The 57,671-nt window shown below is 40.2% G+C and carries 47 protein-coding genes and 2 pseudogenes; 20 read left to right on the top strand and 29 right to left on the bottom strand.

What is annotated here, in order from left to right; all coding sequences use genetic code 11:
* Nucleotides 1-24: 24 nt before the first annotated feature.
* The gene (locus NWP25_RS12280; protein WP_280652404.1) at nt 25-966 is read right to left on the bottom strand and encodes an N-acetylmuramoyl-L-alanine amidase; all 942 of its coding nucleotides are present in this window, start codon (nt 964-966) and stop codon (nt 25-27) included.
* 524 nt (nt 967-1,490) lie between these two features.
* On the opposite strand from NWP25_RS12280, the gene NWP25_RS12275 reads away from it, so the two are divergent.
* Nucleotides 1,491-2,120, top strand: coding sequence for a hypothetical protein (locus NWP25_RS12275; protein ID WP_280652405.1), 630 nt, complete (start codon nt 1,491-1,493; stop codon nt 2,118-2,120).
* Between the two features lie 170 nt (nt 2,121-2,290).
* On the opposite strand, the gene hetR is transcribed toward NWP25_RS12275, so the two are convergent.
* The 4 genes from hetR to NWP25_RS12255 all read right to left on the bottom strand — a co-directional run bounded on the left by hetR (nt 2,291) and on the right by NWP25_RS12255 (nt 9,238).
* Nucleotides 2,291-3,190: a heterocyst differentiation master regulator HetR gene (hetR, locus tag NWP25_RS12270; RefSeq protein ID WP_280652406.1), complete on the bottom strand. Its 900-nt coding sequence runs from the start codon at nt 3,188-3,190 to the stop codon at nt 2,291-2,293.
* 942 nt (nt 3,191-4,132) lie between these two features.
* The gene (locus tag NWP25_RS12265) at nt 4,133-6,160 is read right to left on the bottom strand and encodes an EamA family transporter (protein ID WP_280688439.1); all 2,028 of its coding nucleotides are present in this window, start codon (nt 6,158-6,160) and stop codon (nt 4,133-4,135) included.
* A 615-nt stretch (nt 6,161-6,775) separates the two neighbouring features.
* Nucleotides 6,776-8,050: an inorganic phosphate transporter gene (locus tag NWP25_RS12260; protein WP_280652408.1), complete on the bottom strand. Its 1,275-nt coding sequence runs from the start codon at nt 8,048-8,050 to the stop codon at nt 6,776-6,778.
* A 141-nt stretch (nt 8,051-8,191) separates the two neighbouring features.
* Nucleotides 8,192-9,238 (bottom strand): zinc-dependent dehydrogenase, encoded by a 1,047-nt coding sequence (locus NWP25_RS12255; protein ID WP_280656633.1) that lies wholly within the window; start codon nt 9,236-9,238, stop codon nt 8,192-8,194.
* A gap of 289 nt (nt 9,239-9,527) precedes the next feature.
* Between NWP25_RS12255 and NWP25_RS12250 the strand changes: the two genes are divergently transcribed.
* Nucleotides 9,528-11,306 (top strand): FAD-dependent oxidoreductase, encoded by a 1,779-nt coding sequence (locus tag NWP25_RS12250; protein ID WP_280652410.1) that lies wholly within the window; start codon nt 9,528-9,530, stop codon nt 11,304-11,306.
* Nucleotides 11,307-11,407: 101 nt separating this feature from the next.
* Nucleotides 11,408-11,647 carry a heterocyst-inhibiting protein PatX gene (gene patX, locus NWP25_RS12245; protein WP_280652411.1) on the top strand — a complete coding sequence of 80 codons (240 nt, stop codon included), beginning with the start codon at nt 11,408-11,410 and terminating at the stop codon, nt 11,645-11,647.
* Between the two features lie 309 nt (nt 11,648-11,956).
* Here patX and gndA read toward each other — a convergent pair whose 3' ends face one another.
* The gene (gndA, locus tag NWP25_RS12240; protein ID WP_280652412.1) at nt 11,957-13,387 is read right to left on the bottom strand and encodes an NADP-dependent phosphogluconate dehydrogenase; all 1,431 of its coding nucleotides are present in this window, start codon (nt 13,385-13,387) and stop codon (nt 11,957-11,959) included.
* A 347-nt stretch (nt 13,388-13,734) separates the two neighbouring features.
* On the opposite strand from gndA, the pseudogene NWP25_RS12235 reads away from it, so the two are divergent.
* The 3 genes and pseudogenes from NWP25_RS12235 to NWP25_RS12220 all read left to right on the top strand — a co-directional run bounded on the left by NWP25_RS12235 (nt 13,735) and on the right by NWP25_RS12220 (nt 16,611).
* Nucleotides 13,735-14,969 (top strand): annotated as a pseudogene (locus tag NWP25_RS12235) (cation:proton antiporter).
* Nucleotides 14,970-15,115: 146 nt separating this feature from the next.
* Entirely contained in the window at nt 15,116-15,715 is a 600-nt protein-coding gene (locus tag NWP25_RS12225) for a VWA domain-containing protein (protein ID WP_280652447.1), read from the top strand.
* 200 nt (nt 15,716-15,915) lie between these two features.
* Nucleotides 15,916-16,611, top strand: coding sequence for a Ycf66 family protein (locus NWP25_RS12220; protein WP_280699506.1), 696 nt, complete (start codon nt 15,916-15,918; stop codon nt 16,609-16,611).
* 275 nt (nt 16,612-16,886) lie between these two features.
* On the opposite strand, the pseudogene NWP25_RS12215 reads toward NWP25_RS12220, so the two are convergent.
* Nucleotides 16,887-17,069: pseudogene (locus tag NWP25_RS12215) on the bottom strand (DUF4926 domain-containing protein); the annotation flags it as partial.
* Nucleotides 17,070-17,267: 198 nt separating this feature from the next.
* On the opposite strand from NWP25_RS12215, the gene NWP25_RS12210 reads away from it, so the two are divergent.
* Nucleotides 17,268-18,044, top strand: a complete 777-nt coding sequence (locus NWP25_RS12210; protein ID WP_280652415.1) for a DUF5131 family protein — start codon at nt 17,268-17,270, stop codon at nt 18,042-18,044.
* On the opposite strand, the gene NWP25_RS12205 is transcribed toward NWP25_RS12210, so the two are convergent.
* Nucleotides 18,034-19,149: a three-Cys-motif partner protein TcmP gene (locus NWP25_RS12205; protein WP_280699504.1), complete on the bottom strand. Its 1,116-nt coding sequence runs from the start codon at nt 19,147-19,149 to the stop codon at nt 18,034-18,036. The genes NWP25_RS12210 and NWP25_RS12205 overlap by 11 nt on opposite strands.
* A 218-nt stretch (nt 19,150-19,367) precedes the next feature.
* Here NWP25_RS12205 and ileS point away from each other — a divergent pair, with 218 nt between their 5' ends.
* Nucleotides 19,368-22,370, top strand: a complete 3,003-nt coding sequence (gene ileS, locus NWP25_RS12200) for an isoleucine--tRNA ligase (RefSeq protein WP_280699502.1) — start codon at nt 19,368-19,370, stop codon at nt 22,368-22,370.
* 140 nt (nt 22,371-22,510) lie between these two features.
* Here the strand turns inward: ileS and NWP25_RS12195 are convergent, their stop codons facing one another.
* Nucleotides 22,511-23,395, bottom strand: coding sequence for a ParA family protein (locus NWP25_RS12195; protein WP_280652418.1), 885 nt, complete (start codon nt 23,393-23,395; stop codon nt 22,511-22,513).
* A 419-nt stretch (nt 23,396-23,814) separates the two neighbouring features.
* On the opposite strand from NWP25_RS12195, the gene NWP25_RS12190 reads away from it, so the two are divergent.
* Both NWP25_RS12190 and NWP25_RS12185 read left to right on the top strand, forming a co-directional pair.
* Complete coding sequence (locus NWP25_RS12190; RefSeq protein ID WP_280652419.1) at nt 23,815-25,179, top strand: AAA family ATPase; 1,365 nt, start codon at nt 23,815-23,817, stop codon at nt 25,177-25,179.
* Nucleotides 25,179-25,907, top strand: a complete 729-nt coding sequence (locus NWP25_RS12185; protein ID WP_280652420.1) for a ParB N-terminal domain-containing protein — start codon at nt 25,179-25,181, stop codon at nt 25,905-25,907. The genes NWP25_RS12190 and NWP25_RS12185 overlap by 1 nt, the downstream gene beginning before the upstream one ends.
* Before the next feature lie 260 nt (nt 25,908-26,167).
* Here NWP25_RS12185 and NWP25_RS12180 read toward each other — a convergent pair whose 3' ends face one another.
* Nucleotides 26,168-27,115: a glycosyltransferase family 2 protein gene (locus NWP25_RS12180; protein ID WP_280652421.1), complete on the bottom strand. Its 948-nt coding sequence runs from the start codon at nt 27,113-27,115 to the stop codon at nt 26,168-26,170.
* A 435-nt stretch (nt 27,116-27,550) separates the two neighbouring features.
* On the opposite strand from NWP25_RS12180, the gene NWP25_RS12175 reads away from it, so the two are divergent.
* From NWP25_RS12175 to NWP25_RS12165, 3 genes are all read left to right on the top strand, one after another.
* Entirely contained in the window at nt 27,551-28,768 is a 1,218-nt protein-coding gene (locus NWP25_RS12175; RefSeq protein WP_280652422.1) for a glycosyltransferase family 4 protein, read from the top strand.
* 796 nt (nt 28,769-29,564) lie between these two features.
* Nucleotides 29,565-29,984, top strand: coding sequence for a hypothetical protein (locus NWP25_RS12170; RefSeq protein ID WP_280652423.1), 420 nt, complete (start codon nt 29,565-29,567; stop codon nt 29,982-29,984).
* Nucleotides 29,985-30,331: 347 nt separating this feature from the next.
* On the top strand, nt 30,332-31,501 hold the full coding sequence (locus NWP25_RS12165) for a helix-turn-helix domain-containing protein (RefSeq protein ID WP_280699501.1): 1,170 nt from the start codon (nt 30,332-30,334) through the stop codon (nt 31,499-31,501).
* 360 nt (nt 31,502-31,861) lie between these two features.
* Here NWP25_RS12165 and NWP25_RS12160 read toward each other — a convergent pair whose 3' ends face one another.
* The 6 genes from NWP25_RS12160 to NWP25_RS12140 all read right to left on the bottom strand — a co-directional run bounded on the left by NWP25_RS12160 (nt 31,862) and on the right by NWP25_RS12140 (nt 35,474).
* Nucleotides 31,862-32,866: a hypothetical protein gene (locus tag NWP25_RS12160; protein ID WP_280652425.1), complete on the bottom strand. Its 1,005-nt coding sequence runs from the start codon at nt 32,864-32,866 to the stop codon at nt 31,862-31,864.
* Between the two features lie 11 nt (nt 32,867-32,877).
* Nucleotides 32,878-33,123, bottom strand: a complete 246-nt coding sequence (locus NWP25_RS12155; protein ID WP_280652426.1) for a hypothetical protein — start codon at nt 33,121-33,123, stop codon at nt 32,878-32,880.
* A 459-nt stretch (nt 33,124-33,582) separates the two neighbouring features.
* Nucleotides 33,583-33,648, bottom strand: coding sequence for a hypothetical protein (locus NWP25_RS18715; protein WP_374912364.1), 66 nt, complete (start codon nt 33,646-33,648; stop codon nt 33,583-33,585).
* Nucleotides 33,649-33,698: 50 nt separating this feature from the next.
* A complete protein-coding gene (locus tag NWP25_RS18710) occupies nt 33,699-33,881 on the bottom strand; it encodes a hypothetical protein (protein ID WP_390904312.1) in 183 nt (60 codons plus the stop codon).
* Between the two features lie 423 nt (nt 33,882-34,304).
* On the bottom strand, nt 34,305-34,616 hold the full coding sequence (locus NWP25_RS12145; RefSeq protein WP_280652427.1) for a hypothetical protein: 312 nt from the start codon (nt 34,614-34,616) through the stop codon (nt 34,305-34,307).
* Between the two features lie 165 nt (nt 34,617-34,781).
* Nucleotides 34,782-35,474 carry a response regulator transcription factor gene (locus NWP25_RS12140; protein ID WP_280652428.1) on the bottom strand — a complete coding sequence of 231 codons (693 nt, stop codon included), beginning with the start codon at nt 35,472-35,474 and terminating at the stop codon, nt 34,782-34,784.
* A gap of 146 nt (nt 35,475-35,620) precedes the next feature.
* Here NWP25_RS12140 and NWP25_RS12135 point away from each other — a divergent pair, with 146 nt between their 5' ends.
* Entirely contained in the window at nt 35,621-37,009 is a 1,389-nt protein-coding gene (locus NWP25_RS12135; protein WP_280688445.1) for a sensor histidine kinase, read from the top strand.
* 223 nt (nt 37,010-37,232) lie between these two features.
* Here NWP25_RS12135 and NWP25_RS12130 read toward each other — a convergent pair whose 3' ends face one another.
* From NWP25_RS12130 to NWP25_RS12100, 7 genes are all read right to left on the bottom strand, one after another.
* Nucleotides 37,233-40,205: a cation-translocating P-type ATPase gene (locus tag NWP25_RS12130; protein ID WP_280652448.1), complete on the bottom strand. Its 2,973-nt coding sequence runs from the start codon at nt 40,203-40,205 to the stop codon at nt 37,233-37,235.
* 131 nt (nt 40,206-40,336) lie between these two features.
* On the bottom strand, nt 40,337-40,852 hold the full coding sequence (locus tag NWP25_RS12125; protein WP_280656620.1) for a DUF5132 domain-containing protein: 516 nt from the start codon (nt 40,850-40,852) through the stop codon (nt 40,337-40,339).
* A gap of 378 nt (nt 40,853-41,230) precedes the next feature.
* A complete protein-coding gene (locus tag NWP25_RS12120; RefSeq protein WP_280652431.1) occupies nt 41,231-41,704 on the bottom strand; it encodes a YbhB/YbcL family Raf kinase inhibitor-like protein in 474 nt (157 codons plus the stop codon).
* 35 nt (nt 41,705-41,739) lie between these two features.
* A complete protein-coding gene (locus NWP25_RS12115; RefSeq protein WP_280652432.1) occupies nt 41,740-41,940 on the bottom strand; it encodes a hypothetical protein in 201 nt (66 codons plus the stop codon).
* A 4-nt stretch (nt 41,941-41,944) separates the two neighbouring features.
* On the bottom strand, nt 41,945-42,601 hold the full coding sequence (locus NWP25_RS12110; protein ID WP_280652433.1) for an HPF/RaiA family ribosome-associated protein: 657 nt from the start codon (nt 42,599-42,601) through the stop codon (nt 41,945-41,947).
* 81 nt (nt 42,602-42,682) lie between these two features.
* A complete protein-coding gene (locus NWP25_RS12105) occupies nt 42,683-43,390 on the bottom strand; it encodes a phosphoribosyltransferase (protein WP_280652449.1) in 708 nt (235 codons plus the stop codon).
* 170 nt (nt 43,391-43,560) lie between these two features.
* Nucleotides 43,561-43,758, bottom strand: coding sequence for a DUF2267 domain-containing protein (locus tag NWP25_RS12100; RefSeq protein ID WP_280686630.1), 198 nt, complete (start codon nt 43,756-43,758; stop codon nt 43,561-43,563).
* A gap of 451 nt (nt 43,759-44,209) precedes the next feature.
* On the opposite strand from NWP25_RS12100, the gene NWP25_RS12095 reads away from it, so the two are divergent.
* Both NWP25_RS12095 and NWP25_RS12090 read left to right on the top strand, forming a co-directional pair.
* Nucleotides 44,210-45,385 carry a DNA double-strand break repair nuclease NurA gene (locus NWP25_RS12095; RefSeq protein WP_280692961.1) on the top strand — a complete coding sequence of 392 codons (1,176 nt, stop codon included), beginning with the start codon at nt 44,210-44,212 and terminating at the stop codon, nt 45,383-45,385.
* 65 nt (nt 45,386-45,450) lie between these two features.
* Entirely contained in the window at nt 45,451-46,401 is a 951-nt protein-coding gene (locus NWP25_RS12090; protein WP_280652436.1) for a DNA polymerase III subunit delta', read from the top strand.
* 237 nt (nt 46,402-46,638) lie between these two features.
* Here the strand turns inward: NWP25_RS12090 and NWP25_RS12085 are convergent, their stop codons facing one another.
* On the bottom strand, nt 46,639-47,382 hold the full coding sequence (locus NWP25_RS12085; RefSeq protein ID WP_280652437.1) for a response regulator transcription factor: 744 nt from the start codon (nt 47,380-47,382) through the stop codon (nt 46,639-46,641).
* A 155-nt stretch (nt 47,383-47,537) separates the two neighbouring features.
* Between NWP25_RS12085 and NWP25_RS12080 the strand changes: the two genes are divergently transcribed.
* Together NWP25_RS12080 and NWP25_RS12075 are read left to right on the top strand one after the other, a co-directional pair.
* Entirely contained in the window at nt 47,538-48,602 is a 1,065-nt protein-coding gene (locus tag NWP25_RS12080) for a YheT family hydrolase (protein ID WP_280699499.1), read from the top strand.
* A gap of 381 nt (nt 48,603-48,983) precedes the next feature.
* Nucleotides 48,984-50,408 (top strand): alkaline phosphatase PhoX, encoded by a 1,425-nt coding sequence (locus NWP25_RS12075; protein WP_280699497.1) that lies wholly within the window; start codon nt 48,984-48,986, stop codon nt 50,406-50,408.
* A gap of 148 nt (nt 50,409-50,556) precedes the next feature.
* Here the strand turns inward: NWP25_RS12075 and NWP25_RS12070 are convergent, their stop codons facing one another.
* Together NWP25_RS12070 and NWP25_RS12065 are read right to left on the bottom strand one after the other, a co-directional pair.
* Nucleotides 50,557-51,909 (bottom strand): (Fe-S)-binding protein, encoded by a 1,353-nt coding sequence (locus NWP25_RS12070; RefSeq protein WP_280699495.1) that lies wholly within the window; start codon nt 51,907-51,909, stop codon nt 50,557-50,559.
* A gap of 55 nt (nt 51,910-51,964) precedes the next feature.
* The gene (locus tag NWP25_RS12065) at nt 51,965-53,251 is read right to left on the bottom strand and encodes an FAD-binding oxidoreductase (RefSeq protein ID WP_280699493.1); all 1,287 of its coding nucleotides are present in this window, start codon (nt 53,249-53,251) and stop codon (nt 51,965-51,967) included.
* Nucleotides 53,252-53,593: 342 nt separating this feature from the next.
* Between NWP25_RS12065 and NWP25_RS12060 the strand changes: the two genes are divergently transcribed.
* A complete protein-coding gene (locus NWP25_RS12060) occupies nt 53,594-53,899 on the top strand; it encodes an RNA recognition motif domain-containing protein (RefSeq protein ID WP_280652442.1) in 306 nt (101 codons plus the stop codon).
* 49 nt (nt 53,900-53,948) lie between these two features.
* Here NWP25_RS12060 and NWP25_RS12055 read toward each other — a convergent pair whose 3' ends face one another.
* Both NWP25_RS12055 and NWP25_RS12050 read right to left on the bottom strand, forming a co-directional pair.
* Nucleotides 53,949-54,602, bottom strand: coding sequence for a gamma-glutamylcyclotransferase (locus NWP25_RS12055; RefSeq protein ID WP_280699491.1), 654 nt, complete (start codon nt 54,600-54,602; stop codon nt 53,949-53,951).
* Nucleotides 54,603-54,692: 90 nt separating this feature from the next.
* Entirely contained in the window at nt 54,693-55,412 is a 720-nt protein-coding gene (locus tag NWP25_RS12050; protein WP_280652444.1) for a hypothetical protein, read from the bottom strand.
* A 248-nt stretch (nt 55,413-55,660) separates the two neighbouring features.
* On the opposite strand from NWP25_RS12050, the gene NWP25_RS12045 reads away from it, so the two are divergent.
* Nucleotides 55,661-56,863, top strand: coding sequence for a glycoside hydrolase family 10 protein (locus tag NWP25_RS12045; protein ID WP_374912269.1), 1,203 nt, complete (start codon nt 55,661-55,663; stop codon nt 56,861-56,863).
* A 104-nt stretch (nt 56,864-56,967) separates the two neighbouring features.
* On the opposite strand, the gene NWP25_RS12040 is transcribed toward NWP25_RS12045, so the two are convergent.
* Complete coding sequence (locus NWP25_RS12040; protein WP_280652446.1) at nt 56,968-57,444, bottom strand: Tic20 family protein; 477 nt, start codon at nt 57,442-57,444, stop codon at nt 56,968-56,970.
* Between the last annotated feature and the right edge of the window lie 227 nt (nt 57,445-57,671).

Here is a 57,671-nt window from a genome sequence, read left to right as displayed (position 1 = left end):
GACACAGTCAAAGAGCTAGTCAAGCTAACCAATTAATTTTTGCCAGGTCATTCTGCCGACAATACCATCGGCAAGTAAACCATTTTGCCTTTGAAATTTTCTGATGGCTGCTCCTGTCTGGGGACCATAGATACCATCAACACCAGCACCTACACGGTGTTGTATGTATTTAACAACTGAACCGCCGGCATGGTGAGGCCTGACTATTCGTTTAGCTAAAATCAAATTAATTTCATTCCAGGTACTTGTGTCTGCAATTCCAGTGGGTGCTAATTCAACAATATTTTGAAAATTTACTGTTGCGGAGCTTGTTGCCGGGCCCATGATGTTATCTTCTACCAAGGGGTTACCATTCTTGTCGTTGATTTTTAATTGATTTAAGGCTTTTTGCAGTCTGATAACTGTGGTATCTGTATTTAACTCTTCATCTGGCACAGGATTAACAGGCGTATTATGCACTTGACCCGTCAAGCCTTTGACAATGGCATTAGCAGTTGCTTCCGAGTCAAAGATATTCATATCTCGTGGTGAATCAATGAAGCAACATTCTATGAGAATCCCAGGCATACTAGTATTTTTCAAGACATATAGGTGAGAACCACTTTTAACCCCGCGATTAAAAAATCCTAGTTTGACTATTTCATTTAATACTGGTTGAGCAATTCTTCTTCCTGCTTCCGAAGCTGCAAATACTTCTGTACCATTAGCCCGACCATTAAAAGCGTTAAAGTGGATTGAGACAAAAACTTCAACTTTGTTAGTATTCGCCGTATTAATTCTTTGAAATAGTGAATTGGTTACGGAAACAGACTTATTTGGTTTACACGATATTACTTCATGTCCTAAAACCCGTAATTTCGAGATAACTCTGTTCCCTACATCTGTGGTCAAAACATCCTCAGATTTAATTCCTACAGCACCTGTGTCTGGAGGAGAATTATGACCAATATCAATGCCAAATTTCATATGTTAAACCTCACAACTTCTGCTGATAAATTCTAATTTTTTCTGGCTTTGCCATGTCATTTATCAGGTTTTGAATAGTAAATTTAATTGATTACTATTCAAATAATCCTGATCGACTTATTCTCTGTGATCAGATATCATTAATTGAGTTGATAATTGCCAATAACTACTTAATCAAAAGTAATATATTGGCTAAACCACTCCAGCAATGATGGATGGCAAATAAAAGAACAAAGTAATCGAGGTACAGAAACCTCGCAGCCAGGTTTTACCTCGTAATACAATATACCCTGTATTTTATACTGGGTAGTGGTTTTTAGGTTCTGTTTGATTATTGTTCGTTATTAGACTGATCCACACCACCGTATTCTCTCGTAGTCTTTTGCCTAAATCAAATCGGATTCTCAGATTCAGATAGATATTTACAAATATTCCTAATATCCACGCCTTCTCAATTTCCTGGTATGGACTAAGAGTTGCTGTACATTTGAGTTAGCATAACTTTGGGTGTTTGGAGAAAGGCAATGAGCAAAAAAAAGTTGAGTAAAGTTGGGAACCAAAAAGGCAGTTCATCTGTTGTCCAAATATTTAAGACTCAAATGATTCCACTGACAACGCCAGTTTTTGCTATAGCTGGATTGTTGGCAACCATTACTCCCAGCATGGCAGTAACTACCTCTTACGCCAACGATTACCGTGTTTGCACAGCTCAACTCTTAAAATTGGGGATAACAGAACAAGCTGTGTCACAAGGGTGTGCAAAAGCATTGCGTCCGAGAGACTTGTCTTCTTGTGTTCTTAAAATTAATCAGCAAAGGCAAATTAGTGCCGCAGATGCTCTCTCGTCCTGTGAGCGAGCCAGGCGACCCCAAAACTTTTCTGATTGTGTCGTTGGCATCACCAGCAATACTCGAGAAGCTCTTGGCAAGACAGTTTTAAACTACTGTGGCCGTAGTTTGTTGCCTAAACGTTTCGCTGAATGTGTAGTGGGTTTACGTAGTGAGATTGATATTGCACCTACCCAGGCAATGGATGCTTGTATTGATGCCGGTGACCCTGTTAGTGGCTTTTCACCAACATCTGCACCACAAAATAGCCCCTCGACAGAATTTAAACCCTCTTTTGAGGTTACTCCAATTCCAGGGAATCAGTAAAATATCAGGTCTTTAAAGACGATCTCTTTTAGGCTGGCTGTAAGCCCAGCCTATTCTTTGATAGCCATCATCATGTAAGTGAGGAGAGTGTTGATTCCATGAGAGAAATGAAGTTGAGTTTATACTCAACACTTTAGTATGCTAAGTGTTAATGGTATAACACCTAACTATTAGTCTTCTTTTCTCCCAAACACCATCTGCAAAATCATCGGAATACCACCGCTTTGGTGATATCTATCTGCCCAAGCGCGAATGATCTCATCTAATTCCGCCATAGCTTCCTCCCATCGTTCTGCTGGGATATCTAGCTCTTCTAAGATTCGCATGGTATTTGTCCGCCGTTCTGCCCAATCTTTCATCATTCGGAAATATCGGGCGGTATCTTCTACCATAATGTAAGTGCGCTCCTGGTCGTCCGCTGGCGCATAAAACGGACGGGTAAGAGCGTAAAACGGCATTCCCCAAGGAGAATCAATTCGCGTTACAGTACCGGAATAAAGTAGCCGACGCTTGATATGTTCTGCTAAAGCTTCGCTCAAAGGCATTTGATGCTCTGGTGGCAATACCTCTTGCGATCGCTTGTGCAAAAATTCAATTAGGTCTAAAAACTCAAAAGAAGTAGTTAATTGAGCATCAGGCAGGTTACTGGGTAGTTTTTGCTCAATCTGTCTTTTTTCTTCACTGGTAAGACTTGTGCCAGGGACACGGGATCTTCCTGGTTGCCAAGGAAACTTTTCCATCCACACATAAGGCAATTGAATGAGATAGCGGGGTTCTTGAGAACCTAGCATTTTCAGCAATTTGCCTTCTGTCAGCGCCTGTCTGACTTCCTCTACAATGATTTTTACCCGTTTTGGCTCTAAGTGGTGCAAGTGACCCGTCATCCGCAGATTTTGTCCCTGCTCTAAATAGGTCATGTATATCGCACACTTAGCCGCAGTTGCGGCTGCATCTAGGAATGCTCCATGCCTATGCCCACTGGTCCGCATGGCACTGAAAGCCAGATAAAGCATGATCTGATCCATGGCACTGGGGCTAAGACGCTTAATCAGATCTATATCGTTACTCATATTACAGACAATTGAATAGCACGTTTACGGATTTATTAGTCACACAGAAATCAGTAGCATACACCCAATTCCAGCCAATGTTTTTAGTTCCTACTTAATGTCCAATGTTTTAACTCCTAATCAATAGGTAGTTTAACATGATAATTGCCCCTGATTTGAAATGTCTGACTGCAACAACTGTCTCCTAGCTTTAACAACAAGTGTATCTTCTTTAAAGAATTGCTTTTTATTATGCTTTTAAGAACTGTTTGTTGTGTACAGATTTCCGGCAATGGTTGCTAGTTGTCTAGGATTAGGTCACTTACTGACCTAGGGAACATTGGTGGGTTTAGCCAGAATTTGCAACCCAATAATTTACTGCTTACAACTTTTGGCAATTTTTTGGCGGTGTAGGCAGTTCACTCCCAGGATTGTTGTCTACCTAATTTCAGGTAGATAATTCCTGGTTCAAAACACCTTTTATTTATTACAACATGATATTCTACTTTTGCTTGTTTTTGTATTAATTTTGTATAAAGTATTTTCTTTGCAGTACTTACATAATTACCATGTATATGCCTAATATGCAACCATTTGTTAAAATTCTCTGACATTTCCCAAAAACGTAAGTACCAATTTTAATTATTTTTTATTTTTGAGATGATGGCAAAGAAAGCTAATAGTGCATATCTAGCTGCCTTAGCTCTCTTTTTATCCTTTTGACTGACATCTAACTCCTTGCCATTGGTAGCTCGTCCCCTCGGGCGGAATAAGACAAAATCAATGGTTTTCAAACCCCCTTACGGGATGTTGGTTCCTGGATAGTTCTGTAAAATTATTACCCCACAGATCAAGCTAGGAGCATGAAGTGAGGAAAAGAGCCTAAAAATCAAGTTGTAGACTTTACTTTACATTTATTATTGTTGATATTGAATTTTGATTTTCGCATTTAAAAACAAGGATTTAATTATGAGAGTTAGAAGATTTAACCTGAGTTCGCATTTTCTCAAAACTGTAAGCTGCTACCCCAAAAGTCACGAACAGCACTCCCATAATTTGCATAATTGTCAAGGTTTCCTGAAGTATCAAACCAGCAAAAACTACAGTTAGGATGGGGACGCCTCCACCGATAATCGCCGCCCGGAACGCACCTAATTTGCGAATACCAACATTGTTGAATACATAGCCTACTAGTGTCAGAACACCCAAAATAAAAGCACTCAAAATCAATTCCAGCAAATTAGACTGCTGAAGGGCAAGACTCAAATTGCTTGGTAAAGGCACCATCAAACAAATAAAGCTCAACACAAGCATGGTGGTAAAGTTAATTAGTGTCAAAGACACTGGATGCAACTGACTACCACATATCCGTGTCAAAATCACATAGCAAGCAAAAGCTACGCCAGCTAAAATTGCAATACTACTTCCCATGGAGAAATTAGCCAGGCCAAGGTTTGGAGAACTCCCTAAAACCAGCAATCCACCACAGAAGATAGCAGCCAAAGTAGCAGAGTGGAATCCTTGAGGGCGATCGCCAAACAGTAACCACGAGAGAAGACCGCCAATCATGGGGTAGACAAAAAACAAAGCGATGGCGATTCCGGTTGCCAGTTGACCGATAGCAAGGTAAATCAGCACCTGTGATAAAAACAAAAAACAACCACTGGCCAGAGACAACTGTAAAGTTTTTTGTTGCTTGAGATTACTATTTGCAGTATGATTGCCACGTGATGTTGCCAAAAGATTTTGCATATCTTCCCATACTTGTGGATGCATCATAGGAGCCAGGAGTAACATTAGTGGCACAACTACTAACAACCGTAGCATTAGAATTAGTAGTACATTTCCCAATGTTGGCGAAATGATACCTTGTATTTCTAAAACCCCAAAATTGTCGTAAGGTTTATAAAAGATCCACTTGACAACTATGTTGTACAGGGATGAAACCACTGTTGACAACACAACCAACAAAAAGCCTATTTGGATTGGTGAAAAAGTTGGGGATTTGGGTGATGGTGATAATGCAGGTTTTGTTTCTGGCTTGGTTGCTAGGTTAGAATTTAGAGGTTTAGCCTTGGGTGGCGACAACTCCCGACTGAGTACTGAAACTGGTTCAGTGGCCACAGGTGGTTTTTCCGGGGATTTTGTCTGACTTTCTGACAACTCCCGACTGAGTACTGGAATTGGTTCACTGGCCAGTAGCGTTATTTTCTCCGCAGATGAGACTAGTGTGGAAGAGGCAATATTGTTGCTTTTAGATAAGTCTTCAGTGCTTGTAGAAATTGATTCCGTTACACTGGCTTTGATCTCTCCTAACTGTAAATGTGTCTGGGAGGAACGTGGCGGTTGCTGCTCCGTGGTTTGGAGAATAGTAGGCGGTGATGTTGTTACCGTTGCTTGTGAGATTTCTTGTTTTGTTTTTCCCAGTTCACCACGCAGATGATTAATAAACTCCTCTACAATCGCTTCTCCCTGGTGCTGTTGGCTCTGCATCCGAGATAACTGTTGGGAAAGATTATTTTGATAATTCTTCAGCTCCTGTTGTAACGAGTTAAAGGTAATCGTCAGTGTATCATCCAAACTGCCCAGCATTTGTTGAGCATTCTCATTGTTACCCCCCGGCGAGTTAATGGCAGATCGTTCCTGGAAATTACTTTCTACTGATTTGTTCACTAAACTTGCCAGTGATGATTGCAGTTGCGAAGATATGTGCTTTGCCAAGGCCTCTGATAACTGACGAATTAACACTTGCTGTCCAGTTATTTGCCGTACCTGTTGTAGGTGTTCTTTTTCCTCTAATAACTGCTGTATTTCGTCAGATAAACGAGTTTTCTCCGCCTGAAGCCGCTTGATTTCTTCCTGTAACGACCTGAGCACATTTTGCTGGAGTCTTTCTAAATCCTCCACCACAGCCCATAAAGCTGTCTCTGCTGCTCTGGATAGCTCGCCTCTGACGCGCGGGTTGTCTGGTCGCTTCTCAAATCGCCCCATTAGCTTCTAACCTCTAACACCTTGAAGATAAAGCTGCTTGCTGTAAACTTGCTTGGCACTAATACTGATTTTTTGTATTGTGTCAGGTAAATTCAAAATTGTGGCAAGAATTGCGTACATAAGTGTAATTTTGTCATGGTAAGTACAGGGTTGGCAAAGTATCCAATTTATTTCGGTAACGGACTTACTATACTGTTTCCCCTTCAGCATTACGGAGATGCCTTCCATCGGAGTTACTTAAATTAACAGTTTTCAGGTGCAAGTTTATAAGAAAAAACTTTACACCCAGTGTTAATACTTATGTTCAGTTTTTTTAGTAGGAACAGTAATGATCAAAAATTTATCAATAGGTGTATTGCCACAAAAGGATGGTCAAACTTATGGATTTGTATGTCAATTTGTACAGAATGTAACTTATGTGACAGTTTACATTATTAATAGGTATTATGGTAGGAAGCCGCAGAAATTTAAAGTATTACTATCCCCCATACAATATTTTAGTGAATTAACAGCTATTCTGCAAAAACAAAGTCTGGTTTTGGTGTTGTGCCAGTTTCCTTTTTCACAGCTAAGCAAGAGATATATTAGTTGATTAAGATACATAAAGAATAAATTTTAAAGGAATAAAATCTTGGTAGTGGTAAAGATGGCAACACTGAAGATTGCACTTACGGGAAATGTCATTAGCCATGCAACCGCAATACTTTGTAGAGTTGTAAATTGAATTGATTTGATATTTTGCACCAGTCCAATACCGATGACACCACCTACAAGAGCATGAGAGGTGGAGACAGGTAAACCCAAGCGAGAGGCTAGCAGGATGGTAATGGCGGTTGCAAGTTCGGCGCAAAATCCACCACTAGGTTGTAAAGAAATTATGTTTTCCCCAATAGTGTTAATTACCTTTTGACCCCAGACAGCTAAACCAGCGACAATACCAGCGCCACCCAGGATTAAAATCCATAGGGGGATGGTAATGTCACTGACGGGTATAGTACCAGTGCTATTGATGTAGACAATGGCAGCTAAAGGAGCGATCGCATTGCCAACATCATTAGAACCATGAGCAAAGGCGACAAAGCAAGCACTGAGAACCTGAAACCGAGCGAATAGCTGTTCTACAGGAGTGAAAATTATTTCTTCGTTGTTTAGTTTTTGTGCATTATTCCCTACTTCTTGCAACTGTCGCCAACTAATGACTGACAGTACAATAGCTGCAACTGCACCTACAAATAAGGGAAGGTCGTAACTAGGTAAGTTTAGACCAATGCTATTTAAGTAATTAGTTAAGGGTTGGGTTAACAAAGGTAGGACAATGACACCAAATACTCCCAACACAATGACACTCAGCCAGGGAATCCACTGTTGTAGCTGTGCTAGTTGATTTGGTTGCTCCAAAATCCAATGCTTGATTTGACCGTAGAATAAAGCTGCAATAGCACTACTGAGGATCGGCGTGACAATCCAGCCAATAGCAACTAAGCCTATTGAGATCCAATTAATCGCATCTACTCCCATAGCTACCCAACTAAATCCCGCCATCGCACCTACAACTGCATGAGATGAGGCTACGGGTAAACCGCCAGAGGTAGCAATTTGCAGCCACAAACCGCAGGTAACTAACACTGTTACCATACCGATTATGTAAATTTCTGGTGTAGCAGCAAATAAAACAGGATTAGCAATTTTGGTAGCTAAAGTTTGGGATACTTCCTGCCCAAATAATACTGCCCCTGTAAACTCTAAAATTCCAGCAATAATTATTGCCTGTCTCAGGGAGAGAGCTTGGGAACCTACAGAAGTTCCCATTGAGTTAGCGACATCGTTAGCGCCGAGATTCCAGGCGAGGTAGAAGGCTAGCAGGGAAGTTGAAATTAACGTAATGGGCATTTAGGGTTGGCGTAGATGGAAAAAAATAGCGATTCTTAAACAAATTAAAAGTGTTGACTTAGCATCTGCCAACAGAGGGGTTATCGCACAAAGCGCGAGAAGCGCTATAAATATTTTCTACTGTTATCTTGTTTGCCCGGATTACGGATAAATTAAAATTTTGTATGTTTTGGGATTAGGTGCGATCGCTTGTTCCACGGCTGCTGATAAGTTTTGCAAGGGATAGCGATCACTAATTAAGGCTTGTACATCTATGCACCGATTAAATACAATATCCGCAGCTAGACTTTGAAGCCGATAGGATGAACTGTAACTACCCATCAAATCAATTTCCCTACGGTAAAGAACATTCGGATTAATGGGAATTTCCACTTCATCGGGAAATTCTGCGAAAAACAAAATTTTACCACCTTTGCGAGTACATTCCAGTGCTTGGAAGAAAGCCTTGTCACTGGGAACAGCCAGCAGAGTCACATCAACACCCATCCCCCCAGTCAAAGCGTGAATTTTCCGAGGTAAATCAGGATCACGCGCATCAAGAGCGGCTTTTGCCCCAACATTCAATGCTTTCTCAATTCTGGATGGTAGTAAATCAGTAGCGATCGCTTTCGCCCCAAAATATTTTACCAACATGACAAACATTAACCCAATTGGCCCGGCACCAGTAACCAAAACAGTTTTTCCTGGGGAAACTTGAGCTTTTTTCACCGCTTTGAGACAGCAGTTAGTTGGTTCTACAAAACTTGCCTCTTCAAAGCTGATATGGTCAGGAATGGGAATTAGTCCCCCATTTTGCACAATATGTCCCGGAACCTTAACATACTCAGCAAAACCGCCACCACTAGGGTTAAATCCGGCTGTGGTGGAAATGTTTTTATAAACATCGCACATAGAGAAATTCTCATTTAAGCAGTAAGCGCAACGCATACAAGGAATGTGGTGCATCACCGCCACCCGTTGTCCTACTTGCCAAGATTTCACCTGAGAACCCACAGATGCGATTGTTCCGGCTGTTTCATGCCCAAATATGCGTGGTGGTTCATATAGGGGATAACGAATTTTTTTAATATCTGATTGACATAATCCCACCACTCCCACTTTTACTAGCACCTCATCTGGTTCCAGAGTCGGGACTGGGATATCTTCATAAGAAAGTTGATTTACACCTCTAAATACCTGTGCTTTCACGTTGGTTTTTCCCGCTCAACTTTCTTAGATGTAACATTTAGCGGGTCAGGTTAGCTCATTAAGTTTGAAACTTGTAGTTAATTATTTTGATAGCGGTTTCCATATTTGTAGGTACTAAGAAAAATTAACCGCTAAAAAATCCCAAAAAAGTCAACTAGAATTAGCGCCATAAAAAACTGATTCACTCCAAAACCTTTTCACCAAAAACATCAAAAAAGACTTTGCCTACCTCTGGGTTTAAAAACAGTGAAATCATCTAAAATTGTCAAAAATCGAGTGACCTTGAGTGATGATACATCAAACATATACAGCCGATATCCTAGTAGTGGGTGGAGGAACCGGAGGAACAGCTGCGGCTATCGAAGCAGCGCGACAGGGAGCAAAAACTATCCTAGTCAGCGAATTTCCTTGGTTAGGGGGAATGCTCACATCCGCAGGGGTATCCGCACCCGATGGTAATGAACTAGTAGCCTTTCAAACTGGATTATGGGGCGCATTTTTACAAGAACTACGCCAGCGTCAACCAGGGGGATTAGATAACAGTTGGGTGAGCTTTTTTAGTTATGATCCCCGCATTGCAGCCAAGATTTTTGCAGACTGGGTGCAGGAATTATCAAATCTGCATTGGATTTCTGGACAAGTGCCAATAGAAGTATTGCAGCAAGGAAATTGTGTAACTGGCGTGCGGTTTGCAGAGTTTACCGTTACAGCCAAGATTATTCTCGACGGTACAGAATTAGGCGATTTATTGGCTTTGGCGGAAATACCTCATCGTTGGGGCTGGGAGTTGCAATCTGAGTGGGGAGAAATAAGCGCACCGGCTCATTTTAATCAGCTCACAGAAAGATATCCTGTGCAAGCCCCTACTTGGGTAGTGGTAATGCAAGATTTTGGCGAACCGAGCGCTCCAGAGATTTTTCCTGCACCCAATTATAATCCTGCCCTATTTACTGGTGCTTGGGATAACTATGGTGCTGAGAAATTCTTAAATTATGGACGTTTACCAGGGGGTCGATTTATGATCAACTGGCCCATCTGTGGTAATGACTATGCCGAAGGTGTAGGGCGTTTAATAGAGTCGGAAGTAGCAAAACAGGAATTTTTGTCAGAATGTCGCTGGCATAGCCAAAATTTTGCCCATTTCATCCAAAAAAACTTAGGTAGGCGTTATGGCTTGGCTGAGTCGGCTTTTCCCCATCATCATAGTGCTTTTGCATTGCATCCTTACTACCGTGAGAGTCGTCGCTTGGTGGGACTAACTACCGTGCGAGAACAAGACATTTTGCCCATACCAGGGGGTAGGGTAGCATCTTTGTTCCCCGATGCGATCGCTGTCGGTAATTATGCCAACGATCATCATTATCCTGGGTTCAACTTGCCACTGCAACCTAAATCCATTCGTTGGGGGGGACGTTGGACTGGTACACCCTTTACTATTCCCTACCGTTCCTTAATTCCTGTGGACAGAGATGGTTTATTAGTTTGTGAAAAAAATATTTCTGTATCTCATATTGCTAATGGCGCAACCAGATTACAACCCGTTGTCATGGGTATAGGTCAAGGGGCGGGAATGGCGGCGGCTATGTGCGTTGAATTGAACTGTCAGCCCAGACATTTACCTGCCAGGCAATTACAAAATCATTTGTTAAAATCTTTACATACTCCCGCAACAATTGTACCTTTATTTAACTTAGATATATCTCCGAAAAATCCAGAATGGCTCAATTGGCAACGGTATTACTTAAATGACCCACAAGCTTATCCATCAAATGGCAATTACCCTTGCATCTCGGTAAATAAGTATAATCAATTACATTGTCAACAAGTAACAAGAACTGAAAGCAAGTGTTTTACAGGAATTTTCCAGCGTTTCCAGCAAGACTACCACTTTACCATAACCACACCAGAAACCTATAGTGGTCAAACTTGGCAGATTGTGACTTTGCGATCGCAGATAGAAGAGCAACTACAAGCTGTTGTGAATGAACAACTGCTGACTATTTGGGGTAACTTCAATCATGCTGGTGGTTGGTTACTAGCTGAAACCATTGACATATCGTTAAAGTAACATTTTTTCAGTAAAAAACACTACTTTTTACTAAATTTTCCGGATACACTACCAGAAGATCCGTAACATTAGACAAGAGAGTTCAAAAATAAACATCTGTTATGCGAGCTACGATTTCACTTTTAGTTTCGTGTTTAGTCTTCAGTTCCCTAGTTTTTAACTGCCAAGCAAAGGTAAATCGCTTATCTCAGATGTTGCTATCCTCTTGTGGTTCGCAACAGTTAACCTCAGATTCATCTCAATATCAAGCCCAACTGAGCGAGGTAGACAGCCCAATACTACATCGAGGTAGTGGACGGATAAAGATAAACTTGATAGAAAAATCTGGTGGTAATGTTTAACCTCGAATAAGGCAAAATTTCTCAAGACCATATCTTGTATAGAGTCAGCAGTTGTATGATTGTCAGGGAATCAAAAACTGCCTCTCTAACAGAGATGTAAAACTTGAATATTTACCTTACTGTTGCATAGCTAAACTCGTTAAGTCTCAACAGGGGGGTGACCCCGTTAGTTACGCGTATATCAAGCGCCAATAATCTGATGAAAAGCTCATATATAAAGACAGTGACTCTGAATTTCAGAGTCACTTTTAAATATCCAACTTCAACACAGAAAACTTTCACAATCTAGGGATGTGAATATGTTAAAGTTTACTTTCTAGCTTCAGCAATGGGAACCCACTCAGTGTGAAATGTTCCCGGCTTGTCAAGACGGAGGTAAGTATGTGCGCCGAAGTAGTCGCGTTGTGCTTGAGTAAGATTTTGGGGTAGGCGATCGCGACGATAGCTGTCAAAATAATCCAAAGATGCACTAAAAGCAGGAACTGGGATTCCCACTTTTGCTGCTGTCATGATCACTTCCCGCCAAGCATCTTGTCTATCGAGAATAGTCTGCTTAAACTCAGGAGCCAGTAGCAGGTTAGGCAAAGTTGGATTTTCGTTAAAAGCCTTCTTAATCTTATTCAAGAAGCCAGCGCGAATAATACAACCACCTTTCCAAATCCGCGCCATCTCACTGAGATTCAAATTCCAGTTGTATGTTTTGGAAGCTGTATTTAACAGCGCCATACCTTGAGCGTAAGAACAGATTTTTGAGCAATACAGAGCATCGCGAACCTTGTTAACAAAGCCCTTCACATCGCCATCAAACTTAGAGCTAGGGCCTGTTAAGCTCTGAGATGCTGCTACCCGTTCTTCTCTAATAGAAGATATAATCCGGGCATTAACTGCTGCGGTAATTGTCGGAATAGCCACACCCAATTCCAAAGCAGTTTGTACAGTCCAACGACCTGTTCCCTTTTGACCGGCTGCGTCGACAATTAATTCCACCAAGGGTTTTTTTGTTTCCGGGTCAATGTAAGGGAAAATGTTCGATGTAATCTCAATTAAAAACGAATTCAGTTCATCAGTACTGTTCCACTCAGTGAAAACTTGATGTAGCTGATTTTCATTTAATCCAACCACATTTTTCAGCAAATCGTAGGCTTCTGCAATTAGCTGCATATCGCCGTACTCAATGCCATTGTGTACCATTTTCACATAGTGACCAGAACCACCAGGGCCAATATAAGTAACACAAGGGCCGTCATCAACTTGAGCAGCAATTTTGTTGAAAATTGGTGACAGATACTCGTAGGAACTAGGAGTACCACCAGGCATGAGGGAAGGTCCATTGAGGGCACCTTCTTCACCGCCACTCACACCCATACCAATAAACCGTAGTCCCACAGGTTCTAATTCCTGAGTACGTCTTTCTGTATCTTCAAACCAAGAGTTACCACCGTCGATAATGATATCGCCTTCATCTAGCAGGGGTTTGAGTTGGGCAATCACCGCATCTACCGGCTTACCAGCCTGTACCATCACCAGAATTTTGCGGGGACGTTCCAATGATGCGACAAACTCCTCTAGGGTAAAGGCGGCTTTGACGTTCCTTCCTGGCGCACGCTGCGCCATAAACGCATCCGTTTTTTCTCTGGAGCGGTTATAAACTGCAATTGGGAAGCCATTACGCTCGACGTTGAGAGCTATATTCTCGCCCATTACGGCTAATCCAATCACACCAAAGCTTTGTAGTGTCATAAATTATGTTTGGCTAACTCTTGCAGATCCTTTTATCTTTAGGGTAGACCGAGATTTTCGCTTCTCTCCTAAAGAAGACCTTAAGACTTGAATAAACTGCAAAAACTTATAATTAACACAAGCAAATGGTTGTTGCAACTTTCAGTGTTCCAGTCAAGTTTCTATACTTCTGCCTTGATTAAAAAATAAGGAAATGACAATTTTAACTAATTCAGCGCTCCCCATCAATATTACGCGCCGGGGTAGTTAATTAAATCGATTTCTTTCACATAGAGGATGAATTAACTCTATCCATTGCTTTAGACATAGTAGAACATGGGCAAATCAAAAACAGTAGGACAGCCTATATGAATGAATCCGTGCAGGGGCTACCATTATTAGTGTTACTAGTGGGTATGGCAATTGCCATGGCCATTCTCATCAAGTCTGGTTTAGAAAGCATTAGTGTTCCTGCTCTGGTAGGCTATTTACTAGTAGGATTTCTCCTGAGCCTGATGGATCATCAATGGCATATCCTTTCCTCAGAGGGAGAAGAAATTTTTGACTTTTTGGCAGAATTAGGCATCATTGCCTTACTATTTCGAGTTGGATTAGAAAGTGACTTAGCTGGACTAATGAGCCAAGTTTCCCGTGCCAGCATGGTCTGGGTTGGTGATGTTTTAGTGAGTGGCACACTTGCTTTTGTTGTCTGCTACTGGTTCCTCCAACTCAGCCTAATTTCCAGTTTGTTTGTGAGTATTGCCATGACCGCCACTAGTGTAGGCGTAGCCGTTGGGGTTTGGCAAGAAGAGAAAGCGACAAACTCCCCCAACGGTCAGCTAATGTTAGATGTAGCTGAAATGGATGATATTTCCAGTGTAATTTTGATGGCATTGCTGTTTGCGATTGCGCCTCTGTTAAAAGAGAGTGCCAACGGTTCTATCTTACCCGTTATCATTAAAACAGCAGGAGGTTTATTACTTAAATCTATATTATTTGCCACTGTTTGTTATGTATTTTCCCGGTATTTTGAGCAAGCAATTACAGTTTTTCTGATGAGGATAGAAAAACCCCCAGATCCAATGTTAACTGTTGCCAGTATTGGACTCATCATTGCTGCAATCGCTGGTTTATTGGGGTTTTCCGTTGCCATCGGTGCATTTTTTGCTGGACTGGTGTTCAGCCGCGACCCGCAAGCGGTCAAACTAGATACCTCTTTCAGCACACTTTATGAATTTTTTGTGCCGTTTTTTTTATTGGTATCGGTTTGCAAATCGACCCCAACGCCTTAAGAACAGCTTTAGGTCTAGGTGGCGCTCTGTTAATAGTAGCCGTACTAGGTAAAATTATTGGTGCTGGTATACCTGCTGTATTTATAACTGGATGGGTAGGAGCGACATTAGTAGGTGTGAGTTTGGTTCCCAGAGCCGAAATCGCCCTAATTATCATGCAACGAGGTCTGTCATTAGGAAATTGGGCAATTTCTCCACAGGTATTTGCTGCTATGGTTGTTGTATCTGGTGTAACTAGTATCGCCACGCCCCTGATTCTGCAACGAATGTTGGAGCAATGGCCACAAACACAACCAGGAAAATCATCTTGAACAGTATCATGCATCCATTCATGATCTTCTTGCTGATAGGATTAATTAGCGCTTAACGCATCTCGTCATCTGTAGGGCTGACGTAATTACTCTCAACAAATTCCAGAGCATAAAAATAACCATACAAAGGAAAAAAAATGGTAGAAATTATGAGCAGACAATACACCCTCATCATAGACAAGTCCGGCAGCATGGAAAGTCCTAGCGAACTTCCAGACAAAACCAGATGGGAAGTTATGCAAGAGAACACCTTAGCCTTGGCTCGTAAGTGTGAGCGGCTAGACCCAGATGGGATCAACGTTTACGTATTTTCTGGTAGACATAAATTTTACTCTGGTGTCACTGCTAGTAAAGTTCAACAGATATTCCAAGAGAATAACCCAGCTGGAAGTACCAACTTAGGAGGCGTACTTCAAGCAGCTTTTGATGACTTTTTCCAACGCCGAGAACAAGGTTTAACCCCCAACGGTGAGACAATCATTGTAGTCACCGATGGTGAGCCAGATGATCGTAAGTCTGTGTATGAGCAGATTATCCTAGCCAGTCGCAAAATAGATAGTGACGAAGAATTAGCAGTGCTGTTCTTTCAAATTGGTGATGATCCAGGAGCAACTAAGTTTCTGCGTATAATAGACGATGAGTTAACCAAAGCGGGGGCAAAATTTGATATTGCTGACGTTACCACTGCTGATGAAATAGAGGAAATCGGATTTGCCGCAGCTCTAGAAAAAGCTATTACTGATTAACTTCACCATGACTGCAATGTTGATAACTTTAAGTTCAACAATATCACCCATTGAGTTGCAAAACTAAAATATTTAGTTAACGATTCGGGTACTGATAAGCAGGAAACATAAATGATTCCCCATTTCGATTCCCCATTTCTAATTTTTAGTCCTTAATTCCCAATCCTTAGTCAAATGATACAATAAGGAGTAACCAAAAAATGCTGGCATACGTTCTAGCTTTTGTGGTCGGACTTGGTAGTTTAGCCCTTTACATAGCAGCTTTCTTTTTACCGGAAATCCACCGTAAGAATGACTTTATCTGGAGTGGTCTAGGACTTTTTTATGCCTTAGTCTTATGGGTGTTTGCGCCACGCATTTCAGCCGGCCTATTGCTGGGTCATGTGGCTAGCGTCGCTGTTTTAGTTTCCTTTGTCTGGCAAACTCTTTCATTACGTCGCCAACTCACTCCGCAAACAGAACAAACCCCAGTACCCAGTGGTGAGACATTGAAAACTGGTATTCAAGACCAAATGACTAGGTTATCCCTCCCAGAACGGTTGACTCAGGTACAACGGAGTATTGGTAGTGCTTTAAGCGGAGTGAAAGGAAAAGCCCAACAAACCATAACTAAGACAAGGCCTGAAACTCCCCAACCAGAAGAAACGACCCCTGCACCCACGGAGAAACCCGCTGTTGAGATTATTGATAAAACTTCTTCCACACCAGAAGCACCAGCAGAGGAAGTAACCCCACCAAATCCTCCACCACCTGAAGTGGTCGCACCAGCCCAAGCAGAAGCTGAGACTGAACAAAAACCACCAATTTCCACCGCAGAAATTCCACCTGATGCTGCACTTGCTCCCCCAGCAGAAGCGCCACCGGAAAAAATACCACCTACTGATCAAGCTGGTTGACTTGGATTAAACCCAGCGTTATTTAAGATGGCGTTGGGTTTTTTCAATTTCTGAATTTAGTAATATCTTTGATGGAATTAGATCATTATTTATTAATCAATCAGTTTGTCAAATTAAATTTGATTTTAAAATGCTACCAGCAAAAAATTTAATAATGCTATGTATTGATCCTAACATCTGGTGTAGGTGAGGTACACAAGGGCGGGCAAGATGCTGACCCCACAAAAGTTTTATCATTCATGTCTGTACTTGAGATTCGGTGCAAGGTGCTGTAGTTAAGGAGTAACCATTTCCGCTACTAAATTAGGCGATGCTGGCTCAAAATTTAAACCCGTAATTTGTTGTGAACGCAACCCAATAGATTCATAAGTTTGTCCGTTATTATCACTAAATTCTACTTCAAAAGCAGCACCATCAGCTAATAATTTAACCATTGTACCTACTTGACCGCGCAATAAGTTATGTTTAGGTCAATCAACTGTTAATGCTATTACATCTAGTAACTTAATTGTATTAAGATTGATTTTGCTCATCTTCATGGATAAAAAAATAGTTAGATTAATTTCTTGATTGAAAACTCTGCTATACTATAGTGCATACGAATTACTGACATTTAAAATAATTTACCAAATTAATAATTATCAGGTTAAATAATCATGTCTAGTACACATACAGGTATTGAGTGGACTGATAAAACTTGGAATCCAACAACTGGTTGCGATAAAGTTAGTCCAGGATGTTTACATTGCTATGCAGAGGCTTTGACTAAACGGTTTCCTAATAATTTTAGAAATGGATTTAATTTAACTTTACATCCCGATAGGTTGCTAGAACCTTTAAAGTGGAGAACCCCTAGCAGAATTTTTGTTAATTCTATGAGTGACCTTTTTCACGAAGAAGTACCTCTAGATTTTATGCAAAAAGTATTCAAAGTTATTGAGGTTACACCTTGGCACATATACCAAATCTTAACAAAAAGGCCTGAGCGTTTAGTTGAGTTAGCACCTAATTTACAATTCCATAAAAATATATGGTTGGGTGTATCCGTAGAAAATCAAAATTATGTCCACCGCGTTGATTTGCTGCGTCAAGTTCCAGCAAATGTTAGGTTTCTTTCATGTGAACCACTTTTAGGTTCATTGAACCTGAACTTAAAAAATATTGATTGGGTTATAGTTGGGGGAGAGTCAGGACAAAAACATCGTCCTATGAAAATTGAGTGGGCTGAGGATATTCGTGACCAATGTCAAAAAGCTAAAGTAGCATTTTTCTTTAAGCAAGTTGGCGGGAGAACTTCCAAAGCTGGTGGTAAGTTACTAGATGGTAAAATCTGGGATGAAATGCCTAATGCTTGGCAAAAACACCATCGACAATGGGGTGTATCTCCACAGAAATTAATAGTTAAAAAAGAAAGTTTAGGACTTACCGCTTAGGTGGAAATGTAACTCTAACTGCATCTCCAAAAGTAATTTCTCCTTTGTTTTTTTTTCTTTGATTAGCAGGTGGTTCTGCTGTGATTTTTCCTTGGGATTCAAGATTTTTCAGAGCGGCTTTGTAATTCTTTTCAATGTAGGCTCTACCTACATGATGCTGTAGATAAATTTCTTCCATAGTGATTGTTTGTCCTGCAAATTCATCTAGGAGCATTTGTTCTAATTCATCTAGAGGACGACTAAGTTCAAACAGCAATGGCTGCTTAGAAGTAGCTGGGTTATATTCAAAAGATGGTACTCCTTGATTTTGGTCAGAACTCTCTTTAGCCATAATATCTTTGATAATATTATAGGCATTCAAATTCTTGGTTACAAAAATTAAATGATGACTTGTACGTTGATTTTTTTCATGTTTAAAACGAAAATTTTGAACGTATTTTATGTCCATTTCTTTTAATGATTCACAAATGTATGTGACAATGAGATTTTCTCTATCATTTGAGTTATTTTTTAATTTATTGCGTAATTCATCTGCCCGTGTTTTTTCAAATAGTGCATTTATATGTTCTTCAACTAATGGATTACCTAACCCCATGCTAATCCGATTGTAATTAAAAAAGAAAAGGCAATCACAGCCCCAGTTTTTGACGAATGAGTTTATAAGTTGTAATGATAATCCTTTATAGCCAAAAGGATCTAAAAAGAACAGTGTAGGAACATCAAATAGTTCAATAGTATTTTTTCCAATTTCCAAATTAGTTACTATAGGTTGATATTTTAAAGTTTGAATACCAGGAATTGCATTTATAGCTGATTGCAGAGAATTAGTATGCTGAGAATTAGCATCATTAAATAATGTCTTCAGCATATTTCGCATATCTGGGTCAGCAATTGCGGTTTCTAAAACTTTGATTGGTGTTGATTTAGAACCATTTTCATATCTACCAGGTCCAGCAAAAAGGTCGATGTAGGCAATAATTTCATAACCTCTGTTTTTTGCCTTTGGTATAATTACTTTCGCCCAAGCCCAAAAATATTTTTCTACAATTCTGGCTTTAATTAAAGATTGCTCTGTCTGTTCATCAAAGAAGGAATCACCAGCCATACGTAATTACTCTATGTCAAACTAGTAAGTAGTATAATATATAAGTGATTAATAGATGTATAAAAAATAATGCAGTTTATTATTGAAATAATTTAAGCCGCACCATATTATTGCTGAGAGATCCGTACCCGGGTGAAAAACAGAAGAGATTTCGGTATTCATGCCCATCTTCTATAATTGATGGGATAACTTGCATATATAATCTTAGGCATGAGACTGTGACAGAACCTGGAAGCTACAAAGATACGGTAAACCTACCCAAAACTAAATTCGATATGCGGGCAAACGCCATCAAGCGGGAACCGGAAATTCAACAGTTCTGGGCAGAAAATAATATTTACGATCGCCTGTCGCAAAATAACCCCGGCGAATTATTTATACTCCATGATGGACCTCCCTACGCTAACGGTTCATTGCACATTGGTCATGCCTTAAATAAAATTCTCAAAGATATTATTAACCGCTACCAACTGCTACGAGGGCGTAAAGTTAGATACGTCCCAGGATGGGATTGTCACGGTTTACCCATTGAGTTAAAAGTTCTGCAAGATATGAAATCAGCAGAACGGCAAAGTTTAACACCTTTGACACTACGGCAAAAAGCCAAGGAGTTTGCCTTAGCTACCGTAGATGACCAACGGGAATGTTTCAAACGCTACGGCGTTTGGGGTGATTGGGATGATCCTTATCTGACTTTGAAGCCGGAATATGAAGCGGCACAAATTGGTGTGTTCGGTCAGATGGTCTTAAAAGGATACATCTATCGGGGTTTAAAGCCTGTTCACTGGAGCCCTAGTTCTAAAACTGCTCTAGCTGAGGCGGAGTTGGAATACCCAGAAGGTCATGTTTCCCGCAGTATCTATGCAGCTTTTCCGGTAACAGGTCTGTCTGAGGCGGCTAAACCTGTTTTGGGTGAATTTTTACCTCATTTGTCTGTGGCTGTTTGGACTACGACCCCTTGGACTATTCCGGGTAATTTAGCTGTGGCGGTAAATGGTGATTTGAGTTATGCTGTGGTTTCTACCAAGCAAGAATTTACGCATCAGGAAGTTGAACGTAGAGCAAGAGAAATATGGGAAACAAAAGGCAGACCTCAACAAGATAAATTTGGTCAAGATGCTGACTATATTCAAGCTTTACATGAATTTGAAAGACAAGTAAAACGAAAGCAAATTCCCAAATATCTTATCGTAGCCGCAGATTTAGTACAAAGTCTGTCAGCCACCCTTTCCACTCGGCTCACGGTGAAGGCTACCTTTAAGGGGCAAGATTTAGAACATACTACTTATCGTCATCCTCTGTTTGACCGGGAAAGTCCCGTGGTGGTGGGTGGTGATTATATTACCACTGAGTCCGGTACTGGGTTAGTACATACTGCCCCCGGTCATGGTCAAGAAGACTACATTGTGGGTCAGCGTTACGGTTTGCCAATCCTCGCGCCAGTAGATGACAACGGCAATTTTACCCCAGAGGCGGGTGCTTTTGCTGGTTTAAATGTTTTGGGTGATGGAAATCAGGCGGTAATTGACGCGTTGACGGCTGCTGGTTCTTTGTTGAAGGAGGAACCCTACGCTCACAAATACCCCTATGATTGGCGGACAAAAAAACCCACAATTTTCCGAGCGACTGAACAATGGTTCGCTTCGGTGGCTGGATTTAGGGAGGAAGCTTTAAAGGCCATCGCTGGGGTAAAATGGATTCCAGCCCAAGGAGAAAATCGCATTACGCCCATGGTAGCAGAACGTTCTGATTGGTGTATTTCTCGTCAGCGTTGTTGGGGTGTACCCATTCCGGTTTTCTACGATGAAGCTACTGGAGAAGCACTGCTGAATGAAGAAACCATCAACCATGTCCAAGCAATTATCGCCGCAAAAGGTTCCGATGCTTGGTGGGGAATGTCAGTGGAGGAGTTATTACCAGAGTCTTACCGTCATAATGGCAAGTCTTACCGCAAAGGTACAGACACAATGGATGTATGGTTTGATTCTGGTTCATCTTGGGCGGCTGTAGTGAAACAGCGTCCAGAATTACGCTACCCGGCTGATATGTATTTGGAAGGTTCCGACCAACATCGGGGTTGGTTCCAGTCAAGTTTGCTCACCAGCGTAGCAGTAAATGGCATTGCACCTTATAAAACTGTCTTAACTCACGGCTTTGTTTTAGATGAACAAGGGCGGAAGATGAGTAAATCTGTAGGAAACGTGGTCAACCCCCAAGTGGTCATTAATGGCGGGAAAGACCAGAAAAAAGAACCCCCCTATGGTGCTGATGTGCTGCGGCTATGGGCTTCGTCGGTAGATTATTCTGCTGATGTGCGTCTAGGTGGTAACATCATCAAGCAAATGAATGATGTTAGAGGTAAAATTCGCAATACAGCGCGGTTCTTATTGGGTAGCTTGCATGATTTTGACCCGGAACAGGATGCAATACCCCCGGAAAATTTACCAGAACTTGACCGCTATATGCTCCACCGCATCGCTGAGGTGTTTGCAGAAGTTACCGCAGCTTTTGAAAGTTTCCAATTCTTCCGCTTTTTCCAAACTGTGCTGAATTTCTGCGTAGTGGATTTATCCAACTTTTATTTAGATGTTGCTAAAGATAGATTGTACATCAGCGCCCCGGATGCTTTTCGCCGTCGCAGTTGTCAAACAGTGCTTAAGATAGCTTTGGAGAATTTAGCACGAGCGATGGCACCTGTGTTATGTCATACTGCTGAGGATATCTGGCAATTTATCCCTTACCAAGCACCATATAAATCAGTGTTTGAAGCTGGTTGGGTGCAGGTAGATGAAAAATGGCGTAATTCTCAATTAGCGGAGTTTTGGCAACAAGTGCGGAAACTTCGGGATGATGTTAATAAGGTGTTAGAACAAGCCAGGGTAGAGAAAAAGATTGGTTCTTCCCTAGAAGCTAAAATCTTGCTTTATATCAAGGATGAGCATTTGCTTTATGCGGTGAAAAAACTAAATCCTGATATTGGTAATGGTATTGATGAACTGCGCTATCTATTCCTCACTTCTCAAGTGGAACTATTACATTCTCCCGAAGCATTGCAAGGTTCGAAATATAACTTGCAGTTAGATAGCTGGGGAATTGCAGTAGTTGATGCAGAGGGTCAAAAGTGCGATCGCTGTTGGAATTATTCTACTCATGTGGGAGAATCAGTAGAGCATCCCCTATTGTGTGAACGTTGCGTTCCAGCTTTGGCGGGGGAGTTTTAATCAAATAAGCACATAGACGACTATAGGTAGTCATTGCGAGTAGAAAGAGGTAATCCCAAGGATTGTGGGATTACTTCACTTCCTTTGCAAGGGCAACTATTAAATCCGACACAAATTATATGCGTCCGGAAGTTTTGTTGCTACAACTTCTGCAACAGCTCCTGAGTTAACTGAGAAAATGCTTTAGAACCCGATGATTGAGGTGCATTCAACACAACCGGCGTAAAACTATCAACAGCCTTAGCCACATTTATATCAACTGGTATTTGTGCCTTACAAATTTTCTCTACACCAAAATCTTCCACAACACGGTGCATCACTTGTTTATAATATCGCCCATTGAGCAAATTAGAACTAGCCATGCTAAAAACAATTCCCAGCATTTTGATCTCTATCTTAGCTTCCTGTTCGTGAGCATCTTTTAATTGACCAATGCGTCTTTCTAATAGCTGAATACCCACCACAGATAAAGGTTCTGGTTTAGCAGGAAGAATGTAGAAATCACTGGCAGCCAAAGCACTGCGAGTCAATAAATTATAGCCAGGGGCACAATCTAAAAGAATGAAGTCATACTCCTCGCGCACTGGGTTTAAAATATTATTAATCAACACTCTTTCAAAACGATTCCAAACCGTTTCAAAATCCTGCTCGCCCAAAGCAGTTGCTTGTTGGTGGAGCATCTCTGACACCACAAATTCATCATATAAATCAATATCCCCGGGTAATAAATCTATGCCGGGGATATTGCAAACCTGACCTTGAATAATATCTTGAATCGTCAGTTTTGGTTTGGGTTCAGGATTGATAATTTGGTCTATTAAATATCTCAATGTCTTACGTTGTTTGCGAAGTTTAGCAAAAGCTAAAGGCGACATTAAACTCAGTGTAGCACTGATTTGGCTATCTAAATCCAGGACAAGCACGCGCTTACCGTGATTTTTGGCTAAACAAGTCGCTATATTGACAGTGAGGGTGGTTTTACCAACACCGCCTTTCATATTTGCAGTAGCAATTACATATCCCATTGGTTAAGTCCTCTGATAGCGCATCCCCATATCTAGGTAGCGTACACTCCTATTCAATAATTAAAACTTCAATTAAGTGTAATCTTTTTGGAAACGTTAAAAATTAACGTTGTCCCTATTAAGGCAGTCAGATTATAACAGTGCCCAGGAGTGTTGAGATTTGTTTAGAGTATTTTTTAGTTCTTTTACCTCACCCAGAAGCCCAGAGGCGTGGATATATTACATCAAAACTGCTGCAATTTTAAGTTTTATTTAACAAGATTATCATATGTTTATTTTTTCGTAAAAAAACTAAACATATTTTTATGGATATACATATAATGTAAGTAATTTTTATAACACAGATAACTAAGCATGTGCCATACTCAAATAAGTATGAAGTTATTTCCATGATTTTAACTTTATTGGAGTAAAAAATTTTGCTTTTTAATCCTGAACTGTGTCGTAACGAAAGTGAAGTTGAAAGCAAACTCATAGTTCAGTATTTGTTGCCGCAACTAGGGTATACTCCCGATACGTGGCATCAAGAAGTTGCCCTTGGTAGCATTCGTTTAGATTTTTTAGCATTTGCAAAACAAATTATTCCGTTGGTTTTAGATGCTAATTCGCCGATGAGTGTTGTCATGGAAGCAAAGCATCCAAAGCAAAATTTAAATAATCATGTCCTCAGACTCAGACATTATTTAACAAGCTTGAATGCGCGATATGGGTTGCTGACCAATGGTAAGGAAATCAGGATTTATGAAAAGTTGGAATATGATATTGAACTAGTCTTTCAGTGTTTGGGAAAGGATGTCGAGGAAAAAATAGAAGAAATTAAAGGTTTAATCGGTAGAGAAAGTCTGAAAAAGACAGAGTTATTACCTATTTCAATTTTTCAGACATTTCAAAATGATTTAAATGTTGAAAAAAACAGGGAAAGTTCTATGAAAATAATTGCAATCTACCACAATAAAGGTGGTGTTGGTAAGACAACAACTGTAGTTAATTTAGCTGCTGCTATTCGTAAAAAGGGGAAAAGAGTCTTGGTAATTGACCTTGATAGCCAAGCTAATACTACATTCGCTACTGGTTTAGTCAAATTTGATGATGAAAAATTTGATGATATTCAGGATTCTAATGTTTTTCATATATTATCTTCAGAGGATTTTTTCTCAATTGCAGAAATTGCCAGAAAATCTAATTTTTGTGATCCAGGAATTCAGGTAGTTCCTGCACATATAGACTTGATAAAAAAAGAAACTGTACTAAATGGACTGGACTACAGCAGGCTTATACTCATTGAAAAATTAGAGGAAGTAAAAGATCAATATGATGTTGTATTGATTGATACTCCACCTTCTTTAAATCTGTATGCCAAAATTGCTTTAATTACCACAGATTATCTGATTATACCATCAGACTTAAAACCTTTTGCGAATCAAGGATTGACTAATGTTAAAGATTTTGTCAAAGATATTAATGGGTTTAGAAAACAAGTAAGAAAACCAGCTATTCAAATATTAGGTGTTCTTGCCTCTAAAATATCTACAAATCATAAGTTTGTGCAAACTACCTTGAAAAACCGTATGGAAAAAATACCCGAAAGGTATAATATTCCAATGATGGATACTGTGATTTACGAAAGAGATGACTTGGCTAAATGTGCAGAAAAAGTTTTAATAGTTGGAGACATGGAAATTCCAGATCCTATCTCTGTTATTGATTTTAAACCTGATTCAACATCAGCGCAAGAGTTTATATTATTAGGTCAAGAAGTATTAGAAAAAATTGGGTTATCTTAATGAAATTATTAACTTCGCTCATACCAGTCAAGAAAATTACCTGCACTCAGCCTCGCTCAGCGTTTTCAGATGATGAGTTAGAAAAAGCTGCTCAGTCTATTTTAGAATCTGAAGGAGTCATTAACCCTATAGTGGTTCGCAGAACAAGTTTACAATCCTACGAGTTAGTAGATGGAGTTTTTGAATACTATGCTGCTGCTAGAGCTAGAGAAATAAATCCTCTTCAAGGAGAGATGATTACTGTCTTTATTATTGAGCCAGAAAATGATGAATTTTTAACCAAGCAAGTAGATTTATTTAGAAAATTGAAGTCAAATTCTCAAGTGGAGAGTTCCTTTACTTCAAAAGATTTGGAAAACTTCTTACATAATTTAGAATCACGGTTAGAAAAGCGCATTAACGAGCTGCTAGAAAATTCAACTGCTAAAGTAAAATTAGAAAATGAAAATAGAGAGATTAAAAAGCAACTAGCTAATAAAATAGAACCTTTAGATGTATTTACAAAATTTAGTCAAGAAAAAATCACTAGGAAATTACTTAATGCTGGGTTTCAAAAAAATGCTAATCAGATAGCAGAAATAATAGTAAAAGAACGTGAAAAAGAGCAGTTTAAATCTTTACATGATGTCATAGAAAGGGTGAAAATTCTACGTGGAAAACAAATGGTTAAAGGTATAAGTGAAGCAAGAATGCTTGATATCATAGGAAACTTATTTTCAGAAGATTAGTTTTCTTAATTAGGGATCGCAGCAGTATCCATTACCTTAGTTCTTGGTAAAATGTTAATGATTAGTCAACTAAAATCCAGCACCACTTACCAACCCACCCCTGCTATTCCAACACAAAAGTAGGTTTACTAAGCTTCTTACCGATTAATGATACAACTCTTGTAGTGCGGACATCTTACCCGCTACAAGCATAACTCACTCAGATGAAATGCGCTGTAAAAATCCATTTGCACTCTTTCTTTGCGCCTTTGCATGAAACATCACCCCTTAACTTGGCGCAACAAATTAATAACCCGACCCCGTAACCCAACAGGTAAAAAAGACAAACCCAAACCAATCAAAGTCTTAGCAGTAGAAAAAGACCGCCCCGCCAAAACCAGTTCCCTTCCCTTTTGGGTTTCACCTTTTTCAATCAAACGCAACCCCAATAACAATTGCGATTCAGCTAGGCGATATTGCCTAACTTGTTCCAACTTATCTATATCAAACTGATAACTTTCCAAATACCGAACCTTATCAAACAAATAAGGAATTGCTCTATTCATACCTTGCTGTTCTGCATGGGAACGATATTCCATTAATAATTCCGGTATATAATAACCCTTTTTATCAGCCAAAGCCAGCCGGACAAATAAATCATTATCTTCACAATTTTGAATATTCGGTAGCATAAACCCCAACTCTTGCAAAGTCTGACGACGAAATAAAGTCGCCCCAATTTGAAAGCTTTGGTTAATAAAAACCACCTCTAACAAATTATCCACTACGCCTGGTTTTAAATTAGCTCGACCCCAACGACGAGAATTTTCTTGAGTCTTTTTCTCATCCCGGATATTTTCAATATCAATTATCCAATGGTCAGTACCAACAAAATCAATTCTAGAATCTTGATCAAGTATTCCCGCAGTCCGGGCTAAAAAATTAGTTGTTAGCCTATCATCATCATCAAACTTGATAAAATATTCACCTTGGGCTGCATCAAAACCAGAGCGCATATTATTACTTTTACCAATATTTTGCCAATGACGGATATATTTAATTTTATTGTCTGTGTACTGTGACATCAATTCAGGAGTACCATCAGTTGAACCATCATCACAAACAATTAATTCAAAATCTTGATAAGATTGCTGAAGTACGCTTTCTATGGCGTATGGTAGGAGATTTTGCCGATTAAATGTAGGAATGCAAACGCTAATTTTAGCCACAGCTATTAGTTTGAGATCAAGTTACAACTTCACTAGAACCAGAGTTTTAAGATTAGTTCTGAGGATTGTTCATATATCATACAAGATGAATTCATTACCAGCTGACAGAATAAGTGATAATATTTATTTATCCTTAATTATCAGTAAAAGCAACAATTTATCTGTGAATATACAGAAACTTCATGATGTTTGTCGAAAATTTATTGTTCAGCTTTTGGTTGACCCTCAGTTATAAAAATCCTAAGACCTTCACCCTCAGCACCCGGACTTCTTCAATAATTCCGGGATATTTATGTTGCTAACTTATTTACAATTGCCATATTAAAACTTGAGGAAAAATAGATAAGAGATATTTATCATGACATCAAGGCTGAAATCAGAGCATGGTGTATATGTCATCATTTGATTTAGTCTAATTTACCCTGAATTGCTGATATGCACATCTTAATGCTGTCTTCTACCTTTCCCTATCCGCCAACAAGGGGGGGAACTCAAGTGAGGACATTTAACTTACTCAAATATTTAAGTCAACGTCACACTATCACCCTCGTAACTCAACGGGATGACGACGTTACGGAAATAGAAATCGTCAGCCTACGGGACTGGGTAGATCATCTAGTTGTATTTGAACGTCCTCCAGATTCTGGAACCCCATCGGGAATACTCCAGAAAATACAACGATTAAGTCAGTTTTTGCAACAGGGAACCCCACCCAGCGTACTCAGCCGCTACTCAGTTGAAATGCAAGCATGGATTGATAACTTTGTCGAGGAGCAAAAGTGTGATGTGATTACCTGTGAACATAGCGTTAATGAAATTTATGTGCGATGGCATTTTCAGAAATCTCTCAGAACCATAGTCAATATTCACAGTTCCGTCTATGGTACTTGTCTGAACCAGCTAACAACAGGTGTCTCCGAAAATAAGCTCCGAGATAGGATTATTCTACCACTTTTACGTCGTTATGAACAAAGATATGGCGCAAAATTTTCGGCAATAGTAGTAACTACAGAAAATGATAAAAGTCAACTAGAAAAACTTCATCCTCACGGTGAAATTACAGTTATTCCCAATGGAGTTGATTTAGACACATTCCCCCATCGTACTACCGACCCCGGAGGATACAAATTAGTTTTTATTGGAGCGATGGATAACTTAGCAAACATTGATGCTGTCTGCTTTTTCGCCAATGAAATTTTACCACAAATTCAAAAACATTATCCTCAAACAACCTTTGATATTGTTGGTTCTCGCCCTGGTCCCGAAGTTTTAGCACTCAAACAACAACCAGGAATTAATGTCACTGGAAGAGTGCCTTCAATGGTAGACTATTTACACAAATCAACAGTCTGCGTTGTGCCCATGCGGACAGGATTTGGAATTAAAAATAAAACCTTGGAAGCAATGGCCGCCGGTGTACCAGTAGTAGCCAGCGATCGCGGTTTAGAAGGACTAGCCACAGATACTTCAACACCAGCATTACGCGCCAATGAACCTGCTGAATATGTCACTGCTATTAGTCAACTTTTTGATGATCCACAACTGCGTCATCAAATATCACATAACGGTAGAAAACTTGTAGAAACCCAATTCACCTGGGCCATGGCTGGAAAACATTATGAGCAAGTTTGTGTCGGACTCAATAATCACTAAGCATACTTATCAAAGTAACAGATGTAACCACACACAGCCCTAAAAAAAAAGAGGAGTGAGCAGCCGCCATTATCTTGATACCGCAGCCATCACTCCTTTAACCTCGCGCGTTGATAAGCTGTTATGCTTATTTATCAATAGAGCAAATTAAATCTGAACTTTTATCTAACTAAAGTCGCTAATCGTTGTTAAAAAATTACGTAACTAACTATACAACCTTTACCTTTTATGCAAATAGATTATTAAATATTAAGAAACTTTTTCTGAGAATTAATGTAGTTAAAATTACAAATTTCACCAATAAATAGTTTTACCCCATCCCCAGACCAAGAAAGTAAATTAGAGAGCAACCGAATTTAAATATGCTTGTTTCAAAACCTTGTTATGTAGCTCCAGGATATTCTCCCTCAATTCTGGGCTAGAGATGTGTATTTAACAATTTAGAGATATTATCTATAAAAATTTTACCTGCATCGATTTTAACGTATTTAATAACACAATGCAACTTAAAACTAACCTATACCTGAGTTAGTAGTAGACTGATTCCTGGGGTGGAAGTTAGAGACAGAAATGGTAGTTACTGTCATAAATAAAGGCAAGGATAATCACAAATATAAGATACAAAGCAGTAAAACGAACAGTAGAATTAAAAGTTTATGGACAGACTGAGATATAAGGAAACAAAAATTAAATTGCTAAAAATTACTTAAATTTATTTACATCTCATAAAATACACGCATTCCTCTTTATCAAGAAGCTGATCTGACAAGGATTCAAAACCGGGGGTATATTTATTATGGACTGGTCTAAAAACTTACAGCAATTCCAACACATTGTAGTATTCAAATTTCCTCAAGCACCATACTTTTTACTTTTAATTAGCTTATTAATTAGCCTAGTCTGTGGATTGCCATTTGCTATAACTTTACAGGAAAGAGTTGAAGATTGGATTGAAAATCATTCTTCTAGCACTCTACCAAGATGGGGAAAATTACAACTTTTAATTCCTTTTATAGGAATTAGCATTGGTGTTTATATTGCTTTTGCCTCGTTGTTAGAAATTTTGGGATTACCCACTCTGCCTTCTTATTTGCTATCTTTATTGGGCACAACTTTCCTATGTTTATGGGTTTGGTCAGAAATTGGTAACCTCTTATTTAGAAAACTTTTGCGTTCCTATTTAGACAAATCTTCAAAATTGTCTCACCAAAGGTAGAAGTAATTTTTCATCCCGAAACCTAAAGTTTTAAGTAGTGAAAAATATTTAAAACAAAAGATAATCAATGGCCACTATGCAATTCTTGATATGTCATCTACAAACAGTTAGGACTTTAGCCCTGTTGCAATATTTTAGCTACCAAAATTATCACACACCTATTTTGCGGCAGGTTAAATAATTAGTATAAGAATAGATATGTACATATTCAGGGTTCATTTGGGTAGCAGTTACACCTTATTCAAAGTTTTATTACTAGATATCTTCAAGAGTAGTGCAATTGATATTAGCATTGCTCTAGTGGAATTTTTTGCTCAACTTCTGCCAGCAAGTAGCGGGAATTTAAGGTGAACATAGAACAATTCATTCAAAGCACAGAAGCATTACACAGCCGTTTAGCAGACTTGTACCAAACAGCTAGCGTATTACCTTGGATTCCGCCTGAACTGCTCCCCCAGGCTTTTAAGGAACTTTATAGCAGCTCCAAGATGGTCCAGTTAGCGGCGGAGGAACTTTATCGGCAAAATGAAGAACTCATTCAAACACGAAATTGGCTGGAAGCTGAACGCCAACGTTACCGAGATTTATTCGAGTTTGCACCGGACGGCTATTTAGTCACTAATACCGAAGGAATCATCCAAGACGCCAATGTCGCCGCAGCGCAATTACTCAACCTTTCAAGGCAATTACTCCTAGGTAAACCAATAGTTAATTTTGTCCGCCTTGAAGAAAGACAACCATTTCGCAGTGAAATCTACCAGCTATGTCAGTCGGACAGAGTTAAAGAGTTAGTACTACCCTTGCAAAAAAATCACGGCGAATATTTTGACGCAGCGTTAACAGTAGCAGTACTGCGGAATCAACAGGGTCAAGCAAACTCCCTGGGTTGGCTGCTGCGTAATATTGATGAAACTGAGAAAAATAAAACACAAGTAACTAGTGGTGACATCAACATTGATTTAGTTCAAGATCGCCCTGTACATAAACATACCAAAGGAGAAACTATTCCCCTCAATCCCTTAGTAGTTTGGCATGTTCGCCAAGGATTAGTTAAGCTAAATACTTTTTGTGAAACCGGCGAAGAAATATTGATAGGATTAGCGACACAAGACATGGTTTTTGGCTCTAACATGACTTCTTTACCGATTTATCAAGCCACAGCCCTATCCGATGTCGAATTAACCTCAATTTACGTAGCCGAAATAGCAGTAAACCCAATGTTGAGCCATATTCTGTTACCAAAAATCAATCAACGATTACAACAAACAGAATCTTTTCTAGTCATTGTTGGTAAACGACGAGTTGAAGAGAGACTCTACCATCTATTGCAACTTTTAAAACAACAAATTGGTGAGCCTGTACCAGAAGGAACTCGCTTGAGTGTGCGCCTAACTCATGAAGATATCGCTAGTGCCTGCTGTACTACCAGGGTTACAATCACCCGATTGATGGGCAAATTACAACAGGAAGGTTTAATTACTTTTGACGCAAAAAAATATATTATTTTGAAAAACTAATTAATTTCATTGTATAAACGTTAATTATTTGTAGATTTGAGTAGGTTTTATATAACGGATTGCGTGCAGCAGACATTTACAGTTACCCTCAGATGTGGTTACACCCAGAAGTCATGGGCTATGTTGGGATGCGTCGTGAAGACCGTATCCAATTCAGCATCGATTGGACAATACAGTTCAGTTAAGCATAAAAGTCAACGTCTACAGAGGTTTGGTTGAGGAAGGTAGCTGCGGCTTACTGTTTGAGTAAACCAACATTTGGGGACTGGAATTTGCTTAACTGAACCGTTTTGGGATGTGAATCCAAAATCTAAAATCTAAAATCCAAAATGGAGTTGAGGAACTTCCCACCTCCCCACTTCATCTCCCTCTACTTCCCTCTAACATGAACTTTGAATCCCAGGTGTAGAAACCAATTTTATCAGGTACTCTAGAAAATCGCCCTGTTCGATAACCTCGTGATAGTTCATTGAGCACCTTTGTTTTCACCTCTCGAATTTCCTGCTCATTTAGTTCTCCATAAATACCAGTGATGATTTCCCTCACACTGAAAATTCTGCCGGAGTGTTTTTCCAAAAAGTCAGAAAGAGCATCTATCAAAAATTTACCTTCAAATTCATCAAGCATCGGGATCACATTTGTATGCGGAATCGGGAGCAGTTTCTTCTTTTTGTATTTGCTAGTCTGAGAGTAACCTTTGGTCTTATTAGACCTGACCAAACCTAAATCAAGAGTGTAGCAACCAGGCTCGTCAGGAATACTTGACCAAACACGCCTTTCTCTACCCTGTGTTAGCGACGATTGGACTCTACCTTTGACAACTTTGAAAGTGTGTATGTCTAAATCTCCATAAAGCGATCGCACAATAAAATCTATATGACAAAAAGTACCAATATGTTTGCGCAAGAGATTTTTGATAGCTTCCATCCGACTTTGATTTTGATATTCAGGAAGCAAGGGAATATCCGGCACCTTGATTGATTCATCTTCACTGTCTATAGAAAATGTAGCTGACTTTTGAGGATCTTGAATCTCCGTCGTTGTACTAGCTGAATTATCTATGTGCAAATTATCTGAGTCTTCAAATTCATACTGGTCAGAATCCACAGTTTCATCAGGTACAGATAACAATGAATCTTGTTGAGATGAAGAAGAAGCCTGTGGAAGCATCTCCAGCTTTGGCATATTGCCGTGATCTTCTGACGAAGACCAGTTAGACAATAAAGAATCCACATGATTTAGCTGAGATAGCGCCTGTGTATATAAGCTTTGATACTCTTTTACGAGGCGAGCATAGTATTCTCGTAATTCCAATAGTGGAGGAAGAAAAGCTTCAGGAGGTTCTAATGGTAAGTGATTATTCATCAAGCTACAAATCATCCTAAATTGGTATCACTTTTGTAAGTCATTGGTCTAGGTTTTGCTTTTTGAGATGAGTGATGGGATTTTTTCGGTGGTTGTGGTGGTCGGCATTGCTCGCAATATAATGGGCGAGGGCCGAATGTCTCGCGCTGTGTAGTCTGGTTGCATTGCTTACAGACAAAATGGAAAACACGAGTATGAATCTGTCTTTTATGCGCCCGGACAGTATATTCTCTAACATCAATGACTTTACTAGGCATAATCCAGAATTGTGAATTTTATTCCTATCAATATAGCTATTCAAGCAAATAAAATGTCATCCGTGTACGTTCAATTGTAAGTTTTATTCAAATCATTGATTTTGATTCAACGTAACTTGCAAGTAACCAATAGGCTATGTTCTTGAGATACACATAGTTAATTATCACCATTTAAGCGTCTATGGCCTATATCCCTCTGGGGTACTAAATAGAGAAATTAACAATGTTTCTATAAAAATTTATGTCAAATTGGCTATATTTTCCACATTGCATTTAAAATTGCTAGTTTTTATGTAGGTTAGAAAATGTGATAAAAAACCGCCCCACAATAACAGAAGGCGGTTATCTCATTCAACCGTATTGTCTAATAGCCAAATACCTCTCCCATGACAAGGCCATGAGAGACAGGGAATTTGTCTTTCAGCTCAAGCCGATCAATTGGGATACACTATGTAATCACTATCCCACAATTGCTAAAATTTCCTTTTCATTCACTAATATGTAATCTTTATTACCTATTTTAATGTCAATTACTGCGTATTTAGAATAGAGAACTTGATCGCTTACATTAACCCCTATCGTTTAACATGAGCCATCCTCATTATACCTGCCAGGCCTGACGGCCACAACTTATCCCATTTTGGGTTTTCTTTTGCCTTGTCGGGAATGGGAATTCCACCAGGGTTTTTGACTTCAGATTCACTGATTTTAATTAACACGGGATTCCGCAAAGGGAGGTTGAGACATACCCTTGTCATTTGTAATTCTCCAGAACCTTAAAAACAAAATTTATTATTATTCAAAAATAACCACATCTTTTCTCAAGATGCTAATATGTAATTGAATATTTTTAGTTTCGGATATACTTTTACCAGACACTATAAAAATAGTTCTATTATCCACCGGAGGGCATACATTGTGATTTAGTTGAGCTAAAAAAAAACTTTGCTGTCAGATTTTTTACCTGATGCAAAGTGGTGTTTTGTACAAATTCAACCTAAATTCAACCTAAAATTGATAACTAATTAACGAGAGGAAAGAGATTATCTACCACTACCGCGATTTAACTTTATTGGCTCAAGCAGATGTAATTTCAGGCAATTTAAACAATTACTGAAACTGCCAAATTTAACACTGACTTCCGTATCGAAACAAAAAGATTGGTTGTTCATATGCTGAAATTAAGAGTCTGGATTTTCATTTTTAGTAACTGAGCTAATAAAGTCATAAATTGAATTTATCAGAGCTATATGTTCTTCATAGCTAAGATAAAAGTTCTGACAAGATTCATTTAAAAAAGAGATAATTGCCCAACTTGTAGATTCTAATTTTGCTCTTTTCCTAGCTGCTCTAACAGCTTGATATAATTTGGGACAGATATGGTTATTGCTAATTGCTATTTGCTCATTTGGCATCCAATAGTTAAATGTATAACCTTCAAGCAATAGTATTAATTCAATTAACCAACCATCATATGAATCTTGCCATTTCATCCACAATTCATCTCTTAGTTGGATTATGCAAGTAAAATCATATAACCCATGTATGCAATCAATGTGCAGAATTTGTGTAGAATTTGTGCAGAAAAATCTCTAACAATTTTTATAATTTATTAAGTATAAAGTAAAACAGCAAATTTGCATAAAACCCAATAATTCCTATTTCAGGCGATAGCCCAGTCCGTGAACCGTTTCAATCAGATCTTCTGGCGCACCTAAAGCTCTCAGTTTTTGTCGGAGACATTTAATATGAGACCTTACAGTTTCCTCCACAGGAGAATCATCCACAGACCAAACCTGCTCAATGATACTAGAACGACTCAACACCCTTCTGCCATTAGCAACCAACAATTCTAAAATTGCGTATTCTTTCGGAGTTAGTGTTAAAGATTCACTATTATAGGTAGCCTCGTAGGTACTGGGGTTCAGGTGCAGTTTTTCCCAGGATAAAGTTACTGTACTTGCAGAACTACCCCGTCTGAGTAAAGCACGTATACGAGCCATCAACTCTTCTAAATCAAATGGTTTAGCCACATAATCATCGGCTCCTGCATCCAACCCAGCTATCTTGTCAGCGACAGTATCACGAGCAGTTAACATTAACACTGGTGCGCTGCAATTTTGATGTGCTGGATGATTTGTGCCAATACTACGTAAACGTTGACAAAACCTGATACCATCTAGTTTTGGCAGTGTTACATCCAGCAGCACTAAGTCATATTTGATGGATTCTGCTGAGTTCCAAGCTGCTTCGCCATCTTTGGCAACATCTACTACATACTGCCGTCCACTTAAAGCTTCTGTTAGTATCTCTGCCAATTGTATATCATCTTCAACTACAAGAATTCGCATAATATATCCTTCCTTTAGTCAATAGAAAAACTTACCCATACTTGACTGAATAGCTTAAGAAATATTGCAGCTTATTCAACGGTAAGCAATGGCAATTATAACGATTAAATGAGTGATTTTTTGCGAAATTTATCTAACAAAAATCTATGAAATGGTGTCTTCAAGGAAAATGGATTGTTAGCGGGTTCAGTTTAACGTTGTTACTGATGGGTGTGGTCACCTTTACTTCATTCAAGAACACAACTGAAATCCGACAGGGAGCTAATAGCGTGCAGAGGACTTATCAAACCCTCAATACTTTGACAAATTTTTATGCTGCCATGACAGCAGCGGAATCGGCACGGCGAGGATATATATTTTTAGGTAGCAGTCAAGATTTAAAGCAATATCAAAATGAAATAGCAAATATGCAGTCTGAACTCAAGCTGTTAGGGGAGCAGATACACCCTAGTTTAAATCAGAAGAAGCGATTTTTACGGTTGAAGTCATTGGTAGATAAAAGATTAAATCTTTTGGCACAATCAATAGAACTTTATCAGAAAGATAAAACTGCATTAGAAGCACAACATAATATTACTGAACACAGCGTAAATATCAGAGAAAAAATGCGGCCGTTTATAGCAGATATTAGAGCAGAAGAACAAAGTCATCTGCAACTTACTCTAGAGCAATCTCATAATAGTATTAATTTCCGAATTTTCATAGAAATAGTGGGGACAATTTTAAGTCTTGTAGTTATTTCTAGTTTATCTATTATTCTCGAACGTCAATGGATAAAACGCGAAAAAATTGAGTCATTAGAAGTTTCTCTAGCTCAAGCAAAAGAATTTAGTGAATTAAAACTTCGTTTATTTGCAATGATTTCTCATGAATTTAGGACGCCGTTAAGTATTATTTTGCTGTCTTCACAATTGTTAAGTGAAACCCTCACCGAATCGGCAAACAAGCAGCAATTAAAAAATCTCCACCGGATTAAATCCTCAGCTAAATTAATGAATCATTTCTTAACAGATGTATTAACTTTAACCAGAGCAGAAGCAGGTAAACTAGATTTCAAACCTCAATTGATTAATGTGGAAAACTTTTGTTTAAATTTGTTAGAAGACTTACAACTATTTGGGACAAAAACCCATATCCTAGAATTTAGGAATTATGGCCAGTGTTTTCGTGCCAATGTAGATGAAAAACTTCTGTACTCTATTCTTAGCAATTTACTATTGAATGCCATTAAATATTCCTCTGCCGGAAGTAATATATACTTGATTTTAAATTCTTCACCAGAGGCTATAATTTTTCAGGTAATAGATGAAGGTATAGGCATTCCACCAGCAGAACAAGAAAAAATTTATGAACCTTTATACCGATGTAAAAATGTGGAAAATATTGTTGGTACTGGACTGGGATTACCAGTTGTTAAAAAATGTGTAGAACGACATCAAGGAGAAATTAGTATGAAAAGTGAAGTGGGAGTAGGAACAACATTTACGGTGATGATCCCGCTCCATTTAGCAGCATATATAGAGGTTGGTCAATAAATAGGATTTGCTCAAATCACAGTCTATCCTGAATGAGGATTGCAGTGACAGGAGAAAGCTGTGAGTCATCTCGGCAAAAAAAGATTAGACGTTGTTTTATCCATCGCGCTTTGCCCAATGGCTAGGCTGCTGAAAAAGAACCGCAATCACTTTAAAATTTTCTCCCGCTACACTGCACAGTGAGCATAAGTCCTCATACTGGTTAACAATATCAATTCAACTCTCAACTCAGCACAGGGGATTTTTTTGTACCTTCATTGACTAAAAACGGCACTAAACCACCAGCGACCACCACAGCACCATCCATAAGACCAATAGGAGTAATCTTTAAAAGATTCCTCAGTGGGGGAATAACGGTAACTAAGAGTTGCATACCAAAAGAACCCATCATGGCAGCATTTAAGTAAGGATTTACGGGTAATTTATCTCGACTGAATATGCTGTGGTGTTCGGAACGGCAGCTAATAGTGTGCAGTAATTGTGCCGTTGTTAAGGTCATACAGGCAACAGTACTAGCTTGCGCCCCCACACCATACCTGAGTAGCGCATAGCTGTATGCTGCTAAAGTACTGACCGATATTGTCCCTGACTCAAACATAATTCTGCCGAAGTCAGAATTTTTGATAATTGGTTCATCAGGATTGCGGGGTGGCTGACTCAACACATCGGGTTCTGGTGCTTCCATAGCCAAGGACAAACCAGGGAAAATATCACTAACTAAATTCAGCCACAAAAGTTGAATAGCATTCAAGGGTTCCCCTAAACCAGCACCTATAGCAGTAGTCATCACCATAATTTCGCTGAGATTCGTGGCTAGGAGGAAATGCACAGATTTTCTAATATTGTTATAGATAGTCCGCCCCCGACTGACAGCAATAATCATAGTTTCTAGTCTGTCATCTTCTAAAACAATATCTGCAACTTCACGCGCCACATCAGTTCCTCCTTTACCCATTGCTACACCAACTTGTGCCGCTCTCATTGCCGGTGCATCATTAATACCATCACCGGTCATGGCCACCACTTTGCCAGCTGCTTGAAAAGCCTGGACAATTTGCAGTTTATTACTAGGACTGATGCGGGCAAAGACGTTTACTTTGTCACTAACTGCTGTCAGTGCTTCTGGAGTGAGATTCTGAAGGTTAGTAGCATCAAGAACTTCCAGTTCGCCAGTGCGACTCAATTCTAATTCTTTAGCGATGGCATAAGCAGTTGAACTTTGATCTCCAGTCATCATTACTGTATCAATTCCAGCTTGATGAAACTCGCCAATCAATTTTTTCGCCCCCCTTCTAATGGGGTCTGTCATCCCCACCAAACCCAACCAAATCAAGTTTGCTTCATGATTATTGCTATTGTCATCGTCAATATTGTCATCATCAATATAGCTATAGGCTACCCCCAAGACTCGCAGTGCCTTTTGTGCCAAGCGCTCATTTTCCCTTACCATCCCTTGCCTGTCTTTTGGCGTTAAAGGCACTACTTCTCCATTTTTCATCCACCATTGACATATAGAAATCATTTCTGCTGGGTTACCTTTAACTGCAATCAACTTGCGGTGATTCTCAGTGTCATGAATTGTACTCATGACGTTACGGTTTTCGGTTCGCAGGTTGGTTTCCAACAGTTCATATTTTTGCCTCAGTTGTATAACATCCACCCCAGCGCTAATTGCCAAGTGAATCAAAGCATTTTCCGTTGGCGAACCTGTCACCACATACTCACCATTAGGCTGTTGACTGACTTCGCTTTCGTTACATAGCACGGATATATGAATCAGCCTTAACAATTCATCCTTCCTGTAGGGGTGAATATTGTCTTCCCCCACTCTAATTTTTTGGGTGGTTGTAGATATTTCCACCACTAACATTTTATTTTCTGTAATTGTCCCGGTTTTATCCAGGCAAATTGTCTGTACAGAACCCAAAGCTTCCACCGCGCTGAGACTGCGAACCAAAACATTATTCTTTCTCATCTCGCGGATGCCCAAGGTTAGGGTTGTAGTGGCAATCGTCGGTAACCCTTCTGGAACCGCAGCTACAGCCAAAGATATAGATGATTGCATCATTCTTAATAAACTATATCCCCGCAGCACTCCCAAACCAAAGACAAGACTGCAAATTCCCATCCCCATTAAAACCAATTGACCTCCCACCTGGTCTAGTTGTCTTTCCAGGGGAGTGTCTATAGACACAGCCTCATTCACGAGTTGTTGGATTTTGCCCATTTCTGTAAATTGACCTGTAGCTACAACTACAGCCAGTCCTTGACCACTAGTAACCAAAGTCCCTTTGTACACCATATTCACACGATCAGCCAAGGGGATATTTTCACAAGACAAAGGCGCAGTAGTTTTCGTGCTGGGGATACTTTCACCAGTCAAAGCAGATTCGTCCACACTCAAGTTATCGGCTTCAATCAGTCGAGAATCTGCTGGTATATAACTACCAGGTTTGAGAAATAAAATGTCTCCCATCACCACATTTTCCGCAGGTATTTCCACCTGTTCACCTTCTCTAATTACCCAAGTTAATATTTGCTCCCAATTTTTGAGAGATTGAATTATTCTTGCTGATTGGCTTTCTGTCATGTATCCAATCACCGCGTTCAAACCAACAACACCCATAATCACAACGGCATCTATCACACCGCCAGTAATAATGGCAATTCCCGCCGCCGTCACCAGTAAAGCAACTGGCAGAGATTTAAACTGCTCAATGAAAATCTTGGCGGAAGAACGAGTTGGTACTTCAGATAAAACATTAGAACCATACTTACTCAGGTTGACTATGACATCTTCATGAGATAATCCTTTTCTTTTTGAAGTATTTAATCTATCTATAATTTTATCCGTTGTCATCAAATGCCAATTATCTATTTGTTGTTTTTTATCATTATCAACAGCTAATTGCTGATTAATTAAAGATTTTGATAGCTTTTTACTTGTAGATAAACTAGTAATTTTTTGATAATCTTTTATAGTTTGCTGAATCAGTAAGCCAATTTTTTTCCAGCTCTTTTTCGGTTCAAAACAAACTAGAACATTACTTGTTAATGGATTTGCCGAAACATAAAATATTTCCGGTTTATTCGCCAGAGATCGCTCTAAGTATCTTTGTAATAATGGCGAAAGATAAAGTTGATCAACTTTGTATCTAGCTCTCCCTTTCACTCTCGTGTGTATTGCTTTAATCACAGCAAATTTTGCTCCCATAGCACCCCCAATAACTGAGGGTATTTTAGTTTATATACTCAATTGTTATTCTAGTAACTAGAGTCTACCTGTTGAATGAGCATACTATGAAGACTTGCAAAGCTCCTTATACTCTACTTCCCTAATCTTAATTCATTTTCATTGTTAAGTCTCACAAAGCTATCAAAGGCAAACCACGCTAATATATACCAAGAAATTTCTTCTAGCCTTAGCCCCTGTTTAACCAATTGGGCGATGGCAAATAAACTCAATCCCAGAGGCACTAGTAACCGCAAATCCACAACACCGTTTGTCATTCTATCAACATCGGCATTGAAATCAGACATAATATTTACCAAGTCCTGAGCCACAACGGATCTACCATCTCTGACATACTGAAAATCTTGCCCTGTTTCTGGGTTAAAATCGGTATTTACTTGTCCTGCCTGATTTTCAAATTCATCAATTGCTTCTGTCACTACTTCTTTGAACCTTTCCGATAAAGCCATACCTTCTGTTATCGTAGTTCTAACTACAGGTTGTTTGACAACATAAGCAACAGAAAGAATCAAAGATGAAGAAATCATTGTTGCCAAACTATCGACAATTTCAAATATATTAACTTGTTGCCAGTGACAGGTAGATGTCATTTGCCAATTTTCTCCCAAACTAAGGCATCAATATATTAAGACTGATAAAATTTATTTTTATTTACATCAGCCTATAGTCTCAAAACTATATCCTGATGTAGGGAACAGTCAACAGTCATAGGAGTCCTATAGATAAAAGAATAATGACAACTTCTACACAGCGCGAGCAACAAATTCACAAACTGGGTGAACTGATTGCACAGATTACAAGAGTCCCCGGGCTTCTACCTGTGGGGAGTGTCAATCAAAGTGAATATTAACAAAGTTGACTGTTGGGATAGTTCATCAACCATTCACCCCCAAACCATTGGAGTTTAAACCAATTTGCCCTAAGGAAAACTGCAACATGAACATATTTAGCTTAGTGCTTAATTTTAATTAAGAAAAATCCACAGCACCTTCCCTAGCATAGCGTCCCATCAGTTCTACAGCCTCTAAAACGTGGCCTTTCATAGCTGCCAGGAGTTCAGTTTTGCTTGCCCTTGGTGGTAAGCCCAAAAATTGATCCAGGGCGTAAAGTTTAAAGAAGTAGCGATGAGTTCCATGAGGCGGACAGGGTCCACTAAAACCCAACTCACCAAAATCATTCATCCCTTGTACACCACCATGAGGTAAATGAGTTTGTTTTATCATCCCTTCTGGTAGGTGGCGCAAATTAGCAGGTAAATCGTAGACTACCCAGTGAGTAAAAGTTTCTTTTGGCGCATCAGGATCTTCCATTAGCAATGCAAAACTGACTGTACCTGGCGGTGGGCTATCCCAAGCTAGGGGAGGAGAAACATTTTCGCCATCACAGGTGTATTTAAAAGGAATGGAATTGCCGATGAAAAAAGCCAGACTTTGAAGTTCCATCAGTGAATTATAGTGAATAATTTAGTGTTTTTCGTTTACTTGGACGGCAGGCGATGAGGGTCTTCTAGGTGTTGGTTTAAACTTTCAGCCATCTCAATGGCCACAAGAATTAATTGCTGTTCCATACGCCCATTGCCGCCCTCATCACTAACTTTTGGGTAAATATGGGGATTTGATAGCATCGCGGCTAACAATTGAGATGCAGTTTGTTTCAATTCATTAACTTGCGTGTTCACACCCTTATTCCTCCCACCCCAACGGCGGTTCAATGATGGTCTGCTCGGACTTGCCGACAGGAGGGCTAGGCTTATCAATAATTTTAACTGTGCTAGCTTGGGGGCCTTGTTCACCTAGTTCTTGGGTCAAATGCACAGCCGTACCAATTTGTAAGCGCTCAAAATCGTCATGTAATACACTATTACGGTGAAAGTAGATTTCCCGACCATCTAAAGTTCTCACGAAGCCATAGCCCCTATCTTTAAATAGTTTGGTCACAAGTGCTGTTGTTGCCTGTAATTCTTCTTGATTTTGACGGCCATTGCCTCCGGCACTGCGCTTTGCACAATTGCTTTCATGTTGCTGTCGGTTGAGTTCAACTAGTTGCTGACGTGCCGCGTTAAAAGTATCCCGAATCACCGCATCTAAAGGATCATATTGGTTACTTTCTGCCGGATTTCTTTCTGCGACAATTTCGTGACCCGGTGGCACAGTGATATCAATTCGCACGCGATAAGGTGAACCACTCCGGGGACGATGATGTATCTTTTCAATAGCAATATGGCAACTATTGATTTGATGGCAAACATGCTCTAATTTGGCAATTTTTTCATGAACTAAAGTATCAATCGCATTTGTTTTTTCAACATTACGATAAGTAATTTCTGGTGGTAGTTTCATATTTTTGTCAAATTTCCAATGGGCTGCTTGAAAAAATCAATTCATGAACTAGTATGGACATTTTCAAAGGTCTAAGCTTATCTATGCACCCAAAGATAACGGTTGATAACCAGTTTGAGCTTTTGCTAACAGATCACGCACTTCATCATCTGTAGTTTGGGGAAAGTCTTCGTACCATAAACCCACACTGTAAAAAGGCTCAGGTGTGGCAGCACAAACAATTTTATCCACGCCAACTTCCAACTCTCGGCAAGTTGCGCTAGCAGCCACAGGTACAGCAATAACAATTTGTGCCGGGTTCTGTCGCCGCACAGATGCCACTGCTGCCCACATAGTAGCGCCTGTGGCCAAACCATCATCCACTAAAATCACTATGCGTCCTTGTAAATCGGGGAAAGGGCAATGGCCTCGATAAAGATTTTCTCGACGTTCTAATTCTCGTTGTTCTTGGGCTGCAACTGTGGCAATTGTTTCTTCGCAAATGTTGGCCAACTTAACAATATGTTCATTTAGAATCCGCACGCCACCGGAACTTATCGCCCCCATTGCTAGTTCTTCTTGCTGAGGCACACCCAGCTTACGTACCACCAGGACATCTAGTGGGGCATTTAACGCTTTGGCAACTTCATACCCAATGGGTACACCCCCCCTGGGTAGTGCTAGTACAATGACATCTGAACGATTAGCATATCCTGTTAATTCCCCGGCTAAAATTTGACCTGCTATTGTGCGATTTTTGAATAGCATGGTATGGTTCTCCTGGTATTTGTCTGCAAAATGAGCTTTTATTTATTAGATAACAACCATCTTTTCTCAACTTGCTGTGTTAAACAATGGATCATATTGTGATGACAGTCGAGAGCCAATATTTTCCATGTCACCCTCACTAATCGCCTTATTCAAAAGCTCCACACCGCACTGGTATGATGAAGACCATCGGCAACTTCTACCTTTTGTGGTTAACTGATGCTCTGAAAAAGTTCATCTAAACAAAAGGTTTCTCCAGCATTAGCACGTTCAGCAGAACCTGCAAGGAGAGCACCGACTAAAACCTCACCCAAGGTTCCTAAAGTCTCAGGGGTTGGGAGTTCTGCTTCACCGCGCGAGGGGAGGTGCGCATGATTCTGCACCTGTGCAATAAATTCATTATGTTGCATTTTTGGTCCAGTTAGATTTATTGTCCGTGGCTAACTAGTGATGGTGGTTAATACCAATCATCCAGTCTTGCTGCTGTTTCTGAATTGATCATAGAAAGCTATAAGTTGCATTACCTCTGACTAACGAGGCGACATAATCAGTTGACCTATCTATCTAATGGAGGAGAAAGAGGTAGGGAGCAGGAAACAGTGAAAGGGGAATAAGGCTTTTAGTATGTACGGAGTTATGGCTACGCCACCAAAGCTATTAAAAGTCAAATAGGACTCCTATAGTTAATTGTTCGTGCTATACTGGAGAGGTATGCATATGTTCAAAATGACACTTTTGTATAAATAAGTGATTATTTTTCTTACCTATCAAAACATAGTGGGAGCGTGAGAACCCCCACGCTTTAGCTAGGGGATGAAACGCAAGTCAAGGGGATTTATCCCCAAAATTAGAAATTTTTTTATGCTTGATATGACAAAATTGTCGCGGCAAATGCAGGGTTTAAGTCAGCATCTTACCTTAGAAGCTGCCGCCAGTAGCCAGCGTTTGGAATTAGCGCAGCAACATTTAAAACAAGCTTATCAATGTCAACAAGATTTAATTAACCTTCAGGAAAAATGGCGCGATCGCATTCTCTTTGCTTATCCTACGCCCATTGAGCCCCTAGACACCTGTATTGATATCCCCGTCCCCCCCAAAGTGCATACTGTCATTGCTACTGATGGTTCCCAAATTGCCCCCAACCATCATGAAATTGCCTATTGCTATCTTTTGAATATTGGCAGAGTAGTTTTACACTACGGACAAAATCGCCAACCGTTACTTGATAGTTTGCCAGAGGTATTTTATCGCCCGGAAGATTTATATGTGCCTCGCCAATGGGGGATTAAAACCGAAGAGTGGATGGGTTATCGCCGCACTGCTTCAGAAACGACGGTTTTGGCAGAACTAGCTTGTGCGGTCAAAGGAGAAGCACCAACTTTAGCAATGGTTGATGGTTCCTTAATTTACTGGTTCTTGGAACAGTTGCCCACTGATGCTCGCGATCGCATTTTACCGCCCATCCTGGAAGCTTGGCAAAAAATGAGTCAGGCGCAAATTCCTCTCATGGGCTATTTGAGCGCGTCTCGCAATGTTGATTGTATGAACTTCTTACGGTTGTTGGCTTGTCCCCATCCAGCCCCCGATTGTAAAAGTTATTGTCCAGACCAATTAGAAAAGTTACCTTGTAAAGTTTTTGAACCCTTGCGAGATACTACCTTCTGGGGAAGCAAACTACAACCAGGACAAAGGGGGCCACTATGGCGGAGCAATAACCGTATTTTAGAACTATATGGCGATGAAATAATTTACTTTTGCCATGTCCACGTGGGTAGTGAAATTGCGAGGATAGAAGTACCATCATGGGTGGCTGAAAATACAGATATTTTTCACCAATCACTAGGATTAATGCTGGCACAGGTACAAAAAGGCTATGGTTACCCTGTGGCCATGGCAGAAGCCCACAATCAAGCAGTGGTAAGAGGGGGTGATAAAACTCGTTTCTTTGCTCTGTTAGAAAGACAAATGATTAAAGCGGGTTTGAGAAATGTCGGCACTTCTTACAAAGAAGTGAGAAAACGAGGCAGTATTGCTTAGTTATGGTTTGCTGCCAAGTCAACAGACTATAATTCTCTCATAATTGTCCCATTGACCAATGACCAATGATTAAGGACTCATTTTCCCCGGTGTTGGGACAACCACAAGCTATAGAATTACTTACCCAAGCGGTGAAACAAAATCGGGTTGCTCCAGCCTATCTATTTGTGGGTATAGATGGTGTAGGCAAAACTTTAGCTGCACGGTGCTTTGTGGAGTTATTATTTTCCGCACAGACAGGCAATTTCCCTGGTTTACAAATTCGTTTGCGTCAAGGTAATCATCCTGATTTGTGGTGGGTACAACCCACGTATCAACATGAGGGAAAACGACTCACAGCAGCAGAAGCAGCAGAGAAAAAACTCAAGCGTAAAGCACCGCCTATAATTAGGCTAGAACAAATTCGTGAAATTACTGAGTTTCTCGCCCGTCCCCCCTTGGAAGCACCCAGAAATGTAGTGGTACTGGAGTCAGCCCAAACAATGGCGGAACCAGCCGCTAATGCTTTGCTCAAAACCTTAGAAGAACCAGGACAGGCCACCTTGGTTTTAATTGCACCATCGCCTGAGTCTGTTTTGCCTACCTTGGTGTCACGCTGTCAACGCATTCCTTTTTATCCCTTAGACACACCATCTTTAACACGGGTACTCACCCAAACAGGATATGAGGAAATTTTGCAGCATCAGACAGTTTTGAGTCTAGCGGCGGGTAGTCCAGGAGGTGCGATCGCATCTTATGAGCAATTAAAAGCAATTCCTGATCAGTTACTCCAAGAAGTAACTAAAGTGCCTTCATCCTATAGTCAAGCCCTGGAGTTAGCCAAGAAAATTGCTCAAGATTTAGATACAGAAGCACAACTGTGGTTAGTCGATTATCTGCAACAATTCTACTGGCAACAGTGGCACCAAGGAAAAATCATTCACAAGCTAGAACAAGCGCGTAAATCCTTACTTTGTTACGCCCAACCGCGCCTAGTTTGGGAATGCACCTTTATAGGACTGTTGACTAATGATTAATGACCACACCGTTGAGAAGTTCGCCGGGAGGAACACTAGCCCCTTGTGTCTGGGTGAAAAGCCCATATGCAGCCCTGGCTCCTCCTGGCGAATTTTATGCACAACATAGCAGTTTTTAGGCACTGTACTCTCAAAGGCGGCTGCTCGCAGAGTAGGAAGCCGTCTCATCAGATGTGTGGCGAAACAAAGTACAGATGCGTCAATTACGTTAGTGATGTTTGAAATCCAAGAGAAATTTCACTCAACCACTGATGCGGAAGCATCCTCATTTGATTGAGGTAAGCCGGGCAATTCTAAACAGTATCCCGCACCATAGACTGTTTTGATATAGCGAGGGTGACGGGGGTCTGGTTCTAGTTTAGTTCTTAGGTGGCGGATATGTACTCGGATGGTTTCAATGTCATCATCTGGATCATAGCCCCAAACTTCTCGCAGGATTTCGCTGGGGGAAACCGTCTGACCGTGGCGTTGCAGTAAACAATGGAGTAGCTCAAATTCCAGGTGAGTGAGTTTCACCGTTTCATTGAACCATATAGCCTCAAATCTTTCTGGCACCAGGGTTAAATGGCCATAGTTGAGAATCTCACTGTGTTTTGCTGCTTGAGGAATGCGGTCAGTACGCCGTAATAATGCCCGCACCCGTGCTAACATCTCTTCCACTTCAAAAGGCTTGGTCAGGTAATCATCCGCGCCAGCATTGAAGCCTTCTACTTTATCCTGAGTTTGGCTTAAAGCAGTCAGCATCAATACGGGAATTTCCGCCGTCCGCTCATCCCGCCGTAAGCGTTGGCAAACTGTAAATCCGTCCACTCTTGGCAGCATGAGGTCAAGCATGATTAAGTCAGGTTGCAGCTGAAGAGCCAACGCTTGACCTTTGATGCCATCTTCAGCTTGACTGACATCATAGCCAGCCATTTCCAAGTTGACCGCAACGAGTTCTGAGATTGCTGGGTCATCATCTATGACAAGAATCCTGGGCATTATTAAAAAATTTATTACTACTTAATTAAGGATAAATAAGAACCTTTGATAGATACAAAGATTTTTATCTTGATTATAAGAAACATTTCAATGTAGCATAAAATTTGAAACTGAAGAATGGTGCAATCAAAACTAAGGTACTCTAAATCCCCTATATGTTGTGTCATTCTGCCTACAATCCGCCCCGCTTTCTCCAAAATGGTGTAATAATGACTGTTTACACTGCTTTGTGGGGAAAACGTTATTGGCAACAAACTACTCCTCATTTAGAGCCGCCCTATCATAAAAAAATTTTTATTGGTGGACAGGGTGTGCCAATTTTTAGTTTGGTCGCAATACCAAAAAATGCTCACGGCACGATTATTGCTACCTATGGGATTACTGGGGATATAGAGCAAGAATGGTTTTTGAGACTCTTAGGGCGTAAAGCTTATGCTCAAGGATACGCCGTCGTGTTATTTGATTGGCGTGCCCACGGTAAAACAGCGGAATTATCTCCTACTTTGACCTCCGATGGTTTGTATGAAGGGGAAGATTTTGTTCGCATTGCAGCGGGGGCTGCTGCTATGGGGTGTCCGGGTAAATTTTGGTTTACAGGATTTTCCTTGGGGGGACAATTAGCACTATGGGGGATAAAAACTGCGGCGGATTTGATTCAAGGCCATGAATATTTAGGATTACGAGATAGTGATATTGGTGGTGGGGTGGTTATTTGTCCAAGTTTGGATTCCAGGCGATCACTTGAGTATTTAGTCAAACAACCTATTGGTAAATACTTAGAAAAGCTGATTGCAACTAAATTGAAAACACTGGCGTGGCGCATACATGATGCTCATCCTGGCACAATTGACCCTGAAGCAATTAAACGAGCTAATAGTATCTGGGCTTTTGACCACGAATTGGTAATTGGCAGATTGGGTTTTCCCTCGGTGGAAGCATATTATCAAGCCAGTAGCGCTTTACAGCTGTTACCACAAATATCAAAACCAACCCTGATTTTATATGCTGCCGATGACCCTTTATTTCATCCAGCAATTATCCCTCAGTTACAAGCCGCTTGTGGTAGTAATCCAGAGCTAGATTTGTTACTTACCGCTCATGGTGGTCATGTTGGTTATTTAAGTAGCAAACAAGGCCAGCGCCAAACAAAAGATCCTGACCTTTGGTGGGCTTGGAATCGGACTTTAGAGTGGTTAGAAAACAGGCGAAAAATTCCATAGGCATGGCGATGATATGACAAAGTTAATAAAAATACAGCAGCTTTCATGAAGATAAAACATATGTAGAAATTCTCAATAAAATAGCAACATTAAGATACTGCTTCTTCAATCCTTAAGGATTCAAGAGGGTAAGTGAGGCTCTCTGTGTTGGTAAATCAAAAAAGATTTGGTGAATTATTTGCTGATGTAATCTACTCAGTCCCAAATGCCCTAAGTATTTTTTAACATTTGCTCAGAGTTATGTGTACAGCAACATTCTGGTTTGATGGTTTTATTTTACTAACCTAGAGTTAAACCAATCGTAATTCAATATTAACGTTGATTCAATAGTGTATTAGTGTCCGATCCCGTATTGAATTAAAAATAAAGAGAAGCAACATAATGCAAGTCTCAAGACGTAAATTTTTAACTTTAGCTGGCACAAGTGCAGCCACGGTGACAATGCTTTCACCATTGGAAGCATTCTATGCCAGGGTTGCCCGTGGTGAAATGCCTACAACTCGTGGCTACGGAAGACTTGAAGAAAAGTTACCTTTAAACAGTGCTGAACTTCCTGCTCAATATAGAGGAGTACCCGTTTTACAACTGCCTCGTGGGTTTAACTACACCGCCTTCCATTTTACTGGTGAGCTAATGGATGACGGGTTTACAGTGCCCCAGGGACATGACGGGATGGCCGCATACCCAGGAGCTAACAAAACAACAATTCTAGTTTGTAACCATGAACTCGGTTCTTCCGCAAACAATCCTGTTAGAGGTGATACCAGATACTCTACAGGTGTTCAAGGCGGAACTAGCACGGTGGTAGTGGGAGCAGACCGTAAACCAATTAAGCACTTTAACTCTTTAGCTGGAACTAGTCGTAACTGTGCAGGTGGTCCTACACCCTGGCGGACATGGGTTACTTGTGAAGAAACCTTCTCCACAAGTAGCAACACCACTGGTACTGCTGGTACTGCAACCGTGAGACATGGTTACAACTTTGAAGTTGTTGCTGACCCCAACAGTGGTTTAGTCACTCCAGTTGCTCTCACAGCTATGGGACGCTTCAACCATGAAGCCATAGCTGTAGACCCCAGAACTGGCTATGTCTACGAAACCGAAGACCGTGGTGATAGCAGCTTCTATCGCTTTGTACCTAATGTTAGACCCACCAAAGTGGGTGACTTGGCTCAAGGTGGTACTCTTTATGCATTGAAAGTTAGAGGCGCAGAAAATTTTGCTCTCAATACAATCAATAATCCTAATTTTGGTGGTCAGCCAGGATTAGTTCAAGTTGGTCAAAAATTACCTGTAGAGTGGGTTCAAATTGACAATCCCGATCCCGACCAAGATACTGTTCGTAAGGAAGCTCAAGAAAAGGGTGCGGCTATATTCTTCCGAGGTGAGGGAGCTTGGTACGGTAATGGATTAATCTATTTTGTCGCTTCTCAAGGTGGTCCACCAGCATCTTCTGCTGCTAACGCCAGAGGTAATGGTCAAGTTTGGGCTTACGACCCTGCTAGGGAAGAGTTAACCCTTGTAGTTGAAGGTTCTCCCACTGGTGCATTTTTACAGGCTCCAGATAATATCACTGTTGCTCCTTGGGGCGACCTCTTCCTGTGCGAAGACGGTAGTGGAGTAGACTATATTGTGGGCGTTAATGGCAAGGGCGAGGTCTATCAATTTGCCATGAACAATCTGGGTACCAGTGAGTTTGCTGGTGCTTGCTTCTCTGCTGACGGTAGAACAATGTTTGTCAACATTCAATCTCCCGGTATTACACTTGCTATTTTTGGACCTTGGAATCGTGCTTATCGTGGATAAGGTTACACAGAAAATAGAACTAGTGTAGAGGGATTTGCATAATAAGCCTGAAAAAGTAATTTCAAATCAAACCAGAGGTTAAACAGCCGGGTTTTTGACATAAAAACCCGGTTTTTATGGTCTGTTCCTGCGCCTTTGTCTATCTCCCTCAGTTCAGTTTTACACCCCGAATTGAATAATCCAATAACTCCATTGGGTGCATGACAAAAATTGTTTTTCCTTGCAATTGCAGATGCTTAGTAATTTGCAACGCACAACCAGGATTAGCAGAAGCAATTAACTCTGCACCAGTATTTAATAAATTCTGCACTTTTTGTCGGCCTAATTCTTCAGCAACTTCTGGTTGCAACATATTATACACACCGGCACTACCACAACACAGAGCTGCATCTACTGGTTCACTCAACTTAACACCAGGAATTTTCCGTAACAATTGACGGGGTTGCACACTAATTTTTTGTCCATGTAATAAATGACAAGCATCTTGATAAACCAAATTTAAGGGTTTATCAGTTAAGGGCAATAATTTAACTGTCAATCCCACTGTTGCTAAAAACTCTTGAGCATCTCTAATCTTAGCGGCAAATGCCTCAGCTTTTTCTCGATAATCTGGGTCATCTTGTAAAATGTGACCGTATTCTTTTAAGGTATGACCGCAACCGGCAGCATTGATAATAACAAAATCTACTTCAGTATTGGCAAAACTATCAATCATTTTCCTGGCTAACGCCTTCCCTTGTTCGGTTTGTCCTTGATGTTCAGGAAGCGCCGCACAACAACCTTGAGATTTAGGAATTACAACTTCACAACCATTCGCTGTTAAAACTCGTACAGTTGCTTCATTGACAGGGGAGAAAAACAGCCGTTGCACACATCCCAAAATTACCCCAACTCGGTAACGCTTCTCTCCTTGGGCGGGAATAATATCCGGTAAATTATCTTGAAAAGATTGAGCAGTAATTTTGGGCAAAATTGATTCCATTGCGGCCAAACGGGGAGATATTTTTTTCAGTAAACCCGTAGCGCGCACTAACTTTGGCAAACCCAACCTTTGATATACCATTAAAGGAAACAAAAACAATCGTAATAAATCAGGATTAGGAAACAAAAAAAATAGCAGTTGACGAATTAGCTGATCTGGTAAACTGCGGGAATAATTGCGTTCAACTTGGTGACGAGTGGCAGAAATCAATTTGTCATACTGTACACCAGAAGGACAAGTACTGACACAAGCTAGACAACCCAAGCAAGAATCAAAATGTTCTACGGTTGCTTGATTCAGAGCTATTTCACCCTCGTTAATTGCATCCATTAAATAAATACGTCCTCTCGGAGAATCCATCTCCTTACCAATCACCCTATAACTAGGACAGGTAGAAAGACAAAACCCACAATGTACACAACTATCAATTAACTTCGGGTCTGGTGGATAATTAACATCAAACCTTTTTAAATTCTTAATACTAGCGGTATCATTGACAGAATTCTCTGAAACTTGCATATTGATTTTCTTCCTCTATTCCTTTTTATCCTTTGGTATTTTGCGTTTGGTTCAATTAAATCCCACCCACAAAGCGACCGGGATTTAAAATATTTTTACTATCAAACTGTGCTTTAATTTGGCGCATCACGTGCAAAGAATTCCCTGTGTATCCCCAAACATCTATTGCTTGTTTTACCTGATTTGATGCAGTTAAAATACTTACAAAACCTCTATGTTGTTGACAGCGATCGCGCATTTTTAAAATTTGTTTTTCATCCTCAAATTGCAACCAGCCTAAACCACTACCAATATGAATTAAACCCATTTCTGTTTGGGTCAGAACCTCCACAGCAGCAGTTGGTGACACTCCTATTTTGCAGGTAATTGTAGAATCTTTGCCCAAATCATCCATTAGTTCTCGCAATCTTTGCCATAGATGGTCTTCATGTTCATTCACATAAATTTTTCCATCTAAACCTAACCTTTCCGCCACAGCCAACAATCGATTTGACTGTTCTTTCACACTTTCACTAATACTTTGGAAACGAGCAATTAATCCTAACCCCTGATTCCAGCCTAACTCAGAAACCAATTGAGTGGATAGTAAATCAGCCTGGGTTGGTGTTAGTGCTGAATTGCGGAGAGTAGCCGCAGCTTGACATATGGCTTCTGGTGTACCAGTTAGCGCCACGGTACTGGATGCTTCCTGTAATGGATACACACGAAAAGTTACTTGACTAATAATACCTAATGTGCCGTAAGCCCCAGCAAATAACTTCATCAAATCGTATCCGGCAACATTTTTGACAACCCGCCCTCCAGCTTTGGCAATTTGCCCATCACTACGGACAAAGGTAATACCTAGTAGCTGGTCGCGTACACTACCATAACGTTGCCGCAAAGAACCTGTGTCACCTGTGGCGACAATACCGCCAATAGTTGCTAGTTCTGGTTTACTGGGGTCAAGGGCAATAAATTGGCGTGCTTGGGCTAAAATTCCTTGGAGTTGAGAAAATTGCATCCCGGCTTCCACTGTGACAGTTAAATCACCGACGGCGTGGGCAATGAGTTGATTGATGCGTTCTGTGCTAACTACTATATCTATACCTGTAGCTAAACCACCCCAGTTGATTTTACTCCTTTTACCACAGGGCAAAACGCGCCAGCAGTGACGGTGGGCTTCGGCTATGACGGCTGCTAATTGTCTTTGGGTGCGGGGATAGACGATACAAGTGGGAGGGTTTGCAGATGCGATGGCCTGTTGAATTTGTTTTTGTTGGCTGTGTTCGAGGTTTTCCCAAAGACAGATGGCATTTTCTGCGTCAATGGTAGATGCGAGACAAGAGGCGATGGGGTTCATCAGTTTATTTTTTTAGTCCTAATTCTAATTTAAAGGTGAAACGAAAGAATTTAGGGGCTACCTCGCCGCAGTTAATTTGGTGTGATGGACAAATCATGAATGCTTTTACCGTTACACCGATTCCCCTGGTAATCCCGCCTATAATAGGGTGTTCTTGTGACTTTTCATCACAATGTTGATTAATTCTCACCTGATGCTGGAATTTGTGTCATAGTAGGAGAGTGAGAATTTATTCGGCGATCAGCTTTTGTTTTTAGTATTGACAGGCTCTTTCCTTTTGGTATTTACAGACTTTTCTCCGAAACCGGAATCTCTACACTCTTACGATTTGGGAGAAAATTTATGTCAGTTTACGTAGGTAATCTATCTTACGAAGTTACACAAGAAACTCTTACTGCTGTGTTTGCGGAGTATGGTTCTGTAAAGAGCGTACAGCTACCTACTAACCGTGAAACAGGGCAACTGCGCGGTTTTGGTTTTGTAGAAATGGCTACACAAGAAGAAGAAACAGCAGCCATCGAAGCTCTTGATGGTGCTGAATGGATGGGACGGGATTTGAAAGTCAATAAGGCCAAGCCCAGAGAAAATAGAAATACCTTTAGTGGTAACCGTGGTGGCGGTGGCGGTAATTTCCGTAGCCGTTATTAAGTAACTTAGTTTAAAAATCTCAAGCCCGACGAGTCGGGCTTGAGATTTTTCAATAGCTTTTTAACCCTTGGTTAGTGCTAGGATTGGCTTGCAATGGCGATTTGTCAACGGTTGGCAAAATTTGCTTTTCTTGATCACGCTGCTGTAATTTGTACATATGATCAAACAAATGCCAGCAATATTCCTCTGGTAGTCCACAGGTAACGGCGCCCCGCAGTACAACATTAAAGTACCAATCATTTGGTGCGAGTTCTTCCGTGAGCTTGTTAACAACTACATAGGTGCGAACTTTGGTGTATATCTGATTTTCGCATTGAATATCCACTGTCTCCCGACGATATAAACTTTGGGAAACACCTTCACGCTTGTCTAGATATGCGCTCAGTCGCCAAGGTAGCTGATACAGTACACCTTTGACACTGGCGCTGATATCTGTTAAGACATCCAAAACCCCACACTTGCGAGTTGGAGAATAGGAATAAAACCCTAAGCGGTAACCCTTTAAAATTCCAGTCCCAATAATATAAGAATGGGTATTTTCACCAAGCGATCGCTTCAAATCTACCGGACACATACAAGAGCCATAGGCAAAATAGTAAAACATCGGCTCTTTCTGTGACTGTTGTTGCAGTTTTAAATCTAGCTTGGGAGGATTATGAGGTTGCACCCAAGTATGATGTGAGCGATCGCTGTGATGACTCATCTATCTTTAGAAGTACTTATGTAGGGACTAGTTTATCATTTGTTCTCCACAAATACAACTTTATACCGATAGAGAAACTGTAGTTTAAAGTTATAAGGGCGATACTCTTGGATTTCTGACCACCGAGCTGGCTTTTTTATTCAGTCTGACTAGAGAGCCAGATTCATTAGTGTGATATACCAAACTTTCACCAGCACCAGTAACAGTTACTCGCCAGCCAGGAACTAAAGCCTGGGTACACAATTCATCAGCAGCAGCCAAGTTCAAACAGCCATCATTCCAAGTGTTTGGTTGAGACTGAGTAATTTTTAGCTGCAAACTTGGCATTTGTAAACGTTGAGAAGCCGCTTGCAGAACTGCATCTTTCACGGATTCAGGGAGATTTGTAGCCGGGTTATTTGTGGATATATTTTGTGCTGCTAAACGCAAATAACGCCCATTTCTATTGGTGTGATATATCCAGTTTTTTGCGTTGTTAGAGACTACAACTCGCCAACCAGGAACTAAGACTTGGGTACAAAGCTCATCAGGTTGAGGTAGTTCTAAACAACCATTGTTCCAATTTTTTTGCTCATAATCGATAGTTTTTATTTCTCTAACAGCAATTGCCTTTCTCCTAGCTAAATCTCGCTTTACAGCCTGCTCTACTCGAATTGGTAAGAGATTACGCTGATTTTTTGTTAATACTTCAGCAGTGGCACTTTTGACGATTGTCAACCCCCCAATTACAGACAAAATACTAGCTAAAATTAAAACTGTGATTATTGACCCTTGATAGGAAACACAACATTTTTTCTGAGGAATCTGCATAGGAAAATACCAATACTTATTAATATCCAAACAGACGTTAGGACTATAATAATTTGTTCCTGAGAGAGATGTAGCAAGTTATGAAGTCAGACAAAAAAATATTACAAAAATTCACCAAAAAATAAGTAAGTCAGTAGTCTAACTCACACATAATCACGCAACTTATGTCTAAAGAGACTAGTCTAAATTATGTTAGAGGCTATGTCTAGAAAGTTATGGAAAAATTTCTCAACTGGTGTGTTGACTTAATGGGGTGGAAAATTTTTCAGCATCGCCAGCAGAAATTGTTGGCCGTGGTAGTTTGTTTGAGTATGATAGCCACATTCATGTTATGGTTGCCGCTAAATGGCCAAACCATAGCAAAGCCAGAATTAAGAGGCGTGTGGTTAACAAATATTGATAGTAACTTACTATTTGAACGCGATTGCCTCCAGCGGTGCATTCCGGGCAATCGCCTCAAAAACGCCTTGCAACGCCTTGATGATTTAAAGTTCAACACTGTCTACCCTGTGGTGTGGAATTGGGGTTACACATTGTATCCTAGTCAAGTTGCAGCTAAAGTAATTGGGCGAGCTATGGATCCCGAACCAGGATTACAAGGGCGAAATATGCTTAAAGAAGTTGTTACTGAGGGACATAAAAAAGGTTTTAAAGTGATTCCCTGGTTTGAATTTGGTTTTATGGCTCCGGCTGACTCTCTCCTGGCTAAAAATCGTCCCCAATGGCTCACCAGTGGCAGAGACGGTAGTAAAATTGTCAAAGAAGGTATACATGAAAGAGTTTGGTTGAATCCCTTTCACCCGGAAGTACAGAAATTTATCCAAGATTTAATTGTTGAAATCGTGAGAAACTACGATATAGACGGTATTCAATTTGATGATCACTTCGGCTTACCATCAGAATTGGGCTATGATGCCTATACAGTAGCATTGTACAAAAAAGAACATCGTGGTCAAGAGCCCCCCCAAGATTTCAAAAATCCCCAATGGGTGAGATGGAGAGCAAACAAAATCACCGACTTGATGAAGCGGGTGTTTGCAGCTATCAAAGCCAATGGCAAAGATTGTATTGTTTCTGTGGCTCCTAATCCCCAGCGTTTTTCTTACGAATATTATCTAGCCGACTGGCAGAGATGGGAAAGAATGGGACTGGTGGAAGACTTGGTATTACAGATATATCGCGATGATTTGAAGGTATTTATTCAAGAATTAGAATATCCCGAAGTTAAAGCCGCCCGTAGTCATATTCCTGTGAGTATCGGTATTTTATCGGGGTTGAAAAATAAAACTGTACCCATAGAACAAATTCAATCCCAAGTACAAGAAGTACGCCATCGCAAATTCGCCGGAGTTTCCTTTTTCTTCTATGAAACTCTCTGGAATCTTAGTCAAGAAGAGCCCCTTAAGCGTCAACTAGGCTTTAAGAAAATGTTCTCCACACCTGGGTCTTGATGATCATTTGACCCACTCCGCGCACTAAAGTGACGCGGATTCAGGTAAAGTTACACTAACTTTTAGCTGTTAACAGGTATGTGGGTCACAGATCCAGAAGGATATCACCGCACTTGCATATACACTGCATCAGAAATTGCTGGAATTTCTGCATAACGACCAAACAAGGATTGAGCAACAGAATACACCACTGCTGCTACTATGCCCAGAAATATGGTGTTGGAGAGGGTTTGTACGGCCAAGCCAGCACCAGGAATCGGAGTCAGAATTTCCAGGAGTAAGGTACACAAGAATATCACAATGTCTAAAAGAATAGCCTGCATAGTGTTAAAACGAATGAAGTGACTGATTTTTTCGTTTCTTACCACTAAAAAAAATAAAGCAAAGAAAATAATCAAGTTAGCAAAAGGAACAACTTGATAAATTACCAGTACTGGACCTAAAGGAATCAACAGTAATTTTAGTGCAGGGAAATCAGCGAACAAATATCTACTAAAGGTTAGAGCTTCTATCAAGGGTAGTAGATAGGGTAAACAAGCAAAAATGCGGTCGGAAACCGTTGTAGAGCCGCGCCAAGCCATTGTGGGTCCTCCTCTAGCTAAAATTTGAGACTTCTTGAGCCTAGGATAACGCAGTTGCTTACTACTGCTGACAAGTCTAATTATTTTATCTTAATGGAGCAAGAGGACTCACGTTACAGTGGTCAGACTTAACGGGATGATGAATTGCGACCAATATAAAATTGAGAGAAGGGAATCAATTTTTTGGTTGTTCTTGGTTTTCAACCTAATTTTTCAACTTGTTGAAC

The sequence above is a fragment of the Umezakia ovalisporum Ak1311 genome (genome assembly GCF_029891685.1).
In the GTDB taxonomy this organism is placed as follows: Bacteria; Cyanobacteriota; Cyanobacteriia; order Cyanobacteriales; family Nostocaceae; genus Umezakia; species Umezakia ovalisporum.
The sequence above is the reverse complement of the archived record's forward strand: the minus strand, read 5'-3'. Positions and strand labels throughout refer to the sequence as shown.

Excerpts from the sequence above, each read along its gene's own strand:
- NWP25_RS12280 (WP_280652404.1), bottom strand. The coding sequence starts at position 966 with ATGAAATTTGGCATTGATATTGGTCATAATTCTCCTCCAGACACAGGT.
- NWP25_RS12275 (WP_280652405.1), top strand. The coding sequence starts at position 1,491 with ATGAGCAAAAAAAAGTTGAGTAAAGTTGGGAACCAAAAAGGCAGTTCA.
- hetR (WP_280652406.1), bottom strand. The coding sequence starts at position 3,190 with ATGAGTAACGATATAGATCTGATTAAGCGTCTTAGCCCCAGTGCCATG.
- NWP25_RS12265 (WP_280688439.1), bottom strand. The coding sequence starts at position 6,160 with ATGGGGCGATTTGAGAAGCGACCAGACAACCCGCGCGTCAGAGGCGAG.
- NWP25_RS12260 (WP_280652408.1), bottom strand. The coding sequence starts at position 8,050 with ATGCCCATTACGTTAATTTCAACTTCCCTGCTAGCCTTCTACCTCGCC.
- NWP25_RS12250 (WP_280652410.1), top strand. The coding sequence starts at position 9,528 with ATGATACATCAAACATATACAGCCGATATCCTAGTAGTGGGTGGAGGA.
- patX (WP_280652411.1), top strand. The coding sequence starts at position 11,408 with ATGCGAGCTACGATTTCACTTTTAGTTTCGTGTTTAGTCTTCAGTTCC.
- gndA (WP_280652412.1), bottom strand. The coding sequence starts at position 13,387 with ATGACACTACAAAGCTTTGGTGTGATTGGATTAGCCGTAATGGGCGAG.
- NWP25_RS12220 (WP_280699506.1), top strand. The coding sequence starts at position 15,916 with ATGCTGGCATACGTTCTAGCTTTTGTGGTCGGACTTGGTAGTTTAGCC.
- NWP25_RS12210 (WP_280652415.1), top strand. The coding sequence starts at position 17,268 with ATGTCTAGTACACATACAGGTATTGAGTGGACTGATAAAACTTGGAAT.
- NWP25_RS12205 (WP_280699504.1), bottom strand. The coding sequence starts at position 19,149 with ATGGCTGGTGATTCCTTCTTTGATGAACAGACAGAGCAATCTTTAATT.
- NWP25_RS12195 (WP_280652418.1), bottom strand. The coding sequence starts at position 23,395 with ATGGGATATGTAATTGCTACTGCAAATATGAAAGGCGGTGTTGGTAAA.
- NWP25_RS12185 (WP_280652420.1), top strand. The coding sequence starts at position 25,179 with ATGAAATTATTAACTTCGCTCATACCAGTCAAGAAAATTACCTGCACT.
- NWP25_RS12175 (WP_280652422.1), top strand. The coding sequence starts at position 27,551 with ATGCACATCTTAATGCTGTCTTCTACCTTTCCCTATCCGCCAACAAGG.
- NWP25_RS12170 (WP_280652423.1), top strand. The coding sequence starts at position 29,565 with ATGGACTGGTCTAAAAACTTACAGCAATTCCAACACATTGTAGTATTC.
- NWP25_RS12160 (WP_280652425.1), bottom strand. The coding sequence starts at position 32,866 with ATGAATAATCACTTACCATTAGAACCTCCTGAAGCTTTTCTTCCTCCA.
- NWP25_RS12155 (WP_280652426.1), bottom strand. The coding sequence starts at position 33,123 with ATGCCTAGTAAAGTCATTGATGTTAGAGAATATACTGTCCGGGCGCAT.
- NWP25_RS18710 (WP_390904312.1), bottom strand. The coding sequence starts at position 33,881 with ATGACAAGGGTATGTCTCAACCTCCCTTTGCGGAATCCCGTGTTAATT.
- NWP25_RS12145 (WP_280652427.1), bottom strand. The coding sequence starts at position 34,616 with ATGAAATGGCAAGATTCATATGATGGTTGGTTAATTGAATTAATACTA.
- NWP25_RS12140 (WP_280652428.1), bottom strand. The coding sequence starts at position 35,474 with ATGCGAATTCTTGTAGTTGAAGATGATATACAATTGGCAGAGATACTA.
- NWP25_RS12135 (WP_280688445.1), top strand. The coding sequence starts at position 35,621 with ATGAAATGGTGTCTTCAAGGAAAATGGATTGTTAGCGGGTTCAGTTTA.
- NWP25_RS12125 (WP_280656620.1), bottom strand. The coding sequence starts at position 40,852 with ATGACATCTACCTGTCACTGGCAACAAGTTAATATATTTGAAATTGTC.
- NWP25_RS12120 (WP_280652431.1), bottom strand. The coding sequence starts at position 41,704 with ATGGAACTTCAAAGTCTGGCTTTTTTCATCGGCAATTCCATTCCTTTT.
- NWP25_RS12110 (WP_280652433.1), bottom strand. The coding sequence starts at position 42,601 with ATGAAACTACCACCAGAAATTACTTATCGTAATGTTGAAAAAACAAAT.
- NWP25_RS12100 (WP_280686630.1), bottom strand. The coding sequence starts at position 43,758 with ATGCAACATAATGAATTTATTGCACAGGTGCAGAATCATGCGCACCTC.
- NWP25_RS12095 (WP_280692961.1), top strand. The coding sequence starts at position 44,210 with ATGCTTGATATGACAAAATTGTCGCGGCAAATGCAGGGTTTAAGTCAG.
- NWP25_RS12090 (WP_280652436.1), top strand. The coding sequence starts at position 45,451 with ATGATTAAGGACTCATTTTCCCCGGTGTTGGGACAACCACAAGCTATA.
- NWP25_RS12085 (WP_280652437.1), bottom strand. The coding sequence starts at position 47,382 with ATGCCCAGGATTCTTGTCATAGATGATGACCCAGCAATCTCAGAACTC.
- NWP25_RS12080 (WP_280699499.1), top strand. The coding sequence starts at position 47,538 with ATGTTGTGTCATTCTGCCTACAATCCGCCCCGCTTTCTCCAAAATGGT.
- NWP25_RS12075 (WP_280699497.1), top strand. The coding sequence starts at position 48,984 with ATGCAAGTCTCAAGACGTAAATTTTTAACTTTAGCTGGCACAAGTGCA.
- NWP25_RS12070 (WP_280699495.1), bottom strand. The coding sequence starts at position 51,909 with ATGCAAGTTTCAGAGAATTCTGTCAATGATACCGCTAGTATTAAGAAT.
- NWP25_RS12065 (WP_280699493.1), bottom strand. The coding sequence starts at position 53,251 with ATGAACCCCATCGCCTCTTGTCTCGCATCTACCATTGACGCAGAAAAT.
- NWP25_RS12060 (WP_280652442.1), top strand. The coding sequence starts at position 53,594 with ATGTCAGTTTACGTAGGTAATCTATCTTACGAAGTTACACAAGAAACT.
- NWP25_RS12055 (WP_280699491.1), bottom strand. The coding sequence starts at position 54,602 with ATGAGTCATCACAGCGATCGCTCACATCATACTTGGGTGCAACCTCAT.
- NWP25_RS12050 (WP_280652444.1), bottom strand. The coding sequence starts at position 55,412 with ATGCAGATTCCTCAGAAAAAATGTTGTGTTTCCTATCAAGGGTCAATA.
- NWP25_RS12045 (WP_374912269.1), top strand. The coding sequence starts at position 55,661 with ATGGGGTGGAAAATTTTTCAGCATCGCCAGCAGAAATTGTTGGCCGTG.
- NWP25_RS12040 (WP_280652446.1), bottom strand. The coding sequence starts at position 57,444 with ATGGCTTGGCGCGGCTCTACAACGGTTTCCGACCGCATTTTTGCTTGT.